This window comes from Tepidiphilus margaritifer DSM 15129, from assembly GCF_000425565.1.
Taxonomy (GTDB): domain Bacteria; phylum Pseudomonadota; class Gammaproteobacteria; order Burkholderiales; family Rhodocyclaceae; genus Tepidiphilus; species Tepidiphilus margaritifer.
In genome coordinates, this window is record NZ_AUDR01000019.1 from 12,996 (window position 1) to 69,150 (window position 56,155).

A 56,155-nucleotide genomic window follows, 5' to 3' on the forward strand; every position below is an offset into this window, starting at 1 on the left:
CTCTGCTCGCGCTGTTTCATCTGTTCTTTGATGCGTTCGGCGAATTGCATGGTCACTTCCCCCAGGTCGTAGGATTCGGGCACGTCGAGCTCGGGTTTGAGGTCTCGTAGCAGGTACTCGCGTATCCAGAGCGCGAGAATACGCTGAAGTTCCGGATCGCACGCGAACCAGGCGCGCATCGCTGCGCCCAGCCGAGCGATGTCTTCAGCCGTCTCTTGCCGCTTGAGCCGGATGGTGGCGGCGACCACGTTCTTCCATCTTGGGCGAGGAGAAGAGGTGCTTGTAGCTGGCGTCGTGGCGGGCGTTCATGCCCCTATTGTAATCGGGTAGGGGTAAAACGCGGCGGCGTTGGGGCGCATCGACCACATCCTCGTCTCGCCGTCGAAGCATGGCGATTGCCTCGAACTATGTCTGATCGTTTTCCCGCATCCAGTGGGGAATATCCCGGCTGCCATGCAGAACGCGCCAGACGTCGATATGGTCGGTTCGCTCGATGTAGAAGATCAGATAGGGATGGCGCTTGGTCTGCCAGAACCGCAGTCCAGGCAAGTTCAACTCATGTGCGTAGCGTGGCGAGCCTGTCGCGGGGTGGCGCCCGATATGTGCCAGCGCCTGCTCGAGTTTGTTGATGAAGTCCAATGCTGCCGCAGGGGATCCCTCCGACAGGTAATGCACCAAGACGTCGTCCACATCCTGACGCGCCAGGTCTCGTAAAACGACCGGTTTGCTGGTCACGAACCGCTGCTTTGGCGTACCCGGGTGCGCAGGCCGTCAAAGTACTGGGCATCGGCCACGACGCTGGGTGCAGATGCCGCCCCTGTCAACAGGAGATCGCGAAGCTGCTGCCGATCCTGGTCCTTGCGAATCAGTTCGCGCACATATTCGCTGCTCGTGCCATAGCGCCCTTGTTCGACCTGCTGATCGACGAAGGCTTTAAGGCTATCCGGCAATGAAATGTTCATCGTACCCATATGCTCAATGTACCTCGTTTGACAAAATTTGTCACTTCCCCCAGGTCGTAGGATTCGGGTACGTCGAGCTCGGCGAAGTCGAGCCGCTTCATCCAGTCGTCGGGGATGCAGCCTTCGACGAGGTGCTGCACCACCTTGGGCAATGAGAAGAGGTGCTTGTAGCTGGCGTCGTGGCGGGCGTTCATGGCCCTATTGTATCGGGTAGGGTGTAGGGGCAAAACGCGGCGATATTGGGGCACTATAGGCTGAAGATGGTTACGTAACTAATTGATTTTATTGAATTTTTGATGCCGTTGAGAGGACTCGAACCTCCGACCTACTGATTACGAATTGACATTTGGGTTTTTCATGGAGCATTGAAAATCAAGGGGTTTCATTTTTTTTCCAATTCCGACAACGGGTTACAAAAAATTGGAAAACCGCGTTTTTTTCGGGCGGACGCCTTGAAAATCAAGGTTTTCCGATGTTACGCTACACCGGTACGCTACACCGGTACACGCATCGGAGAACTGACGTATGAAAATCAAGCTCACGCCGCGCATCGTGCGCGAAATGCGCTTCCCGCCGGACATGGCGGGGAAGAAATACATCTTGGTTTATGACACCGAATTGAGCGGATTCGGGGTTCGGCTTGCTGCGGGCGGAAAGAAAACCTACATCGTCGAGATACGCAAAGGCAGCAAATCAACCCGTATTACGATTGGGAATTGCGAGACGCTCTCACTTGCAGAGGCCAAAGAGCGCGCCCGCGCTACACGCTACACCGCGGATCAGGGCAAAGACCCGCGCAAAATAACGTTCGAGGAAGACGACAACGGCGAGTCTATCCTCATTGACCCCATAACTGGGCTTGAGGTATGGCATACCTACATCGAGGAGCGATGGAAGATCGGCGCATGGAAACCGCGCACTTACAAAGAGCATCAAGCCGTCGTGTATCCCGGCGATGGGACGCGACAGCGCGGCATCCTCTACGACTTGCTCACCCGCCCGTTGCACAAGATCGACCGCGCGGCCATCGAGGAATGGATGCTTGCCAACACCCACCGCAAGTCTTACGCGCGCCTCTCATGGCGTTACCTTCGGGCGTTCCTCAGGTGGTGCAGCGAGACCGACGACTACGCCGATTTGCTCGCCGATCGCCACCAGCCGAGCAGACGGGCAATAGAGGCGCTAGGCCGCCCGAAAGCCAAGCAGGACGCCGTGCAGAGGGAACATTTGGCCGCGTGGTTCGACGCCGTAAGAAACCGGCTTGCCGCAACAAACCCCACGGCGGCCGCGTTCGTTCAATTCGTCTTGCTCACGGGTTGTCGACCCGGCGAGGCGCGGGCGCTCACATGGGACGACATCGACACGCGATTCAAGACGATCACTTTTGCCGACACCAAAGCGGGCGAGTCTCGAACGATAGGGCTTACCCCTTACGTAGCGCAGTTACTCGACTCACTGCCGCGCACCTCAACGCTTGTTTTTGCGACACAGGCAGGGAAAAAGCTATCCCAATGCCACAAGCAGTTACAGCGGGTCGCGGAATGGGCAGGCATCGATTACGTCTCCGAGCATGGCCTACGTCGTAGTTTCGGCACTTTGGCCGAATGGTGCGACCTACCATCAGGCGTAACGGCGCAGATCATGGGGCACAAACCGAGCGCCATTGCGGAAAAGCATTATCGGGTTAGGCCGGTCGGGATGTTGCGGGAATTTCACGAGAGAATCGAAAAATTTATCATTGAGAACGCGGGATTGGCGGGGTTGTTGGATAACGGGCAAAGTAACGAAGAAAACGGGAACGGAAACGGGCAAAATAAGGGGCAGAATAACGGGAACGGGCGCAAACATAAGAAAAAGGAAGAGAGTTTGCAGGATTAGGGCAAAGGGCAAAGGGCAGAAATCCCAAGCGGAATCGGTATCAAAAAAGAACGATAATACAAGCGGAAACAGGGCAACGTAGTAGTTGGGCAAATGGAAAGAAGAATCCAATTCCCCGCCTGTCGCTCAATCAATGCCGCCTACCAGCATTTACGGAATTAGATAGTTGGGCGAATGGAAGAAAGAATCACCACACGAAACGGCCGGAGACATCCACCGAAACGGGGCAGCTTTTTCTCTTCCATTAGCCCGAACACGTTGCCCTAACAACCGTTCCGTCCAATAGACGCGGAACTGTAATTTATACCGTTTCTGGCCGATAGAAAATTTGCCCGTTTTTCCCGCATTGCCCATAATTTGCCCAATCCCCAAGGAAAAAAGACAACAAAAAAGGCGGCCAACCGACCGCCGCCTTATCTAAACCGCCGAAGAATCCGAATCAATAATCAAGCCCTTCTTCTTTACGGATTTTCGCAAATTTTCGGAGCATCAATCCCACATTTTTCCCACGGTTTGCCATATCGAGCACCCCCCGCTCAAGCCGCCGCACTTCATCCCAATTCCCCGCGCGGATTTGTTTTCGATAATACCGCGTAGTCATGGGTATTCCCCATATCCCAATCGTAAATCCTATGATAATCATAATGATTGCAATTGGCAAGCCTACGGCCGCCACCCCTATTCCGGCAACAGCGACCGAACCTAATGTCCGTAGCACTGGATCGTCCATAATGATCTCCTTTGCTATTGAATTGGTAATGATTGCATTGTAGCAATCCAATCATCCAATGTCAAGCAATCCTATTCAACAAATCTTTTCAATTTCAAAATGGAATCTCATCATCATTCCCTTGATTATCCCTAATCAAAAAATCTTCCAGTTTCGCCCCATTATTCAGTTTTTCCCGCAACCATTGCGGATACGTCCCGACCCCCGAATATACGTTGTTCGGATTTTCGGGATCGCGGTATTTCGGCGGATTCTTCCTTTCGCCACGACGTCGCCCGCCACCAGTCTTAGCCTTTGGCGTAACTAGCGTTTCAATAACCTGTTGAGGTTCCATCCCCATCGCTTTGGCCGCCCTTACAATTTCCGCTTTGAGCTTCTCCAAACGGTTTTTCGCGCGTTTCTGTCGTTCACTCTCGACGGCAAGCGCGAGTGCATCAAGCATTTCATCATCAAGTGCGCCAAGATCGATTAGCGACGATACATCTTTTTGCGTTTCCATTTTTGATTCTCCTATCTAAATCATCGTAAATGCGCCGTCAGAGCAATACCGATTGCCGCTCCAGCGCATAACGCGGCAATCGCTGTAATTGTAATCCATCCAACCATATTTTGCATTTTCGATTTTACAATATTCGATACGTTTTCGCCAAGCCCTTTTACCACATTTTGCGATGCGCTCTTGATGATCGCGGCCGTATTGTTATTGGCGGCCGCCTCTAATGTCTTAACTGATTCGATTAATGACGATTCGACAAAATCTCGATTTACGTCTTGGATTTCAACCATTGTTTTCCGCAACGTTTCGACCGCCGAAGATTGCTTGTCAAGCGCCTCAATTATCTTTTCGGCCGTCTCAACTACTTTGTCGGCCGCCCTCACCGCATCAGGACGGGCGGACGCGATGATGATTGCGGCGATCAACTGCCTTATCGCGGGGTCGTCGTCCCTTATGATCACGTCGAGCGCGGCACGATCGGTAGCGTCCAGCCTGTCCAATGCGGCGCGCACGATATCGTCCATTGCGGCCGCGCGGGATGATGTGGACGGGCGAACCATGTGTTGACTTCCCCCGTCCAAAACGCTATCATTAATCACGTCCATGTCATCATCGTTCATGGCTTTTCTCCTTTTCCTTAATGGTTGGCGGCCGTCGAAAAAAACTCGACGGCCTTTTTTTCGCTCAGCGAATGACGTGTTTTTCGAGGATCGGGAAAACCTCGCGTAAATGCGCCTCGATCATCCGATACTTGAGTTTATCTTTCAACGGCAGGTCTTTCACCCCTTTATCGCCGAAGAAAGAACCCAATGACTTATCGGGGTTAGAATCATAAATTGCCGTTAATTCATCCGACATCTTCGGCACGAAAAACGCCAAGTCTTGCTCGACAAGAGATTTTATCCCCTTGTCGCTTAGCCAACTATCCCGCGATACGTCTTTCGTCGGCAAAGCGATGATAATATCATCAGGATTGATTTCCGCCGTGCGGATGAAAGACTCCGCGCCCGCAATGGCTAACGCGGTTTGCCCGATGCTGTAGACCACCCGTATTCCCATGCCGTAATCTTCCGCCATCGTTGCAATCAATCGTTGCACGTCGGCGGTAAAAGTATGGGCGAAATTCGCGGGCGTGTTGATGACGATATCGGGCACGGTTTGCGCGCCGTCGCCTAGACTATCGGCGATTTTATCCATCAGCTTATATATCGCGTCGATACCAGATTTGGGGTTATTTAGCGATACCGATTGCGTATAGACATCGGGATGATTGGCAAAACGGGCGATGTAATCCGCGTTAGAGATGCTCCCATCGATCGACATGTCGCCATCGACCGCCAATACAGGCAACCGGCGGCGTAACAAAATGTAATCGGTAATCACCGATGACAAGTAGCTTTTGCCGATGCCGCCTTTGTCCCCATGGGATACGTAGATTGTAGCCATTATTATCTCCTTTACCGTTGTTTACCGTTTACCGTTTGCCTTTGCGAACGCCTCAAAGAATTTAAGCCTCTTTTGGCGTTCCTCGATAATCGCCGGATCATCGATCGGCGATTGCAACGATTGTAGCACATTACTTCCCGATTGCAAGCGTTCGACACCGCCATTATTATCGCGGCGCACATTGGATACATTCGATGCACCGGCGGCATTGTTCAATTTGTCGAACACGCCGTTTTTCTTCCATTCATCGAACAGTTCCCTTGCGCGGTTCTTTGATCGCGTCATCGTAACCTTATGGACTCCCAGTTGCGACGCAAGGGCGCTCCATTTTGCCAAGCCTAGGGTTATGGCAAGTTCCAACAGTTCGATATCGGGCGCGATTGCATGCGCCAAATCACACTTTTCCTTGCGTTGTTTCACGCGATCGACGATAGCGTCAACATCGATGTTATAGGCGTTCCCGTTCATGGCGGCGCTCCTTTGGGAAAAAACACAGGATAACCACAGTTTAGCATAAAATTAGCGCCTTGTTAGTTACTAGTTAGCGCCTTGTTAGCGCCCTGTTAGTTACTAGTTATCCGGTTGTTAGTTATCGGTTAGCGCCTTGTTAGCGCTCTGTTAGTTATCCGTTAGCGTATCGTTAGTTACTAGTTAGCGCCTTATTAGTTACCCGTTAGCGTCTTGTTAGCGCCTTGTTAGCATTTAGGCGTTTATCATCGTTTTTCCGCCCCCGCCTTCGTTGCCCGAAAACCTATCACACCTGACGCACCGAGACGCTGGCGCGTCTTCGATGCCCCCGATTGACCGCTTCGCTTTCTCCGATTCGTTTTTCCGCTTTCGCCTCAATCCCCGTGTTTTTCCGCTTTCGCTTGTCCGCCGCTTCGCTTTTCCGCTTCGCTTTCCCACATCGTCCATCCGCTTCGCTCCCCGCCACGAGCGCCCGCCGAGCCATCCCATATCGTTTTTCCGCTTCGCTCTCCCACCGCGCCTTTCCGCTTCGCTTCAATCCCCGCTTCGTTCATCCCGCCGAACCCCGCATCGTCCGTCCCCTTAGGGCATCCCCGCGCGTCTTGTCAATCATTGCCAATCGATTGATTTTGTGCGTCCAAGATATTGCATTGGGCAACCAAGCGCAGGTTTGCATTGGAGCGGACAAGATATAATCGTTCCGATTCCGTCCGCATCCATTCGCTCAACCCGTAACCTAGCCTAACCTTTGTCCAAGGGAAGAAATCTACAATTTACAATTTACAAAATAGGATAGCAATATTGACGGAATGGATCACGCATTGAACACTTGCAATTGACGATTGTCGCGTTATAATGAATCAATCAATCAATTGGAGATAATCGCCATGTTATCTATATCCCCAAAAAGCGCCGCATCGTCAAAAGCCGCCGAACAGGTATCGGACTACCTTGACGGCGAAAATGCGCGGGAAATCGACGACTATTACGCCGCGGAATCGGGCGGCGACGGCCATTGGCACGGCGACGCTAATCTTTTGCAAGCCCTTGGCATCGACCCCGCCATCCAATCGACGGGCGAAGACCGCATCGCGCTAATGCAGGGGCGCGACCCGCAAACCGGCGAATACCTCTTGCACTCCCGCGCATCCAGCCGCCGAATGGGATGGGACGCGACTTTTTCCGCCCCGAAAAGCGTATCCGTTGCATGGGGCACCGCGGACGATTCCATCCGCGCGGCCATCGAGACCGCCCATAAGCACGCCGTCCAGCGCGCCATGCAAGAGGCGGCCAGCATGGTATACACGCGCTCCGGTCATGGCGGCACGGGGCGCGCACCCGCGGGCGTAATCTGGACATCCCATTTGCATGGCACCAGCCGCGCCCTCGATCCACAATTGCATTCGCATAATTTCCTTTACAACATTACCCGAAATGAAAAAGGGGAATTCCGAACTATTGCAGTGGAAGAAGTTTACCGCAATAAACTATATATTGGCGCACTTTACAGAGCAGAATTGGCCGCCGAATTGAAGAAATTAGGTTTTTCCATCGAAGAGGACGGAAAATCATTTAGGATTGCGGGAATTGGAAAAGAAGTAGAAAAAGAGTTTTCCAAACGCCGAATTGCGATACTTTCCGAGGCAGAAAAACGCGGTGTTCACGACGCGCGCGGTATGGAGATCATCACCAAGGCCGGGCGCGCTAAGAAAATCGACGGCGTAAATTCCCGCGATCTTATGCCCCGTTGGCGCGCCATAGCAAAAGAATTGGGAATGCCGGAAATAGTATCAATCATGGGCGCGCAAAATGAAAGCAAAACGTATGATCGAAAAGAATTATACGATCGGTTGACACAAGGGCAATCAACGTTTTCGCAAAGCGACATAAAAAGGGAATTAGCAATCTATGCTCAACATTGCGGGTTAGGAATCGATTTTGTAAAAGCGGAATATCAAGAAATCTTGAAAGACAAAGAGTTGGTATGCCTAGACGAGAAAAAGGGAATATACAGCACGAAATCAATGATTGAAATTGAACGAGATATGATTAATATTGCGCGCCAGATGAAACGTAACATGGCGCACAAAGCAATTGACCCGACGCGCGCCATTGAGGATTACGAGCGACGCGCGGGGTATCAAATCAGCGAGGAGCAACGGGCGGCCGTAGCCGAGATGTTGGGCGGCCAGTTAGCAATCGTTCGGGGCGTCGCCGGGGCCGGAAAAACCACGGCCGCCGCGATTGCACGGGATGCGCTCTCCCGCGAGGGATACCATGTTATTGGGACGGCCATATCAGCCAAGGCTGCCCGAGGGTTGAGCGAGGCGAGCGACGAGCAGCTAACCATTGCGCGACTTGCGATTGATCTCATCGAGGGGCGGCGCAAGTTATCCAATCGGGACGTAATCATGATCGACGAGGCGGGCATGTTGGGTTCGCGCGCCACAAGATATCTATTGTCCGAGGCGGCCAAATCGGGCGCGCGGGTTGTGCTCATCGGGGACGAGAAACAGATACAGGCGATCGAGGCGGGCGGGGCTTTTGCGGCTTTGCGCCGCTATGCCGCGACGGGGGCGGAAATCACCGCGATCCGGCGGCAACGACATAGCGATCATGTGGCCGCCGTCCGGCTGGCGGAGCGGGGCGACATCGCGGGCAGCCTGGGCATTCACGCCAAACTTGGCAACTTGCGGATCGATACCGACAGGGCAAGCGCCATCGATCGAGTGGCGGCCGCCTATATCGATCTACGGCTTGGCGGGGCGTCCGCCGAGCAAATCATCGTTACGGCTGCCAACCGCGCAGACGCGGCCGAAATTAATAATCGCATCCGCGATGCGCTAGGGATTACCGGGACGGGCACCGAGATCATCGGGCACGAGGGGCAGCGGATCGAAGTATCGGAAAATGATAGAATCATATTTAGAAAGAATGACAAGAAAATTGGAGTTGCCAACGGAGACTTGGGAACGGTTGAGAAAATCGAGCAGCAAGGCGGCCAAATCATATTACACGTGCGCCGAGACCGAGACGGGGCGACAATCCAGATCGATACGGCGCAATATCAGCATATCCAGCATGGATACGCGATGACGGTACACGCAAGCCAGGGCGTCACGGTCGATCATGCGATTGCCTACCTATCGGCCGAATCGTCTTTGGCATCGCGGGAATTGGCCTATGTCCAATTATCACGGCATCGGGAATCGATCCAGATCATCGGGCACGCGGACGGGGTAGACGAGGCAGAGGCACGGGCAAGGATTGAGCAGGCATACGGCAGGGTAAGCGCTAAATCGACGACGCTCGATTACACCATGCAGCAGCAGCAAGCGCAGCAACAGGCGGCGCAGCAAGCGGCATGACTGGGCAACGGGCAACGTGGGCAAATTGTGGGCAAAATTATTTCCGGACGGAAACGAAGAACAGGACAGAAACGGGGCAACTCCTCGGGCAAATGGAAAAAGAAAAAGGCGGGGTTTTCCCCGCCTTACAATGAAACCTGAACTAGCGCTCAACCAAGCAATTCCTTAATGATTTTTCTAGCCGTCAATCCTTTGTCATAAGTAGCGAGCCGCGGATCGTCCGAGATGTATTTTTGGACGATTTGCTCCAAGTCCGATTCATCAATTTTTCCAATCCCGATCTTCCCCGATACGAGATCATCTATAATTTTTTGCGCGCAAGCGTAAAATACATCGTATTCCGCTTCGTCCATCGTCATCATTTCTTCGTTATTCACGGTTTTCTCCTTTATTGATAATTCTTTCCACATCATTTTGTAGATGGGCGAAAAACAAAACATCATTTTTTCGGCCGCCAAAAAGTGTCTCAGCGCGCGGCAAAAGCATTTTGTCGCTTTCTGCCAGCCGTATAATATCCCGATCATCCCGCGGCCATCCGTAGCCCATCGAGCAAATCGCTATTCGGATCGCCACGCCGGGGCGTAAGCCGTAGCCGCCAATGTCCCTTTTCCCGTGGCGGGCAATCAAAACGTTTGCCGCTCGATATATGTCGCTATCGGACGGCAGGGAATAGGTGTCATCGATCGTCATCATGATCATGCTCCTTGTTGTTTGTTACGCTGTCATCGTCAGTTACGCTGTCATCGTCATTTGGGCTTGGGTTTGATGGGATTCTTCTTTTTTCCATTCGCCCATTTTGTCATCTTCTTTGTATTTTTTAACATCTTCTTCCATTTTCTTTATCTTTTCTTTCAAATCATCATTCCAGTCCTTATTTACCGGCACTTCCCGTTTTATCGTCATCACCCCACATTCGCGCGCCAAATCGCGCACCTGTTGGCTCATTTTGTCGCCAGCGGGGTCGTTATCGAGACCTAGCACGATTTCCGCCCCGCGAGAATGGGCTTTTGCGATGAGCGATTTTAGCAATTCCTTTTGCCGTTCGCTCATTGCCCCGCCAATCGAAACATAGCCGACACTTGCATCGGTTTTTCGCAATTGCGCATGCGACATTGCATCAATTGCAGACTCGGTAATCACGATTTTTTGCGCTTTCGCGGCATTGGCGGTATACCACAATCCTTTTTCTCCACCAGCCGAAAAACCAGTAAATCCGCGATTTTTGATCTCGTAGCCGGTAATTATTGATGATACTTTTCCATTTACCACCGCCTTCCCGCGATGAGGGAAAATCGCATTTCCGCGATAGTCCGTCAACACCCGATCGGCAAATCTTTCGTCCCGCAAAATGCCAACTGCGATTTTGCGTTCACCGCGTAAATAATTGTGTTTTCCGTCCGTCGGCCGGAAATTACGCATGTCTTCCTGTATTTTTTCGAGGTTTTTTTCAACCACGACTTCTTTTTCTGTTTCCATTTTTTTCTCCTTCGGTCTTCCGACCATTTGTTGGTTGCTTTGGTTAACCCGAATCCCCGAATAATCACGCAGCATTTTTCTTACTTCACCAAGATTTCCCGCCATTAGATAATCTTGGCAAAAATCAATGATTGTTCCGCCCTTGTCATTCACAAAATCCTTAAAGACGTAATCATTTCCAACTTTTCGGACATAAAATTTCCCGCCATGTCCGCGAAGTTCGACCGAATTGGAATAGCGGCGCACAATATTGCAGCCATTGCCCACCATGAAATCGACCAAATCGATTTCGGTTTTGAATCGTTGCAGTTCTTCGTCCATGGTCATCTCCTAATGACACGATTAACAATCGACGATGACAATGATAGATCGCCATTATTGTCAATGTCAACCCCCTCTTGGAAATCTTCGCCAAATGGCGATTGCTCCTCGGCGGGGACGGGCGCGGCGGAAAACGCTGTATTTTCAACGTGTTGCGGATTTATATTATTTACTTTTGCGAAAGGCACGATGATTTTCGCGGGGCGTCCCTCGACGACCAATAGAATTTCCGGCCCGCGCCGTGTAATCGACAACCCCGTAATATCGCTGGGGTCAATAACAGGGGATTCCGCGTAGCTCGACCGATGCTCGATCCCGCGGACACCAATTTGAGTGTCATTCCGTTTGATTAAGCGCTTGCCAGAATTTACAGATATTTCATGCGCCGATTGCGCGCTCAAACGACCGTAGATAATAGTCTGCTGCACCGACATTTGCGCTCTTCCCGCGTCCCTGCCATATATATCGATGATCTGCGACGGGTCTTGGGCGGCCACAACCACACGCGCCCCGCGCGAGCGGCCAAATTCTTGCAATTGGCGCACAGGACGGCCAGTTTCGCGCCCCAATTGGGGATACTCGTCAATGATGATCCACGTTCCAGGCTTACTCGGCGGGATTTCGTTCATTTCCGATCCGCAAATGACACTTGCAATCGTTTTCAGGATTGCCCCAAATAGTCCCGCGCCCGCGGCCGAATACCGGGCATCATTTTTGAGGACAAGGATTGGACGCTTGGGGTTGCCCAAAATCCAATCGTGCAAAGAGATTTTCGATTTTGCAATGCGATCAGCATTAGCAATTTGATGTATCCATTGTAATGGCGAAGTCATATTTGTAAGGATGTTGAGCGTGGTAACTACCGGAATGCCCTTGTCATCCATTGTTAGGACGGATGAATTGGCGGGGTAGCCCTCGATTGCAATCCGGCAAAGGGGAATTGGGTCTAATTGCAGTATGCCAGACAGATCGGAAAAATCCCAATCGGTGCCCTTGGTGCGTTGCAAATACATTATGACACCGGCAAGCGCCGACCTCGCGCCATTGCTGAAAATCGGATCGCGGCTTTCGGGCACCCAAGCCGCGGCAATTTCGTGCGCCAATGCCGATGTATTGACGTCTGCCCCGATGCGCCATGCGGTATGTCGCGCGTCCCACGGCCCCACGATAAGCGCCAAATCCGAGGGAATCCATGCCGCGTAATCGCCCTTGGGATCATGGATGACGATCTTCTCGGCCCGCCTCTTTTTCGCCCGCGCCTCACGGATACGCTCAATTATCTGTATGATGATGGAATTGATCGTTACGGTTTTGCCGCTCCCCGGCAGCCCCAGGATCAGCATATGCCCCGTTTCCCGCCGCCTTGACAATACCGCGTCCCCGATTGCTATTCCCCGCCCCGTCGCTCGTATTCCGTCCGCCTCGATTGCCGCGATATCCCGCGCCGTCCCGATCCTTGGCCCGCGCACGTGTTGCTCAACGGGCACGCCAGCGGTAAGCGACACATAGATCGATACGGCCGCCGCCGTCGCTACAACGGCCGACACGACGATACATAGGCCGACAGGTAATGACGGCAGATTATGACCAACGACGAGCGCCAATGTCTCCACGCATAATCGGCGCACATCATCCCCGACAGCGACATTGCCGCTAATCGCCATTACGATTAGCCAGACAATCACCCATACAATCCCAGATATTATTATCGATTGTTCGGGCGGCAATCCGCCGACCCCGCGGTCGTTATCATCTTTTTTCGCGCCCATGATTGACACTCCGATTAACCATGCTATAATGCCATTGTAGCACATTCCATCGGAGACGCAACCATGAGATTAACAGCAACAATCGTAACCGCTAAAGAGGCAATCGTCGGCGCTTATCGTCGTGTTCGCCAAACCCGATCCGCGGCACGGGCACGAATCGAGCAACAGGCGCGGCAATTCCGGCGAACGAAAGGAGCAACGCGATTACGGGCGGCCATATGTTACGCGACCGCTATATATATCGGCACAATCGCATCGACCGGCGGAGTAATCTATATGATTGCCACGCTACCGTTTATCGCAGTTTGCATCGCAGGCGCACACTACGATATACGCGCATCGCGCCAAGAAACCCTTATCTAACAAGGAGATACACCATGTTTTCGCTCATCTTTCCGACCCGCAAAAACATTTCAAAAATTGCGGGGATCGACAACGCTAAAGCAATCGCGGGAAATGTTATTGATTTTCACAAGGCGAACCGCAAGGCATTGCGCCGATTGATCGCCGAGGCAAAACGCAAGGATTCCCAAAATGATAATACGATAAGCCACGAGGAACTCATGGCGGAATGGGGAATCCATGAGGGGAATCGAAAATTGATTATAAGAAATTTGCGATTGACACAATTTTTGCTTGCGTTTGCGATTCTGTTTGTATTTTACAACTACGCAACGCTAGATTTTCGGGATGTTGTAATTAGCAAAATTTCAATAACATTTTTATTTATCGTTTCGCTAATCTACGGGATGATTCAAATCGCGCTAGCGCAATGGCGAATCGAAATGATAAAAACACAATCTAATTATCAACCGTTTATTGCTTGGCTGACCGCCAAATCCTGATAAGGAGACCCATCATGTCTACCACCGTATCGATTCCCTCATCCGACCTTTCGGCACAAGGGATTCAGCAAATTTTCCCCCATCTGTGGGGAATAGCAACAGGAGCAACCTACGACACCGCGGGCGGCGCAGGCGCGGGCGTCCTCGCCGAAATGATGAAAGCGTATAACTCCTTTGCGGCGTTTGCCTTGGGGATAGTCGTTCTGTACATCATGATCGTCGGGATTGCGAACACGGCGCATGAGGGAACGCCTTTGGGCAGGGCGTGGAACGCCCTATGGACGCCGATTAGGATCGTCGGCGGCATGATGCTATGCGTGCCCGTAGCAGCCCTAGGCGGGTATAGCATATTGCAAGCGGGGATCGTTTTGTGCGTCGCCTTGTCGGTCTTCGGGGCGAATCTCGTATATACAAATGTTATAAATTACTGGCAATCAAACGGCACGATTTTGCCGGTCACGGCGGCGCAGTTACAGCCGGAGCAAGTCGAGACGATACTGCAATCGCAAATCTGCAAGCATGCGTATAATTCCCAATTGTCATCCATTGATCCGAATGGCGTATCAGCCAAAGTCGATATGTCTAATGGATACCGCATCACGTGGAGCAATTCCCGCGGCGATCCGGTTTGCGGCGAAATCGTCTTGGATTGCGCGTCGATTAGCGGTTACGACACATCCGGCATCATCGGGACACTCCGCAGCATATTTTCCGGCCCGCCGCCAAAATACCAGATGTGCAAATCCGTCGCGTCTCAATACGCGACGCTCGTCTCGGCGCTCGACAGCGTAGCGGCGCAGGCGATCGATCTTGATAATCCGATCAGCGACGATATGCGGGCGGCCGTGCAGGATGCGGCGCAGACATACTATAGCGGCGTTACCGCGGCATTGCAGGCGGCCGCCAATGCGGAGCGGAGCACAGTATCGCAGGGCATGGCCGCGGCGGGGACGGCGGCGACGGCGGACGGGTGGCTTTCGGCGGGGTCGTGGTTTTTCGCGATCTCCGCAAAATCGGGCGAGATCGCGGCGCTTGGCGATATTAAGCCATCATCATCGAGCGTCAGACCGCAGCAAATACCGATGTATGCAGATACCGTCGGCCCCGCCGTCCAGCGGGCGCGCGAAATCGTCGGCCGCAGCACCAATAATATAGTTAGCGTTACGACAGGCACGCAAGGCGGCCTAACACGCGGGGACGCAGCGAGCGATGATGCGCTGTCAATGATTTTCGGGCGGCCGCTAATCAATATGCAAGAGGCATGGAGAATTGCGGCCAAGGGGATCGATTCGGGCGATCCGATGCAGGCATTGGCCGGATACGGGCATACGCTCCTTGGCCCAACGGCCATAGGATTGATGACGGGCGTCAAACTTGCCGAAAAAGCCAAGATTGCGACCGACGTGCTCCAGGCCGCCGCGGTCGTTCCCGGTGGCCAGTTGGTCGCGGGCGCGGCGATGGTCGGGTCGGCCGGATTGGAAATTGGTATCAAGTTGGCATACGCCGCCATTACCGCGGTCATCGTAGGCGGTATCACATTGGCATACTATCTGCCGATGATACCGGCATTATATTGGTATGCCGGCGTCCTTGGGTGGATGGTCAGCCTGTTATTGGCCTTGCTGGCCGCCCCGCTTTGGGCAGCGTCGCATGCGCTGCCGGATCAAAGCGCGGGACCGGCGGGAATGCGAGCAATGCAAGGATACCAATTGCTTACAGGGGTTGTCCTCAAGCCGATTACCATGACAATTTCGTTATTCGCCGCGTATATCATATCATCATATACAATCAAATTGATTACGCATACTTTCGGGACGGCGATCGACAGCGCCATCTATGCGGGCAGCAGCGGCGGCATGGGGTCGATCCTTGGCGCAATCATCGCGCCGCTGATTTACATCGTCCTCATCGTTACGATTACAAAAAAATCGTATGACGTCGTTGTTACCGGCGCGGACCACATCCTTGGGTGGATCGGCGCAGCCACGGCCGCACTGGGGACGTCCGTCGCACAGGCAACCAGCGAGGCGCTACACGGTAGCGGCGGCGGGACGCAAGGGGCGCATGCCGTAGGTGGAGCGGCGGCAGAGGCAACGCGGGCGGTCAAGGTCGACGGACTACCCAAGGCGGGCGTAGGGAAAGCGGAGATGTAACAGAGGCGCGATCCCGATCCGATCCCATTCACGGCCGCGGAAAACGCGGCCTTTTTTTTTGCTCTACAAGATTTGACGGGCAAAAAAAAATCAAAATATAGCCATCTCAGAAATAAATCTCATTCTCAACTATCGGGGCAACAGACGGGCAAATACGGGCAAATTATTCTTTGGGCGGAAACGGTATTGCCACAACCCGCCAAATTGGAACGGAAAAGTTCGTTTGGGCAAATCATCGGGCAAATTAATACGGGCAAAATATTCTTTGAGCGGAAACGGTATTGCCACAACCCGCCAAATTGGAACGGAAAAGTTCGTTTGGGCAACAGCGGGCAAATGGAAAGAGAAAGTGGCCGCCGATTCCCCCGCTTACCGCTCAATCCAACATCTATCGGCATTTACGGTTTGATAGTCGGGCAAATGGAAAGAAGAATTGGGACGGCTTGATAAACAAAGCAAAATCATCAAATTGGCGTAACGATTTGGATTTGAGCGCGTTTTTCTTTTCCATTCGCCCATGATTTGCCCGTCCAACCATTCCGCTACCCCGATGTAGATATAGGCTGCTTATAGTATTTGCCCTTTGCCCTTTGCCCAACCCATCCCCGTCGAAGATGCCGAAGATGCCAAAGGCGCGAAGGTGCCACCGATTAGTGATTGGCATCTTCGCCCGCTGTTGCCCCATTGCCCCCTTTGCCCATCTCCCCATTCTCCCCTCTTTCCGCTCCGCCGCCTGTCCCCTCTCCGCCCCATCCGTCCCGCCTCTCCGCGCCGCCAATCCAGCCGTCCGTCTAGCAATAACTTGTTACACTTTTTTTCTAGCCTTGTCTTTCAAGGCTTTTCAATTCGCTCTCCGAATTGAAAAAACGATTTGGAAAAGCAAAGATTATTGAAAGTCTTTGTCCGTCAATGATTCCGCGATTAGGCCGCCCAATAATAAGATGATTTGCGCGGATTTCGGAAAGTCCAAGACGATATGCTAATCTACAATCATCGCCAACCGCAAAAGGAGCAAATACCATGGAATCGATCCAATCAAATAATGCCCGCGATGTCAAAATCAAAGAATTAATTAACGATTACCTAAAAACAGCCGTTACGCGCGGCACGCTAACCGCATCCGACTATTACGTATCCCATATGTCGGAATTCGACAAGCATTCCATCAACATTAGCGATTGGTATAACGCCGTAGGATCAGCCTATGCCGCCAGCCAGGCGCGGCAAATGGGCGTCGAGATCAGCTACTGCGGCCTGCCCATCGAGCCGGTTTCGTCTTGTGGCGTTGTTGCCATCGTTGTTACGGCGATCACGGCACAGGCACGCCGTCGTTACTACAGCAATCGCCCGAAGGGATAAGGAGATAACCATGAGCAAAAAAGGCAAAGGCAATCCATCGAAATATCGCGGCTTCCTTGCTCCGCACGAGTATGACGCCATCACGTCGATGATGCCACGCGCACGGCACAGCAGCCACCGAGAGGCAGCGCGGCAGGTATTGGTCAACGGCATGCCGACCACCGAGGCGGCCAAAGCATATGGCATTTCGACGGCCTTGGTATCGGCGAATATTCAATCGATTTTACGGGTGCGCAACCGATTTTTGCGGGCAATGGCGCTATTCAACAACGGCAATTCTAAAGGAGAAACAAAATGATGAACGGCAACGACAAAAAAATCCATCTCAACATGGACGATGCAGGGTATAAACAGGGGCAAAACCGCGTAATCGACATGGATAGCCCCGAATACGCCCGCGGGGAATATGACGTTGGGGATATCCTCGTCGACCGAAATCTTGGTCTTGAAATTGTAGTTACCGACGAGAAATCGGGAAGACCAGAGCCTGAGCCATTACCCATCGTTGGAGCGGAGCGCATGTTGCAAGTTTTGCAACGCGTAAAAACCCCTCTTGACTTCGTTCTGCCGGGCATTCGGGCGCGATCGGTAGCGTCGCTCATTGGAGCGGGGGGGACGGGGAAATCCATGTTGGCTTTGCAATTAGCACTTTATGTGGCAACAGGAATCGATACGATTGGGATTGAAACGATCCATAGACGTATGAGATCGACGCCAACACATGGAGCAGTCGCCTATATCTCGGCCGAAGATGACGCGGATATTTTGTGTAATCGCTTGGTCGACATCATTTCCTTTTTCAATCTTGATGACAAGATCGACGAATCCGATTTCGTGGAAAAAATGCGCTTGCATCCTATCGATAGAATCATGGATATTACAAATCCAATTATTCAAGACAGGATCATCAAAAGCGTTTCCGACACGAGATTATGTATCATCGACACGTTACGAACATTCAACGCGCTCGATGAAAACAACGCGAAAGAAATGACCGATTTAATCAACGCAATGAAAAAAATCATTGCCGAAACGGGCACGACAATATTATTTTTGCACCATACGAACAAATCAAGCGCGCTAAGCGGTAATGCAGATACGCAACAAGCCATTCGGGGTTCGAGCGTTCTAACCGATAACATCCGATGCCAGATAAATTTGTCCGTTATGGATAAAACAGAGGCGAAAGAATACGGAGTCAGCGAAGAATTTCGCAAGGAATACATGAAGATAAGTTATTCGAAAGTCAACTATGTCAAGCCCATTGAAGACCTATGGTGTAAACGCGGACCGGGCGGCGTGTTGCAACCAACTAATCTCGTCAAGTTACCGCCCAATGCCAATAACGGCAAAAAAGATAGAGATTCAGCCACCGTCTAAAAGGAGTAAACACCATGACTGCAAAACGTATCGAATCATCATATGCACGGTTTGACTATGCGCATCTTTTTGACGGCGTTTTCGTACCAACGAGCGGCACGAAACGCGGAAGACTCTTTGTCCCGCCCCGCACATTCGACAACGTAGAAATCTCATTCTACGGGTATGAGCAGCTCGGAGCCGACGACCAAAGCGTTTTTCTAGCCGTCGCCGCACAGCTTGGAATCGGCGGCGGCGTTGCCAAAAGCGAAACGCCCACGGGCGACGAGTTGCGGCGCAAGATATTTTCGGAAACCGTCGATGACGGATCGCGCGTGGCGGCTATCCGAACTTCGCTACGGGCGATTGCAAGGGATGCGGGGTATGGGGCGGGCGGTGTAGACCTGAAAATCGTCCATAAATGCCTCCACCGCCTTGGGTGCACTATTGTCAGGGAATTTGGCGCGTATGAGGCAGGGCATCGCGTCGACCGTCGATGCATGCTTTTATCATCAAAAATTGAGATTGATACCAAGGAGGTCGTTATCGCCGCCAATCCCAGGTTGACGCGCAGCATTTACGGCGAGCAGCAACACATCAAGGTTTCCCTCATCGAGCGTAACGCGCTGGAAAGCGAAGTGGCGAAAATTCTGCACGCTTGGCTTTGCGCCGTCGTGCGCCCCGGCGGGATACTCGGCCGCGACGGGGTATTGATAGATACGCTCATGCCGCACGTATGGGGCGCGCAATGTGCCGAGGCAAGCGCGCCCGTCCGATCCAATCGGCGCGCCCGCATACGAGACGCCTTGGTCGAAATCGCACAGCGGACAAGATGGCGAATCGATCTTTCCCGCCATCTTGTATACATCACACGACCAAAGATGATGCCACGACCCGAGTCCATCATAGCGGAGATACCGCCAGCGGCCAACGACAGCGATTAAACGCAAGCGCAAACAGCGAAAGTTAGCCAACCGCGCGTAAATGCGCGGTTTTTTATTGTTCGGAACAATCCATTGAAAAATTGATTTATCATACAACCCACGGAAAAGGTCTGAACAACCCACGGAAAAGGTCTGAACAACCCACGGAAAAGGTCTGAAAAAATTTTCATGACAAAAAGATTTTTTCATCACGAAAAACATTGGAAAATAAGGCTTTTTGCGATGACGATTTTCAACGCGAAAAAACCAGTCTAGTAGTATCTATAAACAACTACTAGGCGCGCGGAGCACGCGCCGCCCTTTGGGCGGCGACGTGCCCGCTTGCCCGCGGGGGAAAGCTTGGGTTGACTCTAACGTTAAAAACAAAAACGATTTACTAGAAAAAAACAAAAAATAATTTTCAAAATGAAAAATGTAAATAAAAAAACTGAAAAACAAAACTTGATTTTACAAAAGTATATTTTTGTTTTTCATCACGAAGGGCAAAAACCATCCAGCATAAACCGCCATCCGTAAAAACAAGAGCTTTCTAAGTTTAGAGAAGGGCAAATTGGGCAAATTTAATCCCAAAATAGCCATCATCCGCAAAATAAAAATTTATCGAAGTTTAAAGAAGGGCAAAGGGCAACATGGGCAAATTCAAACAACCAAGCGGAATCATCATCAAAAAATATATATCAAACAAGCGGAAACGTTTTTAGGGCAAATTATGGGCAAATGGAAGAAAAGAATGCACCGAACCCCCTTCATGGTGGAGCGGCGCAGCAACACATGTTACGGTTCCATCCCATTTCGCCCCGTTTTTCGCCCCGTCATGCCATTTTTCCGGTTCCGATCATGTCGTGGCATGACCAAGGGCAAAAAATCCCGTATGGGCCGTTTGCAGCGCGTCGGATACCACAAGGCGGGCGGACGGGATGCATTCCAAAGCAGGTTGTCAGACAACCAATGCGATTTAGCGCATGGTCAACCGGCAATTGAACGCAAGGGAAAATATGGGCAAGGCTTCTTCTTTCCATTTGCCCGAGGAGTTGCCCGTCAGCCGTTCCGCTGCCCTGATGCATGGATGCGGTGATGCCGGTTCCGTTCCAAGGTATCTTCGCCCGTTGCCCGTTGTTGCCCGTTGTTGCCCGAACGTTGCCCTCGTTGCCCCAACCGTTCCCCACCCCTGCCGCCGGTATCGGGCGACTTCCCCAGTCAACCCCCAAGCCCCATCCAGCCAACCCCCTCATTCCCGCCGCGCTTCGCCTCTCCCGCCCGCAGCTTGTCAGACAACAACCACAGCATGGGGCGGCCAAGACATCAAGGCTTTGGCGGCCAGAGCATGAGACACCATGGGGCGGCCAAGACGCTATCGAGGCTTGGGTTATCCAAGGCATGGGCGCTTGGGCGGACGGCGTAGGGACGATGTGGGGCGCACAGGACGCCATCACATGGAGCGACCAAGCGAGACACTATGGGCGACCATGGTGTAACGGTGTATGGGCGGCCAAGGCATCATCGCATGGGTTATCCAAGGCATAGACGCTTAGGCGGCCAAGACATCAAGGCTTTGGCGGCCAGAGCATGAGACACCATGGGGCGGCCACGTGTTGCATGTTGCGGACGGACAACATCAAGCCCACGCAGATCGTCCCGTGTAGCGCCGGTGTAGCAGGGGCAATTCAAGCACCGCTACACTTCCGCTACACCACCCCTTTTCCTGTATGACACAAACCGCGTAAGTCCTTGATTTTATTGGTGCCGTTGAGAGGATTCGAACCCCCGACCTACTGATTACGAATCAGTTGCTCTACCAGCTGAGCTACAACGGCATGGAGCGCGGCCTGGCGGCCTGGAAGAAGTAGCATTCTATCCCTCTCCCACGCGAAAATCAAGCTCACGCACGCCAATTGCGCAAACCGCCCTTCGCGCTACTTGCGCCACCACCAAAAGAGGAGCGAGAGCAGCACCGAGACGAGGATGCTGGTTGTGAAGGGGAGGTAGAACGTGAAATTATCGCGCTCGATGACGATGTCGCCGGGCAGTCGGCCGAAGGGGAAACGCGACAGCCACGGCCAGAGCACGGCCGCGAGTAGGAAGAGGAGGCCGAGCAGAAAGAGAAGTTTTTGCATCGTCGGCGCCCGGGGATGCTGGCGGAGAGGGCGGGATTCGAACCCGCGTCAGGGTATTCCCCTGAACACGCTTTCCAGGCGTGCGATTTAAACCGCTCATCCACCTCTCCGGCAAGCCTTGTATTATACCGAGGTTCGGCAAAAAACGCCACGCTCCTCGCACGTGGCTCGCCTTTTCCTCCAAGGAGCACCACATGGGACACCGCCTCTCCAAGATCACCACCCGCACGGGCGACGAGGGCACCACCGGCCTCGGGGACGGCTCGCGCGTGGCCAAGAACAGCCGGCGCATCGAGGCGCTAGGCGAAATCGATGAATTGAACGCCGTGGTCGGCGTGCTCGCAAGCGACACCACGGACGAAGACCTGCGCGCGGTGCTCGCCGAGATCCAGCACGCCCTCTTCGACATGGGCGGAGAACTGTGCCTTCCCGGCGCGGCCGTGCTCACCGACGCGCAGGTGGCGCGGCTCGAGGCGCTGATCGAGAGCTACAACGCCGACCTGCCCCCGCTCAAGGAATTCATCCTGCCGGGCGGCAGCCGCGCCGCGGCGCTCGCGCACCTTGCCCGCACCGTCTGCCGCCGCGCCGAGCGCTCGGTGGTCGCGCTCGCTCAGGAAGAAGCCCTGCACGCCGCCCCACGCCGCTACCTCAACCGCCTCTCGGACCTCTTCTTCGTGCTCGCCCGCGTCTACAACCGCCGCGCCGGCGTGCCCGACGAACTGTGGCGGCGCGAGCACAAAACGCCCAAGCCCGCGCGCGCCGGCGCCATGTTCCCCGGCGGGGAAAATTCCTCAAGTCCCGCCGCATGATGCCGTAAACACTCCTACCAAACCCAGTAAGCCACTCACGCAAGGAGAACCATCATGGCATCCGTCATCAACACCAACATCGCCTCGCTCAACGCGCAGAGGAACCTCCTGAAGAGCCAGAACGACATGCAGACCGCCATGCAGCGGCTCTCGTCGGGCCTGCGCATCAACTCCGCCAAGGACGACGCGGCGGGCCTGGCGATTTCCGACCGCATGACGGCGCAAATCAATGGCCTCAACCAAGCCACGCGCAACGCCAACGATGCCATGTCGGTAGCGCAGATCGCCGAAGGGGCGCTGGGAGAAATCACCAATGCCCTGCAGCGCATCCGGGTGCTGGCGGTGCAGTCGGCCAACGACACCAACACCGCCACCGACCGCGCCTCGCTGCAAAAAGAAGTGGATCAGCTCAAGCAGGAGATCACGCGCCTTGCCACCCAGACTTCATTCAACGGCAAGTCGCTGCTCGACGGCAGCTTCCTCAACCAGGTGTTCCACGTCGGGGCCTATGCCGAGCAGAACATCAGCTTCTCCATCGGCAGCACGAAAGCGAACGAGATCGGCGCCCAGATGGCCACGAGCAACGATCGCGTGGGCACCACCACCCAAGCCGTCAGCACCGCCGCCCACATCGCCACCGGCACCACGGACAACGGCATTACGGATGGCACGCTCACCATCACCAGTGCGCTGGGGTCGGCAACAGCTAATATTGCTAGCGGGGATTCCGCCAAGCAGATCGCCGCTACGGTCAATGCCGCCAGCGGCACCACTGGCGTGAAAGCCGTCGCCATGAACACGGTGAATCTCCAGGTCACTGGCGCAGCCACCGCTTCCGGCACGCTGACGATCACAAACGGAACAGCGTCAGCAGACATCTCCATCGCGTCCGGAGCCACGGCCAAGGACGTCGCGACGCTGATCAATGCCAAAATCCAGACCGGCGAACTCGGCGATCTGAAAATGAGCTTCGACGAGACCGCAGGGACCATCACGCTCCGCAACGAGACGGGCGATGATATAAGTTTGAAGACCGACGCTGCCTCTTTAGGTTTCACCACACTCAAGGCGGATGGAAACACGGTAGACGACACCGGCGTTACCCTTGCCGGGCAGGTGATCTTCCAGTCGTTGCAACCCTTCTCGCTAACTCAAGAGGGGGGGGCAAACGTCCTGGAAAACGATGCCACAGTCTCCGCAGCCAGCGCCACGACCGATCTCCTGGGCAACGGCGTAGCGGCGCAGACGCTCACCGTCACCGGGACCACCGGCAGCGCCAACATCTCGATCGATGCCGGGATGAGCGCCTACGACATCGCCCAGCGGGTGAACCAGCAAAGTGCTACCACCGGTGTGAGCGCCGCGGCGCGCACCGAAGCCAAGCTCTCCGACCTGTCGGATGCCGGCACCATCGAGTTCAAGCTCTCCGGCAAGCCGGGGCAGGATCCGGTGACCATCTCGGCGAAGGTGGACAACCCGAATGACCTCACTGCGCTCGCCAAGGCGATCAACGACCAAAGCGGCAAGACGGGCATCAGCGCCCAGCTCTCGGACGACCTGAAGTCCATCACCCTGGTGAGCGCCGACGGCTACGACATCAAGCTCGCCGACTTCCAGAACACCACGGTCACCGGCGCGCAAACGGTGAAGCTCAATGGCATCACGCTCAACGAGGGCACCACGGATAGCCTCACCGTGGCGGGTAACGTGACCTTCTCCGCCCCGGGTGCCTTCACGGTGACGAGCACCGATGCCAACAATACGATCATCGCCAATCAACAAGTGCGCGGCGATCTGAAGTCGGTGGACCAGGTGGACATCACGACGCAGCGCGGTGCCAACGAAGCGCTCAAGATCGTGGATGGGGCGCTCGCCTACGTCGATAACCTGCGGGCCGACCTCGGCGCGATCCAGAACCGCTTTAGCTCCGTGGTCTCGAGCAACCAGGTGACGAGCGAAAACGTGGCGGCCGCCCGCTCGCGGGTGCAGGACGCCGACTTCGCCGCCGAGACGGCGAACCTGTCGCGGGCGCAAATCCTGCAGCAGGCCGGTACCGCCATGCTCGCGCAGGCGAACGCCTCGACGCAGAACGTGCTGACGCTCCTGCGCTGATGATCGGGGCTTGACACGGGCGGCGCAGGGTCTAGCATGATCCCTGGCGCCGCCCGTTCCCCTTGGGGAGACTCACCATGAACGTCCCGATTTCTTCCGTATCTCTGCCGCAGGGCGCCGCGAGCACGGTGGTGACCGAGCCGCCGCGCCAGCCGGCGTCTTCCGCTGCCTCCACAACGGATACGGCAGCAGCCACCACGACGAGCGCGGTCGATACCACCCCGGCAGATAGGACCGCCACTACCGCCCAATCTTCCGCCATCGACCGCGACACGCTGCAGGGCGCGGTCGACCGGGTACAAAAGGCGGTGGAGACGCTCTCCAGCGCCGGCATCCAGTTCACCATCGACCAGGATTTCAACCGCATGGTGGTACAGGTGGTGGATACTTCCACCAAGGAAGTGATCCGGCAGATTCCGCCCAAGGAGATGCTGGAGATCGCCCAGGCGCTCGACAAGCTCCAGGGTCTGCTCGTGCATCAGAAAGCCTGAGGAGACGGCCATGGCCACCACCATTCCCAGCAGCGGCACCATCACCTCCACCGGCCTCGGCTCGGGGCTGGACATCAACGGCATCATCGACAAGCTGATGCAGGTGGAGCAGAAGCCGATCGATGCCATCAACCAGAAAATCTCGGATGTCCAGACGAAGATCTCGGCCTTCGGGCAGGTGAAGTCGGCCCTATCCACCCTGCAGTCGGCGGCCAAGAGTCTGAGCGACCCCAACACCCTCTATGCGGTCACGACTTCGGTGGGCAGCGGCGCGGGCTTCACTGCCACCGCGGGCGCCGGTGCGGCCACGGGCACCTACGACATCGGCGTGCAGCAGCTCGCTCAGGCGCAGCGCGTGGCCACCAGCGCCACCTCCACGTTCACCCCGGGCGCGGGCACGCTCACCATCAGCGCTGGCGGCCAGAGCGTGCAAATCGACTTCTCCGCTGGCGGCACGCTCGAAGACCTGCGCAACGCCATCAACGACCAGGCAAATTCGCTGGTGAGCGCAACCCTCGTCGACAACGGCACGGCCAAGCAGCTCGTCATCACCAGCCGCCAGACCGGTACGAATCAGGCGTTCTCGCTCACGGGAACGGATGGGCTCTCAGGCTTGACCTTCGACCCGAACGCTACGAATCCGCCCACCGATCCGAGCAGCGACATTTACCAGGTACAGGCGGCGCAGGACGCAAAAATCACCTTCAACGGACTCACCGTCACCCGTTTCTCGAACACGATCGACGACCTGATCCCGGGCGTGACGCTTACCTTGCAGTCTGTCACCAGCTCGACCGCCCCGCTCAACGTGCAGCGCGACAACTCGGCGCTGGAAAAGGCGATGCAGTCCTTCGTCGACGCCTACAACGCGGTGAACAACACCATCTACACCCTCACCTACTACGACCCCAGCACCAAGACCGCCGGGCCGCTCTCCGGTGACTCGGCCCTGCGCACGATCCAGAATCAGCTGCGCAACACGCTCAATTCCCTCACCGGCAGCGGCACGCTGCGCAGCTACACCGACCTGGGTCTAACGTTCGACGACAAAGGCAAGCTCTCGTTCGACACCGCCACGTTCGACAAGGCGCTGCAGACCCAACCCAGCGCCGTGAAACAAATGCTGGTAGGCACCGACACCCAGCCGGGCCTGGCGACCCGGCTCGATTCTCTGCTGACCATCGACCTGCAGACCGGCGGCCTGCTCGATGCGAGCGTGCAGGGGCTTAATTCCAAAGTCACACTGCTCAACAGCCAGAAGGAGCGGCTGCAGAGCCAGCTCGACCGCATTCAGGCGACGTACCAGCAGCAGTTCAATAACATGGACACCATCGTCGGGCAGTACAACAGCCTGAGCACCTATCTGACGCAACAATTCAACGCCCTGTTCGCGAGCTCGAAGAGCGGATGAGGAGGAGCCGACATGTTCAATCGCCCCAGAGGCGCCAACGCCTATTCGCAAGTCAGTCTGGAGACCGCCGTGCAGACCGCCGATCCGCATCAACTGATCCTGATGCTCTACGATGGGGCCTTGCTGGCGCTGGCAGAGGCCACCGTGGCCATCGAGCAGAAAGACGTGCCCAAACGGGCCAAATCGATCAGTCACGCCATCGCCATCATCCACGACGGGCTGCACGCCTCGCTCGACATGGAGAGCGGCGGTGAGCTCGCCACCCGGCTCGCAGCGCTCTACGACTACATGGTCGAGCGCCTGACGCAGGCGAACGCCACCAACAACGCCGCGGCGGTGCAGGAGGTGAGTGGCCTGCTGCGCACCCTGCGCGAAGCCTGGGCGGAGATGCCGCGCCAGCAGGCCACGGCGGCAGTGGGGTGAGGCGATGAGCGCGATGATTGCGGAAGAGGCGCCGTGGGCGGGGCTTGCGCGCGGCTGCGAAGCGTTCGCCGCAGCCGCAGCGGCGAACGACTGGGCCCGCGCAGCGGCGCTGATGCGCGAGCTCGAGGCGCTCGCCGCGGCCGACCGCGCCTGGTGCGCGACACACGACCCGGCCCTGCCCAAGCGGCGCGCAGCGATCGCCGCGGCGCACGCGGCGCTGGAGTCGGCCGGGGTGCATCTGCTGCCGGCGCATGCGAGCGTGGCGAAACTCCTGCGCGCCTGGGGCGCCCTACCGCCCGCCTGAGCGCCTGGCGTCCGGGGTTCCGTGCCATTTCGCCGCGGGCCGCGGCGCCGTAATCCGTTCGAGACCATGCCATGATTCCGCCCGATCTCGTCGCCCGCCTGCGCATGATGGTCGAGGCGGATCTGCTGCGTCCCGAGCCCCAGGTGGGGGGCGTCGAGCGCATCCGCCCGATCCCCGAGCGTCTGCCGGAGGTGCTGCCCGGGCAGGTGCTGCGGGCCACCATCCAGCGGCCGCTACCCGATGGGACTTTCCAGGCGGTGGTGGCTGGCCGGGACATGACGCTCGCGCTCGACCAACCGGTGAAGAGCGGCGACACGCTGGAGCTGGTGGTCGAACGGCAGGTGGGTGGCACGATCTATGCCCGCCTGAACGAGGCATCCACGGCGACGACGGGCGCGGGAACGGCCTCCGTGCGCGCCCAGCTCTCGCCCACGGGCGAATTACTGCGCCAGGTACTGACCAAACCCGCGCCAGAACGCCTGCCGCTTTCCGCCAACGCCACCCAGCCCACACCGCTGCTGCCCGCTGCCCCTCAGTCCGAGGCCGAAGTGCAGCAGCTGGCGACGGCACTGCAAGGGTCGCTCCAGCGCTCGGGCCTTTTCTACGAATCGCATCTAGCGCAGTGGGCGCAGGGGCGCTATCCCTTGGAAGCGCTGCGCGCCGAGCCACAGAACGTGCTCACGGCTGCGGGGCAAACCCCCGGGGTGAACCCGGAGAGCACGCCACAGGCGGTCGCGGATGCCGCCGCAAAAACGGGGCTGCCTCCGGCCCCCGCCCCGGAGGGTGGAGCGGGAACTTCCGGCGAAACGACCGGGGCCGCGTCGGCGACTCTCTCGCCTGCCAAGGCGATGACGCCCTTGCCGACGGAATCGGTCGGGGAATCTTCTCCGGCCGCCGCGGTCGCGAACCTCTCCCCGGCCCTGCTCGCGGCGCTGGTGCACCAGGCGGGTGGCACACGCATGATGGCGGGAACCGAAAAGCTCCTCGCCGCGATCCTCGGCGGCGCCTTGCCGGCGGGTCCGCCGGAAGACGTTACTGTGCCCTCTTCCTCAGCGCTGCCTTCCGCCGCGCAAGTGGCCGGCGCGGCGACACGGTCAGCCGATGGAATTGCGGAGGGCGGCATCCCGGAGCGGTTGGTGCCGATCGTGCAGCACCAGCTCGACACGCTGGCGACGCAGCAGCTCCACGTGCAGTTTGCCCCTTGGCCGGGGTGGACGGTGTTCTGGGATCTGGAAGCGCCGCAAGAGCGCGAGGCGCGTTCCTCGCCGGATGAAGAAGAGGCGCCGCTGTGGCGCTCCCGCCTGCGGCTGAGCCTGCCGGCGCTGGGAGATGTAGAAGCAGAGCTGCAATGGCGCACGGGAACGCTGGAAATCCGGGTTTCTGCCTCTTCTTCCGAAACGTCTGCCCTCTTGCGTGAGGCGGCGCCGGCGCTGGCGGCCAGCCTGGAAGTGGATGGCATTCGCCTGACGAGGCTCGAGGTGAGCAGCGAGGAAAACGCCGATGGACGCAACCCCGGAGGATGATCTCCCCTCCCCCTCGAACCGGCGCGCCGCCGTGGCCTTGCGTTACGAGACGGGAGAACCCGCGCCGCGCGTGGTGGCCAAGGGCAAGGGCGTGCTCGCCGAGCAGATCCTGGCGCGGGCGCGCGAGGCAGGAGTGTATGTGCATGAATCGCCGGAGTTGCTGGGGTTGCTGATGCAGCTCGATCTCGACGAGCGCATCCCGCCGCAGTTGTACGTGGCCGTGGCGGAGCTGCTGGCGTGGGTCTATCGTCTGGAGCAAGGCAAACGCCAGCCTGCCGCCGAGGCATGAAACGTGCTATAAAGGGGCGTATCCGCGTCCTTCGCCTTCATCATGTCTTCTGCCCCTAACCGTTTCGAGCTCTACGATCCGGAACGTTATCCCGACTACGTGCTGCGTATGCCGCGCGAGATCGCCGTGATCTTGCGTTCCCTGGCCGCGCGGCGCATTCCGATCGCCGTGTTCGGCGGCGGACGCTATCTCTTCCCTTCCATGGTGCTGCAGGTGACCGAGGAGCACTTCTTCCTCGACCCGTGCGGCGACGAGCGGCTCAACGCCTTGGCGGTGGAGCGCGGCGTGGTTTGCCAAGGCAAATTGGAGGGAATCACGCTGCAGTTCGAGGCGCAACCCCTGCAACGGGTGGAACATCAAGGCGTGCTCGCCCTGGCAGCCCCTCTGCCTCGCACCATGCTGCGCTTGCAGCGGAGGGAATTTTTCCGCTTGAAACCACCTACACCTACCTGGTGGTGCGAGCTGCCGCGCTCAGCCATCGTGCCTCTTTCGCCGCAAGAAGCGGAACAGGCCAAACTGAAATTGCGCGTTCTCGATCTGAGCGTGGGCGGCGTTTCCCTGCTTTTTCCGCCGGACGTGCCCACTCCCGCGCACGGCACGCAAGTTCCCAGCGCCCGCCTCATCTTGCCTCCGATGGAATGGCTAGAAACGGCGATGGAAGTGCGCAACATCCTACCGCTCGATACTCCCGGCCCGGCAAAGGCGGTGCCAATGCGGGTGGGTTTGCGTTTCGTCGGCATGCCCATGGCCGTGGCGAACCGCCTCTATCGCTACCTCTTCGAGTTGCAGCGGGAGCTCTTGGCAGCGCGGCATGTGACGTGATTCAGACGCATACAAATGAGCGTGCAAATCATTGAGGAAGAATCAATGTACGCACGCCATTCCGGGTCACACCGGCATGTTCATGATGTCTTGATAGGCGCTTACCAGGCGGTTGCGCACTTGCACCATCTGGTTGAAGGCGAGTGAGGCTTTTTCCAGATCGATCATGACGTTTTGCAGGTCGACGTTGGGGTCGCCCGCGGCGAATTGGTCGGCTTGCTGCTGGGCTTGGCCCTGCGCTTCGCTCACCCCCTTGAGGGCGGAATCGAGCACGGAGGCGAAATCGACCTGCCCGGCTCCTTGCGGCGCCTCGGCAGCAGCGGGCTTGCCCTGGGCGAGCGCCTGGGCGCGCTGCATTTCGGCGAGCAGCTGGTTGATGCCGTTGGTGTCCATGTCATGCCTCCTGTCCTGCGGCGGCTCTTTTCATTCTAGCACTGTTCATCGCCCGGGATCGCGTAGCCTTCGGCGCGGTAGCGCTGCAGCTTGTAGCGCAGCGTGCGCTCGGAGATACCGAGCCGCTCCACCGCGCGCTTGCGCGATCCGCCCACTTCACGCAGCACGCGCAGAATGTGCTCACGCTCGCGCTCGCGCACCGTCTGGGCGCTGGCTTCTTCGTGCGCCACGGGAGCGGAGTGCGACGCCGCGCCAGGCGCATTCGCCGGTTCTTGCGCTGCTTTGGCGGGCGAGCCCGCCTGGGCAGGCAGACAGGCGGTGAGCGCGGTGGCGTCGATCACGCTGCCGGGAGCGAGGATGAGGGCGCGCTGCAAGGTGTTCTCCAGTTCGCGGACGTTGCCGGGCCAATCGTATTGCAGCAAGATCCGTGCCGCCTCGTCGGTGAGCGTGGCGCCGTTTTTGCCGAAACGTGCGCCGTGCACGGCGAGGAAGCGCTGCGCGAGCGGCAGGATGTCGCCGGGGCGTTCGCGCAGCGGCGGAATGCGCAAGGGGAAGACAGCCAGGCGATAGTAAAGGTCTTGGCGGAAGCGCCCGGCGGCGACTTCCGCGGGCAGGTCGCGGTTGGTGGTGGCGACGATGCGCACGTCGAGGGGAATCGGTTTGCGGCCGCCGAGGCGCTCGACTTCCTTTTCCTGGAGCACGCGCAGCAGTTTGGCCTGCAGTGCGAGCGGCATTTCGGAGATTTCGTCGAGCAGCAGCGTGCCGTGCTGCGCCTGCTCGAACTTGCCGGGCTGAGCGGTGCTCGCCCCGGTGAAGGCGCCTTTCTCGTGGCCGAAGAGGGTGGCTTCGAGCAGGTGTTCGGGGATGGCGGCGCAGTTGATGGCCACGAACGGCCCGTCGTGCCGCGGCGAGTGGCGGTGCAGGAAGCGGGCATAGACTTCCTTGCCCACGCCCGATTCGCCTTCGAGGAGCACGGTGGCGTCGGTCTGGGCCACGCGCTCGGCCAGTTGCAGCAGCTGGCGGCTGGCGGGGTCGGCGGCGACAAGTTCGTCGTCTCCGCCGGGCTGGGCGTACTTGCGCACGAGGGAAAGGAGCGCCGCCGGTTCGAAGGGCTTGAGGAGGAATTCGCAGGCGCCGCCGCGCATGGCGGCCACGGCGCTGGCGACGTCGCCATAGGCGGTCATGAGGGCCACCGGCAGCTGCGGCAGCCGCCAGCGCACGGCTTCCAGCACTTCGAGCCCGTTCATGGGCGACATTTTGAGGTCGGTGAGCACCATGGCCACCGCTTCGCGCTCGAGCACGGCGAGCGCTTCGGGGCCGGAGCCGACGGCGATGGGCCGGTAGCCGCCCACTTCCAGGGTGAGTGCGACGGCGTCGCGCAGGTTCGCGTCGTCCTCGACGATCAGGATCGGCAGCGGTTCGCTCATGCGTCCTCCAGAGGCGGTGGGGAAAGCGGCAGCGTGAGCACGAAGCGGCTGCCCTCGCCGGGGCGGGAAAAGGCTTCGATGTCGCCGCCGTGCGCCCGCGCCACGCCGCGGGCGATCGCCAGCCCCAGCCCCGTGCCTTCGCTGCGGGTGGTGAAAAACGGCTCGAAAATGCGCTCGAGCGTGTCGGCGGCGATGCCGGGGCCGTCGTCGCTCACGATGAGACGCGCCCGGTCGCCTTGGCGTTCTCCTTCGAGGCGCACCGTGCCGCCTTCGGGGATGGCCTGCAGGGCGTTCTCCAGCAGGTTGGTGAGGGCGCCGGCGAGCGCCTTGGCATCCCCCTGGACCCAGGCACCGGCGAGCGGCTCCAACGCGCCCTCGAGCCGGGCGCGTTTGGCGGCGGCAAGCGGTTCGAGGGCGTGCAGCGTCTCGCGGGCAAGCGGCTCCAGGGCCACCGGTCCGCGTGCGCCGCCTTCACCGCGGGCGAAGAGCAGCATGTCGCCGATGAGCCGTTCGAGGTGGCGCAACCGTTCCTGCGCCCGCTCGGCGAGCTGGGCGCGGCGCTCGGGCGGCAGCTCGGCGGCGGCGAGATTGCCGACGTAGAGCATGGCGGCAGCCAGCGGCGTGCGCAACTGGTGCGCGAGCGCCGCCACCATCTCGCCCATGGCGGCGAGCCGCAGGTTGCGCTCCATCGCCTGGCGCAGGCGGTGCGCCTCGGTGACGTCGTGCAGCAGCAGCAACCGCCCGCCGTGCGCGGCGAGATCGGCCCGGGAGAGGTTGAGCCGGCGAACCGACCCGTCGGGCAAGGGCAACTCTACTTCCTGCGGCGTATCGGTCGGCCGGAGCGTGGCGGCAAGCTCTGACCACGCGCGCCCTTCCGGCTCGAGGCCGGGCCACAGCGCCTTGGCCGCCCGGTTCGCCTGCACGACCCTATCGTTGGCATCGAGCACCAGCACCCCGGCCGGCAACGCTTGCAGCAGCACTTCCAACCGCTCGGAGAGCATCCGGGCGCGCGCCTGCAGCGCCTCGTAGGAGCGCGTGAGCGCGTCGGAGGCGCGGGCGAACTGCTCGAACGCAAGGGCGAGCTGCTCGGGCGTGAGCGAGGCGGCGGAATCGGCAGTCATGGTTTCTTACTATACGCGAAAGCGCCGGCGGCAGGAATTGCCGGCGGTTTTTGCCGTTATTTCCGCGACGGCTTGCCGCCCGACGCGCGATAATGCACCCTGAGACCGTTGCCCTCGAGGCAGGAGACGACATCATGGCCGAGGCCGACACGACGCTGACCGCACCCTCCCCTGCGGCAACCCGCCTGCCGCCGGTACTGGCGAACCTGCTCGAGCGCGTCAAGGCGCTCACCCTGCAGCAAAAACTCGCCGCCGGCGCGGCGCTCGCCCTGGCGATCGCCCTCATCGTGGGGCTGTTGCTGTGGTCCAAGCCCGCCGACTATGCCGTGCTCTTCTCCAATCTGGACGAACGCGACGGCGGAGCGATCGTCACCACCCTGCAGCAGATGAACGTGCCGTATCGTTTCTCCGACAACGGCAGCGCCATCCTCGTGCCCTCTTCCCAGGTGCACGACCTGCGCCTGCGGTTGGCGGCGCAGGGGCTGCCGCGCGGCGGCAACGTCGGTTTCGAGCTGATGGACAATCAAAAGCTGGGCATCACCCAGTTCGCCGAACAGATCAACTACCAGCGGGCGGTGGAAGGGGAACTCGCGCGCACGATCCAGAACATCGGCGCGGTGTCGGCCGCGCGCGTGCATCTGGCCATTCCCAAGAAAACGGGCTTCCTGCGCGACAAGGAAAAGCCTTCCGCTTCCGTGATGGTCACGCTGCGCCCGGGGCGGGTGCTGGACGAAGCGCAGATCGCCGGCATCGTCCATCTCGTGAGCTCCAGCGTGCCCGAGCTCACGCCCGATCGCGTCACCGTGGTCGACCAATCGGGCAATCTCCTCACCCGCTCGCCCGATCAAAACAAGGGGGACCTGGATGCCAAGCAGCTCGCTTTCATCCAGGAGCTGGAATCAGCCTACGTCCGGCGCGTCGAATCCATCCTCGAGCCCATCGTCGGGGCGGGCAACTTCAAGGCGCAAGTGGCCGTCGACGTCGACTTCAACCAGACGGAACTCACGAGCGAATCCTACCGTCCCAATCCGGCGCCGGATCAGGCGATCCGCAGCCAACGCATCGAGGAGCGCTACGGCGGCGACCAGGCACCGCAAGGTGTGCCGGGCGCGCTCACCAACCAGCCGCCGGTGCCCGCCACCGCGCCCATCACCACGCCGGAAGTCGGACAGGGGAGCACCGCTGCCGCCGCCGGTGGAGGCAAGCGCGAACGCACCGCCACGATCAACTATGAGCTCGACCGCACGATCCAACACACGAAGAAAGCCTTGGGCGACGTGCGCCGCCTCACGGTGGCCGTGGTCATCAACCAGAAAACCGAGACCACGCGCGAAGGGGTCAAGACCATCCCTTCGGACGAAGAGCTCGCCCAGCTGGAGAAACTGGTGCAGAATGCAGTGGGGCTCAACCCGACGCGCGGCGACAGCATCACCGTCTCCGGGGCGCTCTTCGCCGGCAAGATCGAAGAGCCGCCCGTGCCGTGGTGGAAACGCCTGTGGAGCGATCCGGTCATGGTCGAACTGGTCCGCGAAGGTTTGCGCTACCTGCTGCTGGCCGTGGCCCTGGTAATCGTCTATTTCGGCGTGATCCGGCCGCTCGTGCGCACGGCGATCACCAAACCGGAGACGCCGCCCCGGGGTGCGCCGGAGGCTGCCGCCCTCGAGACCGAAGAAGAGGAAGGCGCGATCGTACAGCTCGGAGGAGTCTCTCCTGCCGATCCGTTCGAACGCAAGATCGCCGAACTGCGCCGCATCGCCCAGAACGATCCGAAGCTGCTCGCCAACCTGATCAAAGAGTGGCTCGGAGCCACGGAGAAACGCTGAGATGAGCGAAGATCCCGTCGAACGCGCCGCTTTGCTGCTGCTCTCGCTCGGCCCGGCCGAAGCGGCCGAAGTCTTGAAGAACCTCGGTCCCAAGGAAGTGCAGCGGCTGGGCACCACCATGGCCTCACTGCCGCCCAAACCACGCGAGGAAGTGGAAGAGGTACTCGACGAGGCCATCCAATACGTGCAACGCGGCGCCCCGATCGAGCCCGATCCGGAAAAGATCCGCGAGATGCTCACCCAGGCGCTGGGGGACGACAAGGCGAGCCACATCATCGCCCGCATCATGCAAGGATCGGACACCGCCGCGATCGAGAGCCTGAAGTGGTTGGATGCTGCCACCGCAGCCGATCTCATCAAAAACGAGCACCCGCAGATCATCGCCACCATCCTCGTTCATCTCGAATTCGACCAGGCGGCGGAAATCCTCAAGCACTTCCCCGAACGACTGCGCAACGAGGTGATTCTGCGCATCGCCACCCTCGAAGGCGTCCAGCCACTGGCGCTCAAGGAACTCAACGAGGCACTGGGCAATCTCCTCGCCAATGCCGCCACGACCACCAAGAGCAAGGCCATGGGCGGCGTACGGCACGTGGCCGAGATCCTCAACTTCGCAGGCGCTCAGCTCGAGAACGAAGTCATCGAAGCGGTGCGCGAATACGATCCAGATCTGGCGCAGAAGATTCTCGACGAAATGTTCGTCTTCGAGAACCTCATCGACATGGACGATCGCAGCCTGCAGACAGTCTTGCGCGAAGTACAGAGCGACCAGCTCGTCATCGCCCTCAAGGGGGCCTCCCAGCAGCTGCGCGAGAAAATCTTCAAGAATATGTCCCAGCGCGCCGCCGAGATGCTACGCGAGGATCTGGAAGCCAAGGGGCCGGTGCGCCTATCCGAGGTCGAAACAGCGCAGAAGGAAATCCTCAAGATCGTGCGGCGTCTGGCCGAGGAAGGGCAGATCGTCCTGCCCGGCAAGGGCGGCGAAGAAGGATTCGTATGATCCAGGGAGCAGCGTGAGTGGCGATCGACCGTCATCAGGCCACCGGCCTCTACCGTCCTTGGCAGCCGCCTTCTTTCGACGAGGCGGAAAACCGCCGCGAGCCGCTGCCAGCCGGCGCAGAATCGGTGCGCCAGGGGGTGCAACTGCCCACGGTCGAGGAATTAGAATCTCTCTATGAACAGAGCCGCCGCGAAGGATTCACCGCCGGCCACGAGGAAGGGTACGCTGCCGGGCACGCCGAAGGTCTCGCCCAAGGGCAGGAAGAAGGCCGGCGCCAGGGCCATCAGGAAGGCTACGCCAAGGGTGAGGCCGAAGGGCGGGCCCGGGGAGAAGCCCAGGCCCGAGCGCAGCACGAGGCGCAATGGCAGCAGCGGCTGGCGCTGGCCGACTCCCTGATCGAAGGGCTGGAGCACCTGACGGAACGTACGCGCGAGGCTTTGGCGGAGGAGATCGCCGCGCTCGCCGTCGAAATCGCCCGCCAGGTGCTGCAGGACGAGCTGCGCACGTCGCCCGAACGCATCGTCTCCCTCGTACGCCGTTTGCTCGAAGAAGAGGGTGCACCGCATCTCACGATCCGCCTCCACCCCGAGGATCTACCTTTGGTCCGCGAAGCGCTCGAAGCAGAACTCGCCAAGGGGGGACATCGGCTCGTCGCCGATGCCACGATCGCGCGCGGCGGCTGTCTCGTCGAATCGGATTCCCACGTGATCGATGCCACCGTGCCCAACCGCTGGCGTCGCCTCGTCGCCCGCCTCTGGCCCCAAGGCGCGACCTGGGAAGAAGGCCCCGATGCTTCGGACGATACGCGAGAAGGTGCCCCATGAGCGATATCGACGATATCGTCCTCGACCCTTTGCAACGGCGCCTGCGCCTCTGGCGCGAGGAGCTGCGCCGCACGCCGGTGCTCACCCCGGCCGGGCGACTGGTGCGCATCAACGGCCTGGTGATGGAAGCCATGGGTCTCAAGCTGCCGCTGGGGGCGAGCTGCCGCATCGAGACCCCCACGGGCGGCAACGTGGAAGCGGAAGTGGTGGGTTTTCAGGGGGACAGGCTCTTTCTCATGCCCACGGAGGAGGTCTATGGCCTCGCCCCGGGAGCGCGAGTCCTGCCGCCCGAACCGCCGCCCATTCCGCTGCATGCCGACGAGATCCCCGAAGCCCCTTCGCCCGATCGCGCCAAACACCTCCCGGCCGGAGAAGCCCTGCTGGGGCGCGTGGTCGATGCCGCGGGGCGTCCGCTCGACGGCAAGGGGCCGCTTGCCGGCGCCACGCTGCGTCCGCTCTTCGCCCCGCCGATCAATCCGCTCGCCCGTACGCCCATCGACACGCCGCTCGACGTCGGCATCCGTGCGATCAATGCGCTGCTCACCGTCGGAAGGGGTCAGCGGTTGGGGCTTTTCGCCGGCTCGGGAGTGGGCAAGTCGGTGCTCATCGGCATGATGGCGCGCTTCACCGTGGCCGAGGTGATCGTCGTAGGGCTGATCGGCGAGCGCGGTCGGGAAGTGAAGGAATTCATCGAACAAAACCTCGGCCCCGAGGGGCTCGCGCGGGCCGTGGTGGTGGCGGCCCCTGCCGACGTGAGTCCCTTGCTGCGGCTACAAGGCGCGGCCTATGCCACGGCGATCGCCGAGCAGTTCCGCGACGAAGGGCGTCACGTACTCCTCATCATGGATTCCCTCACCCGCTATGCCATGGCGCAGCGCGAGATCGCGCTCGCCGTGGGCGAGCCGCCGGTGACCAAGGGTTATCCCCCCTCGGTGTTCGCCCGCTTGCCCGCACTCGTCGAGCGAACCGGCAACGGCGCCGACGATCAGGGATCGATCACCGCCTTCTACACCGTGCTCACGGAAGGCGACGATCAGCAGGATCCGATCGCCGACGCCGCCCGCGCCATTCTCGACGGGCACTTCGTGCTCTCGCGGGCGCTCGCCGACAGCGGCCACTACCCGGCCATCGACATCGAACAGTCGATCTCGCGCGTGATGCCCCAGGTGGTGAGCGAAGAGCACCTCGCGCTCGCGCGCCGTTTCAAGAAACTCTGGTCGCGCTACCAGCGCGCCCGGGATCTCATCGCCGTGGGCGCCTATCAACCCGGCGCCGACCCGGAGCTCGACGAAGCGGTGCGACGCCAGCCGGCAATGGCCGCTTTCCTGCAGCAGGGCATGAACGAATCCGTGCCCTTTGCCGAGGCGCTCGACGGGCTGCGCCGCGTGCTCTCCTGAGCCCCGAGATCATGGCCGAGAACCGCTTTCGCCTGTTGAAAGAGCTGGTCCAGCGCGAGGAAGACGAGGCCGCCGAACGCATGGGGGCGTGCACCCGCCGCCACCGTGAGGCCCAGGAGAAACTGGCCATGCTCGAACGCTTTCGCGACGAATACGAAGAAAGGCTGCGCCAGGCCCTGCGCGATGACGCCGCGCCCGAGCTGATCCTCAACCATCGCGGCTTTCTCGCCCGCCTCGACGATGCCCTGCTCCTGCAGCGCGAGGAAATCGTGCGCTTGGCACAGCGGCTGGAAGAAGCCCGCCGTGCCTGGCAAGCCGTGCGCACGCGGCGACGCGCCTTCGAAGTGCTGGAAGCGCGGGCCGACGCCGAAGCGCTCGCCCAAGCCCAGCGATTGGCGCAAAAGATGCTGGACGAACATGCGTCCCAGAAATACCTGCGCCGCAGCCGGGAAGAAACGGACGAGCGGTGAGCCGAAAAGTTGGCATCTTTATTGCTAATTTCTGGTGACCCTTTCCTTGCGAGGCTGCCATGAACCTGCAAACCGTCGCCTCCTCCCGCCCCGATCCGGTACTTGGGGTGAATGCTTCGGCCAACACGCCGGACCCATCCAGCGCGGCATCTTCCGACACCTTCGCCCGAATCCTCGATCGGCGCGTCAATGACACGCAAGGCGCCTCGTCATCGGTCACGCCGCCGGATGCCCAAACCAGCCACAACACGCAAGCGAATCCGGCCAATGCGGCACCCTCCGCGCCCCAGGGCAAAAATGGCGACACCCCGGACACCCCGCCTCCCTCCCCAGGCAATGTGAAAAAGGACGCTGTCGAACCGGCTTCGACGGACGAATCCGCTGCCAAAAAAGCGGACAAACCGCAAGAGAACACAACGGCGGCAGAAGTTGCCGTCTCCCCCGATGCCGCGGCAGCCCTTGCCGCAGCCGCCCTGCCGGCGGTCACTGGGGCGATGCCACAGGTATCGCCCGAGGGCACGTCCACGCCGCGTCCGACCAACCCTGCCGATTCGGCGCAAACGGCCGCCCTGGCGAAAGCTCCCCTGCCCTCGGCCAATGCCCTGCCAGTCGCTGCTGGCAGCGACGGATCGGCTGCTGCGGTGCAAACGCCAGTGCGCGATTTCCCGACCCAGGCTGCAGCCACGCCTGCAGCCGCCGAGAGCGCCGCCGTACCAGGATCCCCTCGAGCGATCCTGCAGGCCGCACTCGAGAAACTCAACGTATCGAACCCAAGCGGGCGGCAGAATGCCGGTCCACAGGATACGGAATCCCAAACTTTGCTCGCCGATACCGCAGTGACACCCCAGGAACCTGCCGGTGGAAAGCATGGCCACTCCGTTTCCGCCCTCGAGTCCGCGATTTCCCAGAAGGACACCGAACCAGATTCCGGCAAAAACGTTTCTCCCGACATCAAACCTCACGAGCAGGATGACGCCGATACCCGCCTCTCCCTAGCCCAAACCAACGTCGAACCGACATCCTCCTCGGCTGGAACTGTCACGCGCACCGACGGCTTCGTCGCCCATCCTTCCGCGTCGACGCACACTCCGGCCCCCTCCCCCACCGTACTCACCGTCCACACCCCACCGGCAGACGTGGAGCGCTGGGCAAGCGAAACCACGCAACGCCTCGTCTGGGTGGCCGGTCACGGTGAGACCAAAGCCGAATTGCAGCTCACGCCCCCTTCGCTCGGCAAGCTCGAAGTCACCTTGCAGCTCAACAACGATCAGCTCACCGCCCATTTCGTCGCGGCCAGCCAGGCGGCGCGCGATGCCCTCGAACACGCCCTGCCGCAGCTGCGCGAACAGCTCGCCCAATCCGGTCTGTCACTGGGTCAGACGAGCGTGAGTACGGGAGGAGGCGACTCGAATCCGCAATCGCAGGAAGACCCTGCCTCCGGCCGCACTGTACCTGGCCCGACCTCACGCACGAGTGCAAATTCCGCCCCCCTTCCCCTGCAGAGCACGCGCACCGGTTCCAGCCTGATCGATCACTACGCCTGAACGGGAATTACGCCGGGGAAGGGGCGCTTTTCCGCCTTCGGTGGGGGATAATGTTTCGCTATCCTGTCTCTTGACGATGGCAAGCGAGAAGATCCATGGCCAAACCGGAAGAAAAACCCGACACCGAAGCGTCCGAACCCACCCCTGCCGTGAGCAAGAAGGTCAAGCTGCTCATCCTCCTGCTCATCGTTCTCTTGGGGCTTTCCTTGGCCGCCGTGGGAGCACTCACCCTATTGCTCATCAAACAGCGCGCGAGCGCTTCGAGCGAAAGTGACACCGCAGCCCACGCCGGAGCCAACACACAGCCCGCTAGCCCGCCCCCAGTGGTGGTCAACCCCAATGCACCGCCCGTTTTCGTCACCCTCGACCCCTTCGTCGTCAACCTCGCGCCCGGTGAGGGTGAACGTTACCTGCAGACCATCATCGTCCTGCGGATCGCAGACCCCAAGTTCGAACCCATCCTCAAGCAATATCTTCCGGAAGTACAGCACCGCATCAACCTGCTCTTGTCGAGTAAGCTTCCCTCCGAGCTCGTCACCCCCCAAGGGAGAGAACAGCTCGCACGCGAGCTCACCGACGAGATCAACCGCGTGCTCGGCTACCCGCCCCAGCCGCGCGACCAGCAACCAGTCGGCCCGAGCGGACCGGTACAGGCCGTGCTCTTTCGTTCCTTCATCATCCAGTAGCCGCAACGGACACGCACCATGGCCGGCACGGGCGAATTCCTCACGCAGAAAGAAGTCGATGAACTTCTGCGGGACGTCACCGGCGAGAGCGAAGAGCCGGAGACCCCTGAGCAGGAAGAAGGCGGCATTCGCCCCTACAATCTCGCCACGCAGGAGCGCATCGTGCGTGGGCGCATGCCCACGCTCGAGCTCATCAACGAGCGCTTCGCCCGCAATCTGCGCATCGGCCTGTTCAACTACATCCGGCGCAACGTCGAGGTGGCCGTGGGCGCCCTGCACGTGCAGAAATACGCCGAGTTCCTGCGCAACCTCGTCATCCCTTCCAACCTCAATCTCGTGCAGATGAAACCCTTTCGCGGCACGGGGTTGATCGTGATGGAGCCGAATCTCATCTTTCTCGTGGTCGACATCCTCTTCGGCGGCGACGGGCGCTTTCGCACCCGCATCGAAGGACGCGACTTCAGCCCCACCGAGCAGCGCATCATCATGGGGTTGCTCAACGTCGTCTTCGAGGAATATCAGAAATCCTGGGCACCGGTCTACAAGATCGAACTCAACTACGTACGCTCGGAGATGAACCCTCAATTCGCCAACATCGCCACGCCCTCCGAGATCGTCGTCACCTCCCAATTCGCCCTGGATTTCGGTATCGGCCAGGCCAACCTCCTGCTGTGCTGGCCCTACTCCATGCTCGAGCCCGTGCGGGATCTCCTCTATTCGACCATGCAGAGCGACCAGATGACGCAGGATACGCGTTGGACGCGCAACCTCGGGCGGCGTCTGATGGAAGCGGAGGTCGAATTACGCGCCGAGCTGGGCTACGCCGACATGACCTTGGGCGATCTGGTCGAACTGCGCGTGGGCGACGTCATTCCACTCGACATCCCCGATCTCACCACCCTCTTCTGCGAGAGCATCCCGGTGCTGCGCGGCCATTACGGCACGCGTGCAGGCCATTATGCGCTCGAGGTCGACCATTTCGTTGCCGAAGAAGAACCGGAAGAGGAAGAAGCCTCCGCCCTGCCACCGACCCTGGCGGGAACGACCTCCTCACCCCCTTCCTGATCCCCGTGCGAGGATTTTTCCCATGGCAGAGAACGACACTCCTAAAGAAGAAGACAAGGTCAGCGCCGAAGACTGGGCCGCGGCCATGCAGCAGCAACAGGCCCCGGCCGGCGAAGGCGGCGCCGCCAACCCCGAAGACGAATGGGCGGCGGCGCTCGCCGAGCAGGCGCAGCACGACGCCGAGATGGCCCGCGTCGCCCAAGAGCTCAAACAGGCGAGCGACCCCTACCAGGCCAAACCGGCCAAGGATCTCTTTCCCGAATTCGGCGCCGGCGGCAGCGAGAGCGACAAGCTCAACGACTTCAAGATGATCCTCGACATCCCGGTGCGCGTCACCGTGGAGCTGGGACGCACGAAACTCGCGATCCGCGACGTGTTGCAACTGGCGCACGGCTCGGTGATCGAGCTCGAGGGGCTCGCCGGCGAACCGATGGACGTGCTCGTCAATGGCACGCTCATCGCCCAGGGCGAAGTGGTCGTGGTGAATGAAAAATTCGGCATCCGTCTTACCGACATCATCACGCCGGCCGAGCGGATGCGCAAACTGCGGCAGGAAGGCTGAAGCGGGGCAGGTCAGGACGCCCTGCCCCTTGGCGTGTCACGCGGTCGGCGCGAGCAGCAGCCGGTTCATGCGCTGCACGAAGGCCGCCGGATCCTCCAGTTTCCCTCCTTCGGCCAGCAGGGCCTCTTCATAGAGGAGCAACGCCCAGTCGGCAAACGCTTCGTCGGAGGCCGCCTGCAGCCTGGCGATCACCGGGTGCGTCGGGTTGAGCTCGAGGATGGGCTTGTGCGCCGGCACCTCCTGCCCGAGCTCGCGCAGCAGCCGCGCGAGCTGCATCCCCGGCTCGTGTTCTTCGACCACCAGGCAGGCGGGCGCCTCCGTGAGCCGCGAGGAGACCCGCACCGCCTTGACGCGCTCACCCAAAGCCGTTTGCAGCCGTTCGAGGAGCGGCTTGAGCCGCTCGTCGGCCTCCTCACGCGCCTTTTTCTCCTCTTCCGACAGCAGCGCCGACTCCATCTCGCCCTTGGCGACGGAGGCGAGCGGCTTGCCCCGATACTCGGGCAGATAAGCCACCCACCATTCGTCGATGCGATCGGCAAGGAGCAGCACCTCGATCCCTTTCTGACGGAAAGCCTCTAGATGCGGGCTGTGGCGCGCCGCGGAGAAAGACTCGGCCGTGAGGTAGTAGATACGCTCCTGCCCCGGTTTCATGCGAGATATATAATCATCGAACGAGACCGTCTCTTCGGGCAAGTCGTTGTACGTGGACGCGAAGCGCAAGAGACCGGCGATGCGCTCGCGATTGGCCGGATCCTCGATGATCCCCTCTTTGAGCACGCGGCCGAACTCACGCCAGAAGCGGGCGTATTTCTCCGGTTCGTTCTTGGCGAGCTGCTCGAGCAGCCCCAGCACGCGCTTGGTGACGCCGGCGCGGATCGCCTCGATCTCGCGCGAATCCTGCAACATTTCGCGCGAGACGTTGAGCGGCAGATCGGCCGCGTCGACCACCCCGCGCACGAAGCGCAGGTAGCGCGGCAACAACCGCTCGGCATCCTCCAGCACGAAGACGCGCCGCACGTAGAGCTTGAGCCCGTGACGCGGCGTGCGCTCGAAGAGGTCGAACGGCGCGCGCTGCGGCAGGTAGAGGAGCATCGTGTATTCGTGCCGGCCCTCCACTTTGGCGTGCGTCCAGGCAAGCGGCGCCTCGAAGTCGTGCGCCACGTGTTTGTAGAATTCGATGTATTCCTCTTCGGAGATCTCCTGCTTGGCGCGGGCCCAGAGGGCGGAGGCGCGATTGACCTGCTCCCACTCCTCCTCCTTGACGAGCTCGCCACGGCTCTCGTCCCAGCGCTCCTTGCGCATCAGGATGGGCCAGAGGATGTGATCGGAATACTTGCGGATGAGCTCGCGCAGCCGCACCCCGGAGAGGAATTCGTCTTCCCCCTCGCGCAGATGCAGCACCACCTCGGTGCCGCGCTCGGGGCGCTCGATCTCGGCCACCTCGAAAGTCCCCGCCGACTCGCCCGTCATGGCGCATTCCCACAGTACGCCGGCGCTCGGCGGTAAGCCGGCGCGGCGAGAACGCACGGTGACGCGATCGGCCACGATGAAAGCGGAGTAGAAACCGACACCGAACTGACCGATGAGCCGCGCGTCGGTCTGTCCGCCGGCACCGAGCTTTTGCAGGAATTCGCGCGTACCCGACTTGGCGATGGTGCCCAGATGGGCTACCGCCTCCTCACGGCTCATGCCGATGCCGTTGTCGCGGATCGTCACGGTGCGCGCAGTGCGGTCGTAATCGACCCAGATTTTGAGCTCGCCGTCGCCCTCGAAGAGCTCCGGCTGTTGCGCCGCCTCGAAGCGCAGTTTGTCACAGGCATCCGACGCGTTCGAGACGAGCTCACGCAGAAAGATTTCTTTGTTCGAATAGAGCGAATGCACCACCAGGTGCAGCAGCTGCTGCACCTCGGCCTGAAACTCCATTTTCCGGCGGGTTGCGTCGTTCGTTTCAGCCATCGTCTCGCTCCTGTCGATCGTCGTTCGGGATTCCCCGTTTCTGGGCATGGCAGGGAAAATTTTCAAGAGGATGTTTCGTAGCGGATATCGACGATCTCCACCTCGCGCACGCCGCCCGGCGTCGGGATACGCACCACTTCGCCCAATTCGGCCTTGAGCAAGCCGCGCGCGAGCGGCGCGATCCAGCTCACCTTGCCCTCCCCTGCATCGGCCTCGTCGACCCCGACGATCTGCCAGGTCTCTTCGGTCTCGGTATCCAGATCGCGGATCGTCACCGTCGCCCCGAAGAAGACGCGGTCGGTCTGCGTCTGTTCGCGCGGATCGACCACCACGGCCGATTCCAGCCGTTTGGTGAGGTAGCGCAGGCGCCGGTCGATCTCTCTCAGGCGGCGCTTGCCGTAGATGTAGTCGCCGTTCTCGGAACGGTCGCCGTTGCTCGCCGCCCACGCCACCGTCTCGACGAGTTGCGGGCGCTCGACCTTGAGGAGCCGCTCGAACTCCTCGCGCAAAGCGCGATAGCCGGTCGGCGTCATGTAGTTCTTGAACCCGGGAAAGCTCTGGACCTCGACGAGCTCTTCGTCCTCGTCGACCTCGCTCTCGCGCACGAATGCCTTGCTCATGCGTGCTCCTCCTGAAGCGTCAAGAAAAACGGTAAAGTATAGTCTTCGATTCTGCCGGAGGGTTCCACCATGACGTTCGCCACCGATCCGCTCGTCGTCCTCATCCACGGCGCCGGGCACGACCGGCGCATCTGGTGGGCCGTCACCCTAGGGCTGAGCCGGCTGGGGTGGCAGGTGAGCGCCCCCGATCTTCCGGGACACGGTGCCGACGAACGTGCGCCGTGCCCCACCATCGAGGAATACGCTGCGGCGCTCGCCGCCGGTCTCGATCCCGAGCGTCCGATCGTCGCCGTCGGCCACAGCATGGGCTCGCTCGTGGCGCTCGAACTCGCCCTGCGACTGGGTGAGCGCTGCCGCGGACTCGCGCTCATCGGCACGGCGCTGCCGATGGCGGTGAGTGCGGAATTGCTCGAGCGTGCCGCTGAGCCGCGCGCCGCCTGCCAGCTGATGGAACCCTGGGCGTTCGGGGCACGAGCCCGGAACACAGGGTTACCACGTGCCGTGCAGGAACTCGTACTGGAACAACGCCCCGGCGTGCTCGCCAACGACCTGCGCGCCTGCGCTGCCTACGCCGCCGAACCGGCGCTGGAGCGCGCCAAGGCAATGACCGCACCGGCGCTCTTCCTTACCGGCGCCCAAGACCGCATGACGCCCGTCAAGGCAGCGGCCCTCCTATGGGAAACCCTGGCACGGCGCGAAGCCGCCTGCACCTGGCACACGCTCCCCGGCGTGGGGCACACCCCGATGCTGGAAGCGCCGCTCACCTTGCGCTGGCTGCTACATCGTTTCCTGCGCAACTGCCGCTGAGTGAGCGCTCCATTTCAGAGTTCGAGCTCGAGCACGATCGGCTGATGGTCTGAGGCGGCCGTCTCCTGCTCCACGAAGAAATCCCGCACCGCCGGGCGCAGCGCCTCGCTCACCCAGGCGTAGTCGCAGCAGTAAGGATGATCGGGCCACTCCGCCCCGTGCAATCCCACCGTGTGCGCGTGCGGCGCCGCCCCGTGCACCAGACGCCAGGCGTCGAACCACAGGCCGCTTTCCTCGAGCAGACGGTACTCCTCGTCTTCGGGGGCGAAGTTCCCGTCCCCCAGCCATACCGCCGCGGCCGGGCGCGGCCAGGCGCGGAAGGTCGCCTCTTCCTCGTCCCCGCCGCCCTCCGGCCAGGCGAGGATTTCCCGCTGATGTTCGACGAGGGCGGCAACCTGTGCCAGGCGCTGGCGCCGCGAGTAGTATTCCAGATGGGTCGTCGCCACGCGCAGCCGGTGCTCCCCCACCCGCAATGTTGCCTCGAGCAGCACCCGCGGCATGCACTTGTCGGTCTCCGGCGGCAGGTAGGGCAGGCTCACGCGCAGCACCTGCTCCACCGGCAGGCGGCTTCCCAGCCAGTTGCCGAAGAGTGCCCTGCCGCCGTGCGCGCGCGGCACGTCGAGCGCCGGGGCATAGAATCCGCGATACTCCGGCAAGGCACCGCGCAGGATGGCCGGTCCGTCCTCGCCGCGCGAACCGGGCAGTTCGTCGAAGCGGCTCGCCACTTCCTGCAGGCAGAACACGTCGGCGTCGAACGCGCGCAGCATCGTCAGAATCCGCGCCCAATCGACGCGCCCGTCCGCTCCACGCCCCCACTGGATGTTCCAGCTGACGATGCGCATTCTTCCCCCTAGCCAAGTACCGCGGGATTGATCTGTACCGCGGCGATGTAGGTCATCAGGGCGACGGTATCCTCGGGCGTGAGGTCGACGAATTCGATGCCATAGCCCCTCGCCCCCTCGAGGGTGCGATCCTCGATGTCACGTTCCGAACGCACGATGGCCGGCACCGCCAGGATGATCTCCGTGCCAGCGATCTCCAGTTTGAACTTGATCTGGATGCGCTGTCCGACCTTCAGCGGATGGCGCGTGGCCAGCAATCCCCCGCCCACCGACAGGTCGAGGATGACCCCACCGAACGCCCGATTGTCGTCGGAGACCACCGCCGCCACCAGGCGCACCGGCACCCGCTCGCTGCGCCGCAGCCGCACTGCCACCACATCCATCGGATAAGTAAGATGGAGATGAGGGTAAGGGCGAGAGGCATTGACCAACACGGAAGAAGGGAAGACGAAGGCGTAAGAACCGACGCTGCCGCGCACTTGCAAGGCGGTGCCATCGGGCACGAACAGCGGCAGTCCCCCACGCTCCAAGGCATCGATGATCACCGACCTACCGCGCAAGGCCCCGATGTAGCGCACGAAATAGCGATCTTCTTCCTTGCCCAGCTGGATCTGCAGGACGGCTCCTGGCAGCAGGCGCAGTTCCTCGAAATCGAGGTGGATCGCATTTTTACCCGGCTCTTCCTCCTTTTCGACCACTTTCAAGGCCGTACCGATCGCCTGACGAAAACGCTCGTCGGTGGTCAGGTTGCGCTCCGCCCCCTGGCGCAGGAGTTTCTCCTTCTCCTCGGCCGAAGCGATCACGTGGCCCTTTGCCAGCAAGAGTCGGCCGTGCCGGTCGAAGACATCGAAGGGGATCGGCTTACCGACCAGAAATTCGCTGGGGCGGACGGGGACACGGAGCACCTTGGATTCTCCTCTCGGCCGGAACGGCGCGGAAGGATCATTCTATCGCGCCCTCTTCATGGCGAAGCAGGAGGACTCTCGCTTCTCTCCCCTTCCTGCGGCAGATAGACACCGAGGAGATACCAGTCTGGTCCGGGTCGAGGCGCATTCCCAGGGCCCATCCCGTGCAGGCGCCCTTTCGGATCGATCGCCAACAGCAGCTGCCCCCGACCAGCGAATTGCTCCTGATAAGCATCGAGGGAGAATGCCTCGCTCAAGCGCGTCGTATAGACCTTCGCACCTCGTTCCAACAACGCCAGCAATTCCGCCAAACCGGTTTCCTGACCACCAATGAGGCGGGCGTAGCGCCGATCCGCCACCTGCTGTCCTTCCTTGGCCATCTCGTCGGGCGTCAATAAGACATAAACATTACCCCTTCCGAATTCACGTCGATAGCGCACCGCCGCCAGCGCGTTCAGTTCCGGATACGGCGACATCGCCAGCAGGTACCCCACCCCGACGAGATCGAGCCGCCGGTCGGCTTCCTTCGAGACCACGTTGCCGAAGAACGTCTCCAGCCCGGCCATGCGCGCCTCGCGCACCAGGGCATAATCGGTGTCGGCCACGATCGCCCGAAAGCCCAGTCTGGTGAGCGCCAGGCCCAATTCTCGCCCCAGACGATGCGCCCCCACGATCAGTACCCCGCGTGCCTGCGGCTCCGCCACCCCCAGGCGTTGCGCCGCCAGGCGGGCGGTGCCGCCGGCGAAGAGCACCGTGCCAATGATCACGGAAAAGGTGAGCGGCACCAGGACCTCCGCCCCCGGGTGCCCCAGCTCGCGCAAGCGCAGCGCAAAAAGCGCCGATACCGCCGCAGCCACGATTCCTCGCGGTCCGATCCAGGCGATCAACACCTTCTCCTGCCACCTCAGTCCGCTCCCCCAAGTCGACGCCCATACCTTGAGCGGCTGGGCCACGAACTGGATCGCCATGAAGACCAACACCACCCCCTTGCCGACCTCGGTGAGCCGCCCCACGTCCAATCTCGCTGCCAGGACGATGAAGAGCACCGAGATCAGCAGGAGGGTGAGCGTTTCCTTGAACGAGAGGATGTTCTCGAGCGGAACCCCTTTCATGTTGGCCAGGCGCATGCCCATCACCGTCACCGCCAACAATCCCGCCTCGTGGGCGAGCATGTTCGCCGCCGTGAAGACTCCGACCACGAAGGCGAGCACGATGACGTTGTCGAGATAATCGGGCACCAGATAGCGGCGCAACATCCGTCCCAGCGCCTCGGCCGCGATCCAGCCAGCGGCGAATCCGACCGCCACCGCCTTGACGAATACCCACAGCACCGACCAGGCCGGCAGATCGGGCAGCGCGCGGCTGACGAGAAACTGATAGACCAGCACCGCCGCCAGCGCCCCGATCGGATCGATCACGATCCCCTCCCAACGCAGCACCGTGGCCACCTTGTCACTGGGACGCACGAAACGCAGCAGCGGCACGATCACCGTGGGCCCCGTCACCATCACCAACGCCCCGAAGAGCGCCGCCAGACCCCAATCGAGGTCCACGAACATGCGGGCCGCCGATGCCGCCACGGCCCAGGTCAACAACGCCCCGATGCTCACCAGGCGCAGTACCACCGTACTCATGCCCCGCAATTCGCTCAAACGAAGCGTGAGGCTGCCCTCGAAGAGAATGAGCGCCACCGCCAAAGACACCATGGGGAAAAGGACGGGGCCAAACAGGTGATCCGGATCGAGCCATCCCAATCCCGGACCTGCCACGATCCCTAATAACAGCAGAAAGACGATCGCCGGGATCTGGGTACGCCACGCCACCCACTGCGCCGCCACGCCGGCGACGACGATGGAGGCGAGCGCCAACAGGATATTCTCGTTCACCGAACTTTCCTCCCGATTCCGATCCGTTCCCGATTATAAAAGGTCGATGGAACCGACCTGCTTGACCAAAGCCCATCGAGCCGCTAACGTTACGGGTTTACCCGATCCTTGCATGGATCATCCCCACGAGGTATACCCCCATGCTCCTCACCGGCGCCGAAATCGTCGTCCAGTGCCTGCAGCGCGAAAACGTCAAATACGTCTTCGGCTACCCCGGCGGTGCGGTCCTGCACATCTACGATGCCTTCTTCCAACAAGACGAGATCCGGCACGTGCTCGTGCGCCACGAGCAGGCCGCGGTGCATGCCGCCGACGGCTATGCGCGCGCAAGCGGCGAAGTGGGCGTGGCGCTCGTCACCTCCGGCCCCGGCGCGACCAACGCGGTCACCGGCATCGCCACGGCCTATTGCGACTCCATTCCGGTGGTGATCCTCTCCGGCCAAGTCCCCACCGCCATGATCGGGCAGGACGCCTTCCAGGAAGTCGACACGGTAGGCATCACCCGCCCCTGCGTCAAGCACAACTTCCTCGTCAAGGACGTCGCCGAGCTCGCCGATACCCTCAAAAAAGCCTTCCACATCGCCCGTACCGGCCGCCCCGGCCCAGTGCTCGTCGACATCCCCAAAGACGTCTCGGCCGCCAAGTGCGAGTTCCGCTACCCCGAAACGGTGTCGATGCGCTCCTACAACCCCGTCGTCAAGGGGCACCAGGGGCAGATCCGCAAGGCCGTCAAGGCGCTGCGGGAGGCCAAGCGCCCCATCCTCTACGCTGGCGGCGGGGTGATCCTCGCCGATGCCGCCGACGAGCTCACGGCACTCGCCCGCCGGGTGGGCGCCCCGGTCACCACCACGCTCATGGCGCTGGGCGCCTACCCGGCGAGCGACCGCCAATTCCTCGGCATGCCCGGCATGCACGGCACCTACGAAGCCAACCTCGCCCTGCACCACGCCGACGTCGTGCTCTCGGTCGGCGCACGTTTCGACGACCGCGTCATCGGCAGCCCCGAGCACTTCGCCAGCGAACCGCGCACCATCATCCACATCGACATCGACCCTTCCTCCATCAGCAAGCGCGTCAAAGCCGATCTGCCCATCGTCGGCGACGTGCGCCACGTGCTCGCCGACTTCCTGCGCATCCTCGACGAAGAGGGCGTCACCGCCCCGAGCGAGGCGCTCGCCCCCTGGTGGGAACGCATCGAACAATGGCGCGCCCGGCGCTGCCTGGCCTACGAGCAGCCGGCCGAAGGCCCCATCAAGCCGCAATACGTGATCGAGACCCTGTGGAAAGTGACCAAAGGCGATGCCATCGTCACCTCCGACGTGGGGCAACACCAGATGTGGGCGGCGCAATACTACCGCTTCGATCACCCACGCCGCTGGCTCAATTCCGGCGGGCTGGGCACCATGGGCGTGGGGTTGCCCTACGCCATGGGCGCGCGCTTCGCCCGGCCCGATGCGCCGGTGGTGTGCGTCACCGGCGAAGCCTCGATCCAGATGTGCATCCAGGAACTCTCCACCTGCAAGCAATTCCGCCTGCCGCTCAAGATCGTCAATCTCAACAACGGCTATCTCGGCATGGTACGGCAGTGGCAGCAGCTCTTCCACGGCGGGCGTTATTCCGAATCCTACATGGACTCCCTGCCCGACTTCGCCGCGCTCGCCCGTGCCTACGGCCACGTCGGCATCCGCGTGGATCGTCCCGCCGATCTCCAGCCGGCGCTCGAGCGCGCCTTCAGCGAGCATGCCAACGAGCTCGTCTTTCTGGACGTGCGCATCGATCCCCGCGAGAACGTCTATCCCATGATCCAGGGCGGCAAGGGGCTCACCGAGATGATCCTCTCGGCCGACGACCTCTGAGCCCACGGCACAGGAACGAACACCATGCGACATCTCATCTCCGTGCTGATCGAAAACGAATCGGGGGCGCTGTCGCGCGTGGCGGGGCTCTTCTCCGCGCGCGGCTACAACATCGAATCGCTTACCGTCGCGCCCACCGAAGATCCTTCGCTATCGCGCATGACCATCATCACCAACGGCTCGGATGAGACCGTCGAGCAGATCACCAAACAGCTCAACAAGCTCATCGAAACGGTCAAGGTGGTGGATCTGTCGGAAGCCCCGCACCTCGAGCGCGAACTGATGCTGCTCAAAGTGCGCGCCACCGGCAAGGACCGCGAGGAGATGAAACGCATGGCCGACATCTTCCGCGCGCGCATCGTCGACGTCACCGACACTACTTACGTCATCGAACTCACCGGCAACCAGGGCAAGCTCGATGCCTTCATCCAGGCGATCGACCCCGCTCTGATTCTCGAAACCGTGCGTAGCGGCGTCTGCGGCATCGGCCGCGGCGAACGCGTCCTGCGCGTCTGACACCTCCACGACAACAACGGAAAGGAAACATCATGAAAGTCTATTACGACAAGGACGCCGACCTCTCGCTCATCAAGGGCAAGTCCGTCACCATCGTCGGCTATGGCTCGCAAGGCCACGCGCATGCGCTCAACCTGCGCGACTCCGGCGTCAAGGTCACGGTGGGTCTGCGCCGCGGCGGCAGTTCCTGGCGCAAGGCCGAAGCGGCCGGCCTCACCGTCAAGGAAGTGGGCGAAGCCGTCAAAGGGGCGGATCTGGTGATGATCCTGCTGCCCGACGAGACCCAGCCCGAAGTCTATGTGCGTGACATCGAGCCCAACCTCAAGCAGGGCGCGGCGCTCGCCTTCGCCCACGGATTCAACATCCACTACAACCAGATCGTGCCGCGCGCCGACCTCGACGTCATCATGATCGCGCCCAAGGGGCCCGGCCACACCGTGCGCTCCGAGTACGTCCGCGGCGGCGGCGTGCCTTCGCTCATCGCCGTGCATCAGGACGTCTCCGGCAAAGCGCGCGATTTGGCCCTTTCCTACGCCGCGGCCAACGGCGGCACCAAGGGTGGCGTGATCGAGACCACGTTCCGCGAAGAAACCGAGACCGACCTCTTCGGCGAACAGGCCGTGCTCTGCGGCGGCGCGGTGGAACTCGTCAAGATGGGATTCGAGACGCTGGTCGAAGCCGGCTACGCCCCCGAGATGGCCTACTTCGAGTGCCTGCACGAGCTCAAGCTCATCGTCGATCTCATGTACGAGGGCGGCATCGCCAACATGAACTACTCGATCTCGAACAACGCCGAGTTCGGCGAGTACACCACCGGGCCCGAAGTCATCAATGAGCACTCCCGCGCCGCCATGCGCCGTGCGCTCGAGCGCATCCGCAATGGTGAGTACGCCAAGCAGTTCATCCTCGAGGGCAAGCTCAACTACCCGAGCATGACGGCGCGCCGTCGACTCATTGCCGAACACCCGATCGAACAGGTCGGCGCCAAGCTGCGCTCGATGATGCCGTGGCTCGCCAAGAACAAGCTGGTCGATCAGAGCAAGAACTAACCGCAGCGATGAGCGGCGTCGCACCCCTGCGGCGCCGCCTCCACCCACAGGCGCTCGCCGCGGGCACACAGCCACGCCTCTCCCAGGGGAAAACGCCATACCCCGCCTGCATAGTCCGCCGCCTGGCGCAGCCCCTCTTCCAGACGCCGTTGGGTCGGCGGCAGGGCCGGCAGCCGCAGGGTTGCCCAGCGCACCAAATTCTTCTGCCGATGGACCGGCAACCGCAAAAACTCCGCCCAATCCCAGCCGCCCTGCGGATGGCCCACCCGTTCGTCGTCGAGCGCGGCCAGATCGTCCAAGCCTTGCTGCGCCTCAGCCATGGTCTCGGCGGTACGGGCGAGCACGGTGCGCACGCCCGGCAGCCTTTCCTCCAGCTGCGGCAGAATTTCCCCCCGCAGCCAGTTGCGGGTGAAGTCGGCGCTCGCATTCGACGGATCCTCGACCCAGTTCAAACCGCGTTCCCGCGCCCAGGCGATGAGCGTCTCTTTGGGCAGATCAAGGAAAGGGCGCAGCCACCACGGCGCCGCCGCCCCAGCCAGGGGCGCCGGCGCAATGGGCCGCATCGCCGCAAGCCCGGCCACGCCCGAGCCGCGCAGCAAACGAAAGAGCACCGTCTCGGCCTGATCGTCGCGATGCTGCGCGAGCACCAACGCATCCCCCGGCACCGCGGCGAGCGCGCGCAGGCGCGCCGAACGCGCCGCGGCCTCGAGCCCTCTGCCGTCCGGCTGCACGCGCACGTACGCTACCTGCAGCGGCACACCGAGTGAAGCACAGTGCGCTCGCGCTTCCTCGACCCAGGCGTCGGCCTGCTCGAGGAGCCCATGGTGCACATGCACCGCCTTCAGTTCCAGCGGAAATTCGGCGCGCGCCTCGGCAAGCGCGTGCAGCAGCACGGTGGAATCGACGCCGCCGGAGAACCCCAATACGAGCCGCAAAGGAAACGCTGAATAATTGGCTGCGCGGGCGAATCGCTGCGTTGCGCGGTGCTCGCTCCCTCGCCTATCTATTCGATATGTCTCGGTCGCTGCGCTCCGTGCGCCTTGCGCTTCATCCCGCTCGCTCATTTCTTCAGCGTTTCCCAAAGGGTGCAAAGGGACCCGCGTCGCGAGCAATTCGATCGCCTCGAAGATCGCCGCGGCGACCGGGTCGCGCTCAGCTGCGCTCGGCGAAGCGGCCATAGGAAGCCAGGCGCTGCTGCCGGCGTTCCACCAGCGCTTCGGGCGCGAGCCCTTCGAGCCCGGCGAGCGCCTGCTGCAGATGCCCTTTGAGGATCTCGGCCATCTTCTCCGGTTCGCGGTGTGCGCCGCCCACCGGTTCCGGCACGATGCCGTCGATCAGACCCAAGGACAAAAGCTTGGGCGCGGTGATACCCAGGATCTCGGCCGCTTCAGGCGCCTTCTCCGCGCTCTTCCACAGGATGGAAGCGCAGCCTTCGGGCGAGATCACCGAATAGACGGCGTGCTGCAGCATGAGCACCGTATCCCCCACGGCGATCGCCAGCGCTCCGCCCGAGCCCCCCTCACCGATCACGGTGACGACCACGGGCACGCGCAGCATGGCCATCTCGTAGAGGTTGCGCCCGATCGCTTCCGACTGTCCCCGCTCCTCGGCGTCGATTCCGGGATAGGCACCAGGCGTATCGACGAAAGTGAAGATCGGCAGGCCGAACTTCTCGGCCAGTTTCATCAAGCGCAGCGCCTTGCGATAGCCTTCGGGCCGGGGCATGCCGAAGTTGCGCGCGATCTTCTCCTTGGTGTCGCGCCCTTTCTGATGGCCGATCACCATGCACGGCCGCCCGTCGAAGCGCGCAAGCCCGCCGACGATCGCCTTGTCGTCGGCGAAATGCCGATCACCGTGCAGTTCCTCGAAATCGGTGAAGATGCGCTCCACGTAGTCGAGCGTATAGGGACGCAGCGGATGGCGCGCCACCTGTGTCGTCTGCCAGGCATCGAGCCGGGCGTAGAGATCTTCGAGCTGCTTGCGCGCTTTCTTCTCCAGCCGCTCGATCTCTTCGCTGATGTCGACGGCGGAAGCATCGTGCGCGTAGCGCAGCTCGCCGATCTTCTCCTCCAGCTCGGCTACCGAGCGCTCGAATTCGAGAAAGATCCGTTTCATCACCTGCGTCCCGACCTGAGAAGAGGAGATTTTACCCGAAGGCCACCACCCGGGTCCGAAAAACGGAAAGGGCGCTTGCCGCGCCCCTTCCTGACATACGAAAAGCAGTTCGACTCAATCGTCGCCGTTGAACACCCCGAGCAGCTGCAACAGGCTCGTGAAGAGGTTGAAGATCGTCACGTACAGCGACACCGTGGCCAAGATATAGTTGGTCTCGCCGCCGCGCACGATCTGGCTGGTCTCGAAGAGGATCATGCCGGACATGAGCAGCACGAACATCGCCGACACGGCCAGCGACAAGGCCGGTAGATGGAAGAAGATGGCCCCCAGCCCCGCGAGGAAGGCGACCAGCACGCCTACGAAGAGGAATCCACCCATGAAGGAGAAATCCCGCTTCGAGATCGTGGCGTAGGCCGACAATCCCAGGAAGATCGCCGCTGTGCCGCCAAAGGCCTGCATCACGACCGCCGGACCGTTGGGCAGCGCCAGATAGGCCGAAAGGATCGGCCCCAGGGTATAACCCATGAAGCCGGTGAGCGCAAAGACGGCAAGGATGCCGCTTGCCTGATTGGCAAGCCGCTGCACTAGGAAGAGAAGCCCGAAGTACCCCACCAGGGTGATGATGAGTCCCGGATGCGGTAACTTCAAGGCCATGGACACGCCCGCCGTCAGTGCCGAGAAAGCCAGCGTCAGGGCGAGCAACACGTACGTGTTGCGCAAGACCCGGTTCGCCGCCGGCAGGGCCGCTCCTTGCGTTTCGCTCCATGCCACGGCTCGCGCCGGGGCGGTGTCGTTCCATCGTTCGTCGATTCGTTGCATCCTTGCCTCCGTCAAAAAACTGCCATGGATTGATTCAAGCCGGCAACGGCAGCGCCTGCGGCCGGGCGAAGCGGCGTTCGAGCACCCGCTGAACGCGTTTTACTGCCTGTTCGACCGCCAACTGGGCCACCCGTTCCGTGACCGCGAATACGACCTGCGGACGCTGCCGCAGACGCATCTGCACCACGCAGCGCTTGGCCCAGGCACCGGTTTCGTCCCGCACATCGACCAGTTTGACCCGCGCCCAAGTCACCCGGTTGCGGAAACGACGGATCGCGTCGGAAAAACGGTGCACCACCTCATGTTTGGTCACTTCGTCGCACTGAGTTCCTTCACAGACGAGTTCGATCTTCATCCTGACCTCCGTTGCGCCGATGGCTCGGAAACCATGATAGACCAATTTCGCCACGACAATGTAACGTTCCTTACCAATCGCTGCCCGTTCCTCCCTCGCCCCCGGGGGCGCTGCCCTCCGACCCCCACCCCTGATCCCCAGCGGGAATCTCGATCTTTTCCAGGTCGACCTTCCCCACCTTGGAGAAACTCATCGTCACCAGCGAAGGGAAGGCGATCAGCAAGCCCACCATCACCAGCTGCAGA

Annotated in this window: 60 protein-coding genes and 3 tRNA genes (1 of these 63 running past the window's edge); 32 read left to right on the plus strand and 31 right to left on the minus strand. The window is 60.6% G+C overall.

Annotated features, from left to right (window positions below):
* From H607_RS13790 to H607_RS13340, 6 genes are all read right to left on the minus strand, one after another.
* Positions 1-248: hypothetical protein (locus H607_RS13790; RefSeq protein ID WP_211218515.1), on the minus strand; the 248-nt coding region annotated here is incomplete at its 3' end.
* Positions 205-390, minus strand: a complete 186-nt coding sequence (locus H607_RS13490) for a hypothetical protein (protein ID WP_169393596.1) — start codon at positions 388-390, stop codon at positions 205-207. The genes H607_RS13790 and H607_RS13490, both read right to left, overlap by 44 nt.
* A 15-nt stretch (positions 391-405) precedes the next feature.
* Complete coding sequence (locus tag H607_RS0107990; protein ID WP_028875010.1) at positions 406-735, minus strand: type II toxin-antitoxin system RelE/ParE family toxin; 330 nt, start codon at positions 733-735, stop codon at positions 406-408.
* Positions 732-971, minus strand: a complete 240-nt coding sequence (locus tag H607_RS0107995) for a type II toxin-antitoxin system ParD family antitoxin (protein ID WP_083961990.1) — start codon at positions 969-971, stop codon at positions 732-734. The genes H607_RS0107990 and H607_RS0107995 overlap by 4 nt, the downstream gene beginning before the upstream one ends.
* Positions 959-1,156 carry a hypothetical protein gene (locus H607_RS0108000; protein WP_028875012.1) on the minus strand — a complete coding sequence of 66 codons (198 nt, stop codon included), beginning with the start codon at positions 1,154-1,156 and terminating at the stop codon, positions 959-961. Before H607_RS0108000 ends, H607_RS0107995 begins: the two co-directional genes overlap by 13 nt.
* Before the next feature lie 103 nt (positions 1,157-1,259).
* Positions 1,260-1,371: transfer RNA gene (locus H607_RS13340), tRNA-OTHER, on the minus strand.
* 116 nt (positions 1,372-1,487) lie between these two features.
* Between H607_RS13340 and H607_RS12225 the strand changes: the two genes are divergently transcribed.
* The gene (locus H607_RS12225; RefSeq protein WP_051240763.1) at positions 1,488-2,840 is read left to right on the plus strand and encodes a tyrosine-type recombinase/integrase; all 1,353 of its coding nucleotides are present in this window, start codon (positions 1,488-1,490) and stop codon (positions 2,838-2,840) included.
* Positions 2,841-3,279: 439 nt separating this feature from the next.
* On the opposite strand, the gene H607_RS13345 is transcribed toward H607_RS12225, so the two are convergent.
* The 5 genes from H607_RS13345 to H607_RS0108030 form a co-directional block, all read right to left on the minus strand.
* Complete coding sequence (locus tag H607_RS13345) at positions 3,280-3,570, minus strand: hypothetical protein (protein WP_028875013.1); 291 nt, start codon at positions 3,568-3,570, stop codon at positions 3,280-3,282.
* Between the two features lie 94 nt (positions 3,571-3,664).
* Positions 3,665-4,069: an H-NS histone family protein gene (locus H607_RS13140; RefSeq protein WP_083961991.1), complete on the minus strand. Its 405-nt coding sequence runs from the start codon at positions 4,067-4,069 to the stop codon at positions 3,665-3,667.
* Positions 4,070-4,089: 20 nt separating this feature from the next.
* Entirely contained in the window at positions 4,090-4,686 is a 597-nt protein-coding gene (locus H607_RS0108020; RefSeq protein ID WP_028875014.1) for a hypothetical protein, read from the minus strand.
* Between the two features lie 64 nt (positions 4,687-4,750).
* Positions 4,751-5,512, minus strand: coding sequence for a hypothetical protein (locus H607_RS0108025; protein WP_028875015.1), 762 nt, complete (start codon positions 5,510-5,512; stop codon positions 4,751-4,753).
* 21 nt (positions 5,513-5,533) lie between these two features.
* Positions 5,534-5,980, minus strand: a complete 447-nt coding sequence (locus H607_RS0108030) for a hypothetical protein (RefSeq protein WP_028875016.1) — start codon at positions 5,978-5,980, stop codon at positions 5,534-5,536.
* Positions 5,981-6,822: 842 nt separating this feature from the next.
* On the opposite strand from H607_RS0108030, the gene mobF reads away from it, so the two are divergent.
* On the plus strand, positions 6,823-9,348 hold the full coding sequence (gene mobF / locus H607_RS12915; RefSeq protein ID WP_157381278.1) for a MobF family relaxase: 2,526 nt from the start codon (positions 6,823-6,825) through the stop codon (positions 9,346-9,348).
* A 149-nt stretch (positions 9,349-9,497) separates the two neighbouring features.
* On the opposite strand, the gene H607_RS13350 is transcribed toward mobF, so the two are convergent.
* From H607_RS13350 to H607_RS0108050, 4 genes are read right to left on the minus strand one after another with little or no spacing between them, the layout of a single operon-like run.
* The gene (locus tag H607_RS13350; protein WP_157381279.1) at positions 9,498-9,725 is read right to left on the minus strand and encodes a hypothetical protein; all 228 of its coding nucleotides are present in this window, start codon (positions 9,723-9,725) and stop codon (positions 9,498-9,500) included.
* Positions 9,718-10,041, minus strand: a complete 324-nt coding sequence (locus H607_RS13355; RefSeq protein WP_157381280.1) for a hypothetical protein — start codon at positions 10,039-10,041, stop codon at positions 9,718-9,720. Before H607_RS13355 ends, H607_RS13350 begins: the two co-directional genes overlap by 8 nt.
* 39 nt (positions 10,042-10,080) lie before the next feature.
* Complete coding sequence (locus tag H607_RS0108045; protein WP_169393597.1) at positions 10,081-11,145, minus strand: toprim domain-containing protein; 1,065 nt, start codon at positions 11,143-11,145, stop codon at positions 10,081-10,083.
* 2 nt (positions 11,146-11,147) lie between these two features.
* On the minus strand, positions 11,148-12,914 hold the full coding sequence (locus H607_RS0108050; RefSeq protein ID WP_028875020.1) for a type IV secretion system DNA-binding domain-containing protein: 1,767 nt from the start codon (positions 12,912-12,914) through the stop codon (positions 11,148-11,150).
* A 377-nt stretch (positions 12,915-13,291) separates the two neighbouring features.
* Between H607_RS0108050 and H607_RS0108055 the strand changes: the two genes are divergently transcribed.
* The 8 genes from H607_RS0108055 (at position 13,292) to H607_RS13365 (ending at position 20,649) form a co-directional block, all read left to right on the plus strand.
* Positions 13,292-13,759 carry a hypothetical protein gene (locus H607_RS0108055; RefSeq protein WP_028875021.1) on the plus strand — a complete coding sequence of 156 codons (468 nt, stop codon included), beginning with the start codon at positions 13,292-13,294 and terminating at the stop codon, positions 13,757-13,759.
* A 14-nt stretch (positions 13,760-13,773) separates the two neighbouring features.
* Positions 13,774-15,912 (plus strand): DotA/TraY family protein, encoded by a 2,139-nt coding sequence (locus H607_RS12235; protein WP_037990078.1) that lies wholly within the window; start codon positions 13,774-13,776, stop codon positions 15,910-15,912.
* A 72-nt stretch (positions 15,913-15,984) separates the two neighbouring features.
* Complete coding sequence (locus H607_RS13360) at positions 15,985-16,359, plus strand: hypothetical protein (protein ID WP_157381281.1); 375 nt, start codon at positions 15,985-15,987, stop codon at positions 16,357-16,359.
* Positions 16,360-16,932: 573 nt separating this feature from the next.
* Positions 16,933-17,271, plus strand: a complete 339-nt coding sequence (locus H607_RS0108065) for a hypothetical protein (RefSeq protein ID WP_028875022.1) — start codon at positions 16,933-16,935, stop codon at positions 17,269-17,271.
* Positions 17,272-17,281: 10 nt separating this feature from the next.
* Positions 17,282-17,569 (plus strand): hypothetical protein, encoded by a 288-nt coding sequence (locus tag H607_RS0108070; RefSeq protein WP_028875023.1) that lies wholly within the window; start codon positions 17,282-17,284, stop codon positions 17,567-17,569.
* Positions 17,566-18,651 carry a helicase RepA family protein gene (locus H607_RS12240; RefSeq protein WP_051240764.1) on the plus strand — a complete coding sequence of 362 codons (1,086 nt, stop codon included), beginning with the start codon at positions 17,566-17,568 and terminating at the stop codon, positions 18,649-18,651. Before H607_RS0108070 ends, H607_RS12240 begins: the two co-directional genes overlap by 4 nt.
* A gap of 14 nt (positions 18,652-18,665) precedes the next feature.
* The gene (gene repC / locus H607_RS12245) at positions 18,666-19,574 is read left to right on the plus strand and encodes a replication protein C, IncQ-type (protein WP_051240765.1); all 909 of its coding nucleotides are present in this window, start codon (positions 18,666-18,668) and stop codon (positions 19,572-19,574) included.
* A 550-nt stretch (positions 19,575-20,124) separates the two neighbouring features.
* Positions 20,125-20,649 (plus strand): hypothetical protein, encoded by a 525-nt coding sequence (locus H607_RS13365; protein ID WP_157381282.1) that lies wholly within the window; start codon positions 20,125-20,127, stop codon positions 20,647-20,649.
* 663 nt (positions 20,650-21,312) lie between these two features.
* On the opposite strand, the gene H607_RS0108085 is transcribed toward H607_RS13365, so the two are convergent.
* The 3 genes from H607_RS0108085 to H607_RS0108095 form a co-directional block, all read right to left on the minus strand.
* A tRNA-Thr gene (locus H607_RS0108085) sits at positions 21,313-21,388 on the minus strand.
* 99 nt (positions 21,389-21,487) lie between these two features.
* On the minus strand, positions 21,488-21,688 hold the full coding sequence (locus tag H607_RS0108090; RefSeq protein WP_028875024.1) for a DUF2905 domain-containing protein: 201 nt from the start codon (positions 21,686-21,688) through the stop codon (positions 21,488-21,490).
* A gap of 19 nt (positions 21,689-21,707) precedes the next feature.
* Positions 21,708-21,798, minus strand: a tRNA-Ser gene (locus H607_RS0108095).
* Positions 21,799-21,882: 84 nt separating this feature from the next.
* Between H607_RS0108095 and H607_RS12250 the strand changes: the two genes are divergently transcribed.
* The 9 genes from H607_RS12250 to H607_RS0108140 all read left to right on the plus strand — a co-directional run bounded on the left by H607_RS12250 (position 21,883) and on the right by H607_RS0108140 (position 29,872).
* Positions 21,883-22,497: a cob(I)yrinic acid a,c-diamide adenosyltransferase gene (locus tag H607_RS12250; protein WP_083961994.1), complete on the plus strand. Its 615-nt coding sequence runs from the start codon at positions 21,883-21,885 to the stop codon at positions 22,495-22,497.
* A 54-nt stretch (positions 22,498-22,551) separates the two neighbouring features.
* Positions 22,552-24,609 carry a flagellin N-terminal helical domain-containing protein gene (locus tag H607_RS0108105; protein ID WP_028875025.1) on the plus strand — a complete coding sequence of 686 codons (2,058 nt, stop codon included), beginning with the start codon at positions 22,552-22,554 and terminating at the stop codon, positions 24,607-24,609.
* A gap of 77 nt (positions 24,610-24,686) precedes the next feature.
* Positions 24,687-25,100 (plus strand): flagellar protein FlaG, encoded by a 414-nt coding sequence (locus H607_RS12920; protein WP_051240766.1) that lies wholly within the window; start codon positions 24,687-24,689, stop codon positions 25,098-25,100.
* 10 nt (positions 25,101-25,110) lie between these two features.
* The gene (fliD, locus tag H607_RS0108115) at positions 25,111-26,511 is read left to right on the plus strand and encodes a flagellar filament capping protein FliD (protein WP_028875026.1); all 1,401 of its coding nucleotides are present in this window, start codon (positions 25,111-25,113) and stop codon (positions 26,509-26,511) included.
* Between the two features lie 12 nt (positions 26,512-26,523).
* Entirely contained in the window at positions 26,524-26,934 is a 411-nt protein-coding gene (fliS, locus tag H607_RS0108120; RefSeq protein WP_028875027.1) for a flagellar export chaperone FliS, read from the plus strand.
* 4 nt (positions 26,935-26,938) lie between these two features.
* A complete protein-coding gene (locus tag H607_RS0108125; RefSeq protein WP_157381283.1) occupies positions 26,939-27,238 on the plus strand; it encodes a hypothetical protein in 300 nt (99 codons plus the stop codon).
* 71 nt (positions 27,239-27,309) lie between these two features.
* Positions 27,310-28,761, plus strand: coding sequence for a flagellar hook-length control protein FliK (gene fliK, locus H607_RS12925; RefSeq protein ID WP_051240767.1), 1,452 nt, complete (start codon positions 27,310-27,312; stop codon positions 28,759-28,761).
* Positions 28,739-29,050, plus strand: a complete 312-nt coding sequence (locus tag H607_RS0108135) for an EscU/YscU/HrcU family type III secretion system export apparatus switch protein (protein ID WP_028875029.1) — start codon at positions 28,739-28,741, stop codon at positions 29,048-29,050. Before fliK ends, H607_RS0108135 begins: the two co-directional genes overlap by 23 nt.
* Positions 29,051-29,092: 42 nt before the next feature.
* Positions 29,093-29,872, plus strand: a complete 780-nt coding sequence (locus H607_RS0108140; RefSeq protein WP_028875030.1) for a flagellar brake protein — start codon at positions 29,093-29,095, stop codon at positions 29,870-29,872.
* 66 nt (positions 29,873-29,938) lie between these two features.
* On the opposite strand, the gene fliE is transcribed toward H607_RS0108140, so the two are convergent.
* Genes fliE through H607_RS0108155 form a run of 3 tightly spaced genes read right to left on the minus strand, consistent with a single transcriptional unit; the run spans position 29,939 to position 32,813 of the window.
* Positions 29,939-30,265 (minus strand): flagellar hook-basal body complex protein FliE, encoded by a 327-nt coding sequence (gene fliE / locus H607_RS0108145; RefSeq protein WP_028875031.1) that lies wholly within the window; start codon positions 30,263-30,265, stop codon positions 29,939-29,941.
* A gap of 35 nt (positions 30,266-30,300) precedes the next feature.
* Positions 30,301-31,692: a sigma-54-dependent transcriptional regulator gene (locus H607_RS0108150; RefSeq protein ID WP_028875032.1), complete on the minus strand. Its 1,392-nt coding sequence runs from the start codon at positions 31,690-31,692 to the stop codon at positions 30,301-30,303.
* Positions 31,689-32,813 carry a sensor histidine kinase gene (locus tag H607_RS0108155; RefSeq protein WP_028875033.1) on the minus strand — a complete coding sequence of 375 codons (1,125 nt, stop codon included), beginning with the start codon at positions 32,811-32,813 and terminating at the stop codon, positions 31,689-31,691. Before H607_RS0108155 ends, H607_RS0108150 begins: the two co-directional genes overlap by 4 nt.
* A 134-nt stretch (positions 32,814-32,947) precedes the next feature.
* On the opposite strand from H607_RS0108155, the gene fliF reads away from it, so the two are divergent.
* The 9 genes from fliF (at position 32,948) to fliN (ending at position 42,184) form a co-directional block, all read left to right on the plus strand.
* Positions 32,948-34,636 (plus strand): flagellar basal-body MS-ring/collar protein FliF, encoded by a 1,689-nt coding sequence (fliF, locus tag H607_RS0108160; protein ID WP_028875034.1) that lies wholly within the window; start codon positions 32,948-32,950, stop codon positions 34,634-34,636.
* Position 34,637: 1 nt separating this feature from the next.
* Positions 34,638-35,636, plus strand: coding sequence for a flagellar motor switch protein FliG (fliG, locus tag H607_RS0108165; protein WP_028875035.1), 999 nt, complete (start codon positions 34,638-34,640; stop codon positions 35,634-35,636).
* A 17-nt stretch (positions 35,637-35,653) separates the two neighbouring features.
* Complete coding sequence (locus H607_RS12265; RefSeq protein WP_051240768.1) at positions 35,654-36,460, plus strand: flagellar assembly protein FliH; 807 nt, start codon at positions 35,654-35,656, stop codon at positions 36,458-36,460.
* Complete coding sequence (gene fliI, locus H607_RS12270; RefSeq protein WP_083961995.1) at positions 36,457-37,857, plus strand: flagellar protein export ATPase FliI; 1,401 nt, start codon at positions 36,457-36,459, stop codon at positions 37,855-37,857. The genes H607_RS12265 and fliI overlap by 4 nt, the downstream gene beginning before the upstream one ends.
* Before the next feature lie 11 nt (positions 37,858-37,868).
* Positions 37,869-38,327 carry a flagellar export protein FliJ gene (gene fliJ / locus H607_RS12275; protein WP_051240769.1) on the plus strand — a complete coding sequence of 153 codons (459 nt, stop codon included), beginning with the start codon at positions 37,869-37,871 and terminating at the stop codon, positions 38,325-38,327.
* 59 nt (positions 38,328-38,386) lie between these two features.
* Positions 38,387-39,871, plus strand: coding sequence for a flagellar hook-length control protein FliK (locus tag H607_RS0108185; protein ID WP_028875036.1), 1,485 nt, complete (start codon positions 38,387-38,389; stop codon positions 39,869-39,871).
* A gap of 95 nt (positions 39,872-39,966) precedes the next feature.
* Positions 39,967-40,557, plus strand: a complete 591-nt coding sequence (locus H607_RS0108190; protein ID WP_028875037.1) for a flagellar basal body-associated FliL family protein — start codon at positions 39,967-39,969, stop codon at positions 40,555-40,557.
* An 18-nt stretch (positions 40,558-40,575) separates the two neighbouring features.
* Positions 40,576-41,622: a flagellar motor switch protein FliM gene (gene fliM / locus H607_RS12280; protein ID WP_051240770.1), complete on the plus strand. Its 1,047-nt coding sequence runs from the start codon at positions 40,576-40,578 to the stop codon at positions 41,620-41,622.
* Positions 41,623-41,707: 85 nt separating this feature from the next.
* On the plus strand, positions 41,708-42,184 hold the full coding sequence (gene fliN, locus H607_RS13750; protein WP_051240775.1) for a flagellar motor switch protein FliN: 477 nt from the start codon (positions 41,708-41,710) through the stop codon (positions 42,182-42,184).
* 36 nt (positions 42,185-42,220) lie between these two features.
* Here fliN and htpG read toward each other — a convergent pair whose 3' ends face one another.
* The gene (gene htpG / locus H607_RS0108205) at positions 42,221-44,140 is read right to left on the minus strand and encodes a molecular chaperone HtpG (protein WP_028875039.1); all 1,920 of its coding nucleotides are present in this window, start codon (positions 44,138-44,140) and stop codon (positions 42,221-42,223) included.
* A gap of 62 nt (positions 44,141-44,202) precedes the next feature.
* On the minus strand, positions 44,203-44,760 hold the full coding sequence (gene greB / locus H607_RS0108210; protein WP_028875040.1) for a transcription elongation factor GreB: 558 nt from the start codon (positions 44,758-44,760) through the stop codon (positions 44,203-44,205).
* Positions 44,761-44,829: 69 nt separating this feature from the next.
* Here greB and H607_RS12285 point away from each other — a divergent pair, with 69 nt between their 5' ends.
* Complete coding sequence (locus tag H607_RS12285; RefSeq protein ID WP_051240771.1) at positions 44,830-45,567, plus strand: alpha/beta fold hydrolase; 738 nt, start codon at positions 44,830-44,832, stop codon at positions 45,565-45,567.
* 14 nt (positions 45,568-45,581) lie between these two features.
* On the opposite strand, the gene H607_RS0108220 is transcribed toward H607_RS12285, so the two are convergent.
* Genes H607_RS0108220 through H607_RS0108230 form a run of 3 tightly spaced genes read right to left on the minus strand, consistent with a single transcriptional unit; the run spans position 45,582 to position 49,200 of the window.
* A complete protein-coding gene (locus H607_RS0108220) occupies positions 45,582-46,409 on the minus strand; it encodes an endonuclease/exonuclease/phosphatase family protein (RefSeq protein ID WP_028875041.1) in 828 nt (275 codons plus the stop codon).
* An 8-nt stretch (positions 46,410-46,417) separates the two neighbouring features.
* Positions 46,418-47,314 (minus strand): flagellar brake protein, encoded by an 897-nt coding sequence (locus H607_RS0108225; protein ID WP_028875042.1) that lies wholly within the window; start codon positions 47,312-47,314, stop codon positions 46,418-46,420.
* Between the two features lie 56 nt (positions 47,315-47,370).
* Positions 47,371-49,200, minus strand: coding sequence for a cation:proton antiporter (locus H607_RS0108230; protein ID WP_028875043.1), 1,830 nt, complete (start codon positions 49,198-49,200; stop codon positions 47,371-47,373).
* Positions 49,201-49,340: 140 nt separating this feature from the next.
* Here H607_RS0108230 and ilvB point away from each other — a divergent pair, with 140 nt between their 5' ends.
* The 3 genes from ilvB to ilvC are packed head-to-tail and all read left to right on the plus strand — an operon-like array spanning position 49,341 to position 52,621.
* Positions 49,341-51,056, plus strand: a complete 1,716-nt coding sequence (gene ilvB / locus H607_RS0108235; protein ID WP_028875044.1) for a biosynthetic-type acetolactate synthase large subunit — start codon at positions 49,341-49,343, stop codon at positions 51,054-51,056.
* Between the two features lie 24 nt (positions 51,057-51,080).
* Positions 51,081-51,572 carry an acetolactate synthase small subunit gene (gene ilvN, locus H607_RS0108240; protein WP_028875045.1) on the plus strand — a complete coding sequence of 164 codons (492 nt, stop codon included), beginning with the start codon at positions 51,081-51,083 and terminating at the stop codon, positions 51,570-51,572.
* Positions 51,569-52,621, plus strand: a complete 1,053-nt coding sequence (gene ilvC / locus H607_RS0108245) for a ketol-acid reductoisomerase (RefSeq protein WP_281168741.1) — start codon at positions 51,569-51,571, stop codon at positions 52,619-52,621. Before ilvN ends, ilvC begins: the two co-directional genes overlap by 4 nt.
* Here ilvC and tilS read toward each other — a convergent pair.
* The 5 genes from tilS to H607_RS0108270 all read right to left on the minus strand — a co-directional run.
* Entirely contained in the window at positions 52,618-53,685 is a 1,068-nt protein-coding gene (gene tilS, locus H607_RS12290) for a tRNA lysidine(34) synthetase TilS (RefSeq protein ID WP_169393598.1), read from the minus strand. The two genes, ilvC and tilS, sit on opposite strands and share 4 nt — an antisense overlap.
* Positions 53,686-53,773: 88 nt before the next feature.
* Positions 53,774-54,736, minus strand: coding sequence for an acetyl-CoA carboxylase carboxyltransferase subunit alpha (locus H607_RS0108255; RefSeq protein ID WP_028875047.1), 963 nt, complete (start codon positions 54,734-54,736; stop codon positions 53,774-53,776).
* A 114-nt stretch (positions 54,737-54,850) separates the two neighbouring features.
* Complete coding sequence (locus H607_RS0108260) at positions 54,851-55,555, minus strand: Bax inhibitor-1/YccA family protein (protein ID WP_083961996.1); 705 nt, start codon at positions 55,553-55,555, stop codon at positions 54,851-54,853.
* Positions 55,556-55,589: 34 nt separating this feature from the next.
* The gene (locus H607_RS0108265) at positions 55,590-55,910 is read right to left on the minus strand and encodes a hypothetical protein (RefSeq protein WP_028875049.1); all 321 of its coding nucleotides are present in this window, start codon (positions 55,908-55,910) and stop codon (positions 55,590-55,592) included.
* A 70-nt stretch (positions 55,911-55,980) separates the two neighbouring features.
* A protein-coding gene (locus H607_RS0108270) for a TRAP transporter large permease subunit (RefSeq protein WP_157381284.1) crosses the window boundary here: on the minus strand, positions 55,981-56,155 show its end. Its footprint extends 1,526 nt past the window's final position; 175 of the gene's 1,701 nt are visible here — the last part of the coding sequence; its start codon lies beyond the right edge, outside the window; the stop codon is at positions 55,981-55,983.

Coding starts and splice junctions, on each gene's coding strand:
- H607_RS13490 (WP_169393596.1), bottom strand. CDS start 390: ATGCTTCGACGGCGAGACGAGGATGTGGTCGATGCGCCCCAACGCCGC.
- H607_RS0107995 (WP_083961990.1), bottom strand. CDS start 971: ATGGGTACGATGAACATTTCATTGCCGGATAGCCTTAAAGCCTTCGTC.
- H607_RS0108000 (WP_028875012.1), bottom strand. CDS start 1,156: ATGAACGCCCGCCACGACGCCAGCTACAAGCACCTCTTCTCATTGCCC.
- H607_RS12225 (WP_051240763.1), top strand. CDS start 1,488: ATGAAAATCAAGCTCACGCCGCGCATCGTGCGCGAAATGCGCTTCCCG.
- H607_RS13345 (WP_028875013.1), bottom strand. CDS start 3,570: ATGGACGATCCAGTGCTACGGACATTAGGTTCGGTCGCTGTTGCCGGA.
- H607_RS13140 (WP_083961991.1), bottom strand. CDS start 4,069: ATGGAAACGCAAAAAGATGTATCGTCGCTAATCGATCTTGGCGCACTT.
- H607_RS0108020 (WP_028875014.1), bottom strand. CDS start 4,686: ATGAACGATGATGACATGGACGTGATTAATGATAGCGTTTTGGACGGG.
- H607_RS0108025 (WP_028875015.1), bottom strand. CDS start 5,512: ATGGCTACAATCTACGTATCCCATGGGGACAAAGGCGGCATCGGCAAA.
- H607_RS0108030 (WP_028875016.1), bottom strand. CDS start 5,980: ATGAACGGGAACGCCTATAACATCGATGTTGACGCTATCGTCGATCGC.
- H607_RS13355 (WP_157381280.1), bottom strand. CDS start 10,041: ATGATGACGATCGATGACACCTATTCCCTGCCGTCCGATAGCGACATA.
- H607_RS0108045 (WP_169393597.1), bottom strand. CDS start 11,145: ATGGACGAAGAACTGCAACGATTCAAAACCGAAATCGATTTGGTCGAT.
- H607_RS0108050 (WP_028875020.1), bottom strand. CDS start 12,914: ATGGGCGCGAAAAAAGATGATAACGACCGCGGGGTCGGCGGATTGCCG.
- H607_RS0108055 (WP_028875021.1), top strand. CDS start 13,292: ATGTTTTCGCTCATCTTTCCGACCCGCAAAAACATTTCAAAAATTGCG.
- H607_RS12235 (WP_037990078.1), top strand. CDS start 13,774: ATGTCTACCACCGTATCGATTCCCTCATCCGACCTTTCGGCACAAGGG.
- H607_RS0108065 (WP_028875022.1), top strand. CDS start 16,933: ATGGAATCGATCCAATCAAATAATGCCCGCGATGTCAAAATCAAAGAA.
- H607_RS0108070 (WP_028875023.1), top strand. CDS start 17,282: ATGAGCAAAAAAGGCAAAGGCAATCCATCGAAATATCGCGGCTTCCTT.
- H607_RS12240 (WP_051240764.1), top strand. CDS start 17,566: ATGATGAACGGCAACGACAAAAAAATCCATCTCAACATGGACGATGCA.
- repC (WP_051240765.1), top strand. CDS start 18,666: ATGACTGCAAAACGTATCGAATCATCATATGCACGGTTTGACTATGCG.
- H607_RS0108090 (WP_028875024.1), bottom strand. CDS start 21,688: ATGCAAAAACTTCTCTTTCTGCTCGGCCTCCTCTTCCTACTCGCGGCC.
- H607_RS12250 (WP_083961994.1), top strand. CDS start 21,883: ATGGGACACCGCCTCTCCAAGATCACCACCCGCACGGGCGACGAGGGC.
- H607_RS0108105 (WP_028875025.1), top strand. CDS start 22,552: ATGGCATCCGTCATCAACACCAACATCGCCTCGCTCAACGCGCAGAGG.
- H607_RS12920 (WP_051240766.1), top strand. CDS start 24,687: ATGAACGTCCCGATTTCTTCCGTATCTCTGCCGCAGGGCGCCGCGAGC.
- fliD (WP_028875026.1), top strand. CDS start 25,111: ATGGCCACCACCATTCCCAGCAGCGGCACCATCACCTCCACCGGCCTC.
- fliS (WP_028875027.1), top strand. CDS start 26,524: ATGTTCAATCGCCCCAGAGGCGCCAACGCCTATTCGCAAGTCAGTCTG.
- H607_RS0108125 (WP_157381283.1), top strand. CDS start 26,939: ATGAGCGCGATGATTGCGGAAGAGGCGCCGTGGGCGGGGCTTGCGCGC.
- fliK (WP_051240767.1), top strand. CDS start 27,310: ATGATTCCGCCCGATCTCGTCGCCCGCCTGCGCATGATGGTCGAGGCG.
- H607_RS0108135 (WP_028875029.1), top strand. CDS start 28,739: ATGGACGCAACCCCGGAGGATGATCTCCCCTCCCCCTCGAACCGGCGC.
- H607_RS0108140 (WP_028875030.1), top strand. CDS start 29,093: ATGTCTTCTGCCCCTAACCGTTTCGAGCTCTACGATCCGGAACGTTAT.
- fliE (WP_028875031.1), bottom strand. CDS start 30,265: ATGGACACCAACGGCATCAACCAGCTGCTCGCCGAAATGCAGCGCGCC.
- H607_RS0108150 (WP_028875032.1), bottom strand. CDS start 31,692: ATGAGCGAACCGCTGCCGATCCTGATCGTCGAGGACGACGCGAACCTG.
- H607_RS0108155 (WP_028875033.1), bottom strand. CDS start 32,813: ATGACTGCCGATTCCGCCGCCTCGCTCACGCCCGAGCAGCTCGCCCTT.
- fliF (WP_028875034.1), top strand. CDS start 32,948: ATGGCCGAGGCCGACACGACGCTGACCGCACCCTCCCCTGCGGCAACC.
- fliG (WP_028875035.1), top strand. CDS start 34,638: ATGAGCGAAGATCCCGTCGAACGCGCCGCTTTGCTGCTGCTCTCGCTC.
- fliI (WP_083961995.1), top strand. CDS start 36,457: ATGAGCGATATCGACGATATCGTCCTCGACCCTTTGCAACGGCGCCTG.
- fliJ (WP_051240769.1), top strand. CDS start 37,869: ATGGCCGAGAACCGCTTTCGCCTGTTGAAAGAGCTGGTCCAGCGCGAG.
- H607_RS0108185 (WP_028875036.1), top strand. CDS start 38,387: ATGAACCTGCAAACCGTCGCCTCCTCCCGCCCCGATCCGGTACTTGGG.
- H607_RS0108190 (WP_028875037.1), top strand. CDS start 39,967: ATGGCCAAACCGGAAGAAAAACCCGACACCGAAGCGTCCGAACCCACC.
- fliM (WP_051240770.1), top strand. CDS start 40,576: ATGGCCGGCACGGGCGAATTCCTCACGCAGAAAGAAGTCGATGAACTT.
- fliN (WP_051240775.1), top strand. CDS start 41,708: ATGCAGCAGCAACAGGCCCCGGCCGGCGAAGGCGGCGCCGCCAACCCC.
- htpG (WP_028875039.1), bottom strand. CDS start 44,140: ATGGCTGAAACGAACGACGCAACCCGCCGGAAAATGGAGTTTCAGGCC.
- greB (WP_028875040.1), bottom strand. CDS start 44,760: ATGAGCAAGGCATTCGTGCGCGAGAGCGAGGTCGACGAGGACGAAGAG.
- H607_RS12285 (WP_051240771.1), top strand. CDS start 44,830: ATGACGTTCGCCACCGATCCGCTCGTCGTCCTCATCCACGGCGCCGGG.
- H607_RS0108220 (WP_028875041.1), bottom strand. CDS start 46,409: ATGCGCATCGTCAGCTGGAACATCCAGTGGGGGCGTGGAGCGGACGGG.
- ilvB (WP_028875044.1), top strand. CDS start 49,341: ATGCTCCTCACCGGCGCCGAAATCGTCGTCCAGTGCCTGCAGCGCGAA.
- ilvN (WP_028875045.1), top strand. CDS start 51,081: ATGCGACATCTCATCTCCGTGCTGATCGAAAACGAATCGGGGGCGCTG.
- tilS (WP_169393598.1), bottom strand. CDS start 53,685: ATGAGCGAGCGGGATGAAGCGCAAGGCGCACGGAGCGCAGCGACCGAG.
- H607_RS0108255 (WP_028875047.1), bottom strand. CDS start 54,736: ATGAAACGGATCTTTCTCGAATTCGAGCGCTCGGTAGCCGAGCTGGAG.
- H607_RS0108260 (WP_083961996.1), bottom strand. CDS start 55,555: ATGCAACGAATCGACGAACGATGGAACGACACCGCCCCGGCGCGAGCC.
- H607_RS0108265 (WP_028875049.1), bottom strand. CDS start 55,910: ATGAAGATCGAACTCGTCTGTGAAGGAACTCAGTGCGACGAAGTGACC.